Below are 57,671 nucleotides of genomic sequence, written 5' to 3' on the forward strand. Positions count from 1 at the left end.
CGCTTTCCCCACCCGGGGGGGGGGGGGGGGGGGGGGGCGCGGCCCCCCCCCCCCCCCACCTCCGGCTGCCACGCCTTTCTGCCGGCGTGTCAGCCGAAGCCGTTTCCGGTCGGACGGCTCAGGGCCGACGGGCGACGATCAGGCCGTAGCCGATTTGCGGGAGTTCACCGAAGCGCTCGATGATGTCGGCCGCTCTGGACAGTTCCTCGTTGAAGGCACTGCCGTCCGCTCCCTGTGCCTGCCGGATGAGGTCCGCGGCCAACGTGTGACTGCGTCGGACGTTCTCGCCGATGTCCAGCATCTCGACGATCTCCAGGCCGGCCTTGGCCATGTGTCCGGCGTATTCGTCGGCGTCACCGATCGGAGGAATCTCGAACAGTCTCCGGTTGTCCGCTACTATGCCCGCCTCACGGGGGGTCAGCTCACCTTGCTGATAGGGATTTGCGGCCACCAGAGTGCCACCAGGACGCAATACTCGCGCTGCTTCGGCTATGGCGGTGGCACGATCGGACATGTGCAGGAACGATTCGATCGCGTATACGTGATCGAAGTGAGCGTCGGCGAACGGGAGATCCATACCGTCGGCCTGCTGGAAGGACACCTGCCCGGCGCCTTCCCCGACTTCCGGCCGCGCTCCGGCCGTGGCCGCCTGTTGAGCGCTGATGGTGACACCCGTGACGTGCACGCCCCATGTGCCTGCGATACGGACGGCGGGCTTGCCGCTTCCACAGCCGATATCCAGGACCCGGGCACCGGGTGAGAGTGTGAGCCGTTCGGCCACCATGTCGGTCAAAGTGTCGGTGGCCTCTTCGACCGAGGCTTCGTCGTCGCCGTCACGCCAGTACCCCAGGTGAATGTTTCCCCCCATCACCTCAGAGAGCAGGCCGGTCGACTGGTCGTACATTCTTCCCACGTCCGCCGCAGTGGGCGTATACTGCTCGGTCATTTCTGGGACACCTCTTCCCGTTGAACTCCCGGCGTTTCCTCCCCTGACCGAACGGGACGCTACAAAGTTGCGAGCGCCTTTGTCAATGGGGCAATTTACTTGCGCCGGGCCGGCCGAAGAGAAAGCCAGCGGATTCCTCATAACTCAACTTATCGGCCTCATGAATCCAGCTATTGGACAGTCCGGGATCATGTCAGGTCTAATAACTTCCACGTGCTCCCGTCGAATCTGCCGCATGCGACAGCAGTTCGCTGAACAGCGCGGACAGGTACGCCGGACAGTGCGGTCAGGCGGTCGGCAGGCAGGCAGGCAGATGGCACCTCGCTCGCCCTGAGCCACTTCACGCCGAAAGTCCCGGCTCCGAGCCGGAGGTCAGAATCCAGACCCGAGGCATAGCGCTTGACATTCCTCCGATGTCGGCCGTTGGGAGTTCTATGCGTACCGGCCAGGCGTTCCCCTATGAGGGCGACCGCCTCAACGACGATCCGATCGCAATCGTGGGAATGGCCTGCAGGTTTCCCGGTGCCGCGAATCCCGCAGCTTATTGGGCGCTGCTCCATGACGGCGTGAGCGCGGTTTCAGAAAAACCGAGGGAGGGTCGAAGCGGTTTCGGCGCAGGCGGCTTCCTCGACCACGTCGATCAGTTCGATTCGGACTTCTTCGACATCTCTCCTCGCGAAGCGGCTGCCATGGATCCGCAGCAGCGGCTCGCCCTCGAGCTGAGCTGGGAGGCGTTCGAGGACGCAGGGATCGTGCCGGCCGGCCTGAAAGGCCGTGATGCGGGCGTCTTCGTGGGCGCCATGTGGGACGACTACGCCACCGTACTGCACCGGCTTGGTGCGGGATCAGCCACCCAGCACAGCATGACCGGCGTCCATCGCGGCATCATCGCCAACCGGGTGTCGTACGCCCTCGATCTGCGCGGGCCCAGCATGGTGATCGATACGGGGCAGTCCTCCTCCCTGGTGGCCGTGCACATGGCCGCCGAGAGCCTGCGGCGAGGTGAGGCGTCCCTCGCGCTGGCAGGCGGGGTGAACCTCGGTCTCGCTCCGGAGAGCACCGTGTACTCCGAGAAGTTCGGCGGGCTGTCTCCCGACGGCCGGTGCTTCACCTTCGATGCCCGCGCCAACGGCTACGTCCGCGGCGAGGGCGCCGGGATGGTCGTCCTCAAGCCTCTCTCCCGCGCGCTCGCCGACGGCGACCGCGTGTACTGCGTCATCGAGGGCACCGCGATGAACAACGACGGCGCGGGCGAAGGGCTCACCGTGCCCACGGCCCGTGCGCAGGAAGAGGTGCTGCGCTCGGCGTACCGGAAGGCGGGTGTCGACCCGGCCGGCGTGCACTACGTGGAACTTCACGGCACCGGTACGAAGAAGGGTGATCCGATCGAGGCCGCCGCACTCGGTTCGGTGTTCGGCTCGGGCCGGACGGCCGACACACCGCTGTTGGTGGGGTCCGTGAAGACGAACATCGGGCATCTGGAAGCTGCGGCCGGTATCGCCGGGCTCATCAAGACGGTCCTGTGCATCAGGCATCAGGAGATTCCGGCGAGTCTGAACTTCCGTACGCCCAATCCACGGATCCCCTTCGAGGCGTGGAACCTGCGCGTGCAGACCGCGCTGAGCCGACGGCCTCGTGGCGACGGGCCGTTCCTGGCGGGTGTCAGCTCGTTCGGCATGGGCGGCACGAACTGTCATGTGGTGCTCTCGGACCGTCATCTGGCAGCGGTGTCCCCCGCAGCCGTCGGCGGCCGGCGTGCCGAGGGTCTCTCGCTGCTGCCCTGGGTGGTCTCGGGGAGGTCCCGTGCCGCGCTCCGTTCGCAGGCGGAGCGGCTCCGCGAGCACGTCACCACGTATCCCGGGCTGGATCCGGAGAGCGTCGGGGGCTCGCTCGCCGCGCACCGCATGGCGTTCGAGGAGCGCGCGGTGGTTCTGGGCAGCGACCGGGACGACTTCCTGAGCGGTCTGGACGCGCTGGTGCGCGGTGTGCCCGCCGCGAACGTGGTGCGGGGCTCCGCGCGGGGTGCGGGCGGGACGGCGTTCCTCTTCACGGGCCAGGGCAGCCAGCGTACCGGGATGGGGCGTCGGCTCCACGCGACGGTTCCGGCGTTCTCCGAGGCGTTGGACGAGGTGTGCGACCGGCTGGACACCCGGTTGCCCCACCGGCTCCAGAATGTCCTTTTCGCGGAACCCGGTACACCCGAGGCCGCGCTGCTCGACCGGACGGACTTCGCCCAGGTCTCGCTGTTCGCACTGGAGGTAGCGCTCGCTCGCCTGCTCCAGCGGTGCGGGCTGCGTCCGGACTTCCTGCTCGGGCACTCCGTGGGAGAGATCGCCGCGGCCCATGTCGCCGGAGTGTTCTCCCTGGAGGACGCCTGCACCCTCGTCACGGCCCGCGGACGGCTGATGCAGCAGGCCGTCGAGGGCGGCGCCATGGTGGCGCTGGAGGCCGACGAGACGGAGGTCCGCGCGGCCCTGTCCGGGCTGGACCAGGAGGTCTCGGTCGCCGCGGTCAACGGGCCACGGGCCACGGTGATCTCCGGTGACCCGAGAGCCGTCGCCGATGTCGCCGCGCAGTTCGAGGCGAGGGGTCGCAGGACCAAGCGGCTCAAGGTCAGCCACGCGTTCCACTCACCGCACATGGACGGTGTGCTGGACGAGTTCCGTGCCGTCGCCGCGCAGTTGGACTACGGCACCCCGGAGCTTCCGGTCGTCTCCAACGTCACAGGACGTCTCGCCACAGCGGACGAACTCCGGTCGCCGGACTACTGGACCCGTCACATCCGGGCGTCCGTGCGCTTCTTCGACGGTGTCCGTCTCCTGCGGTCGGAAGGCGTCACGAACTACCTGGAGGTGGGCCCCGGGGGCCTGACCTCGATGGTCCGCGAGAGCCTCGCCGTCGAGGGGACACCGTCCGGCGCCGCGATCGTCCCGTTGCTGCGCCGGGGCCAGCCGGAGGACCGTACGGTGGCCACCGCACTGGCCGAGGCGTTCGCATGCGGCGCGCGGGTGGACTGGGAGCCGTTCACCGGCTGGGCCGACGCGCGGCCGGACCTGCCGACGTACGCCTTCCAGCGCCGTTCCTTCTGGCTCGGCGCGCCGGGCGAGCCTGCCGCAGGACAGCACGGCGACGCGGTGCTCGATCCGGCGAGCGGTGTCGCGCCGGCCGCGGAGCCGGTCGTCGCCGCTGCCGAAGCGGACATGCCGCAGCTCGTGCGGATGAGCGTGGCGGCGGTACTCGGGCACATGTCGTCCGATCTCGTCGACGGCGGCAGGACGTTCAAGGAGCTGGGGTTCGACTCGCTCACCGCAGTCGAGTTCCGCGACCGCATCGCCGAGGCGACCGGACTGGCACAGCTGGCGCCCACCTTGATCTACAACCACCCCACGCCGGACTCGCTGGCCCGCTTCCTGCAGTCCCTGCTGGCGGGCGAGGAGCCGGCCACCGGCAGTCTGCCGGTGGCGGCCCCGCAATTCGAGCCGATCGCCATCGTGGGCATGGGATGCCGGTTCCCCGGGGAGGTCTGCTCGCCGGAGGACCTGTGGCGCCTGGTGTCCGAGGGCAGGGACGCCGTGTCCGCCTTTCCCGACGACCGCGGCTGGGACACCGGTGAGCTGCGCGACCCGGAGAACCCGGAGGTCCGGTACGCGCGGGAGGGGGGCTTCCTCTACGACGCGGCCGCATTCGACGCGGGGTTCTTCGGGATCAGCCCGCGTGAGGCGCTGGCGATGGATCCGCAGCAGCGGCTGGTGCTGGAGACCTCCTGGGAGGCGCTGGAGCGGGCGGGGATCGACCCGCTGTCGCTACGAGGCAGCCAGGTCGGCGTGTTCGCGGGGGCGATGACGCAGGACTACGGGCCCCGGCTGGGTGAACCGGCCGAGGGCACCCAGGGCTTCGCTCTGACCGGCAACACGGCGAGCGTCGTCTCGGGGCGGGTGGCGTACACCCTCGGTCTGGAGGGCCCCGCGGTCACCGTGGACACCGCCTGCTCCTCCTCGCTCGCCGCCCTGCACATGGCGCGCCGGTCCCTGCAGCACGGTGAGTGCACGCTGGCACTGGCCGGCGGGGTGACTGTGATGGCGACGCCGGGCATGTTCGTGGAGTTCGCCCAGCAACGCGGCCTGGCGCCCGACGGCCGCTGCAAGCCGTTCGCCCGGTCGGCCGACGGTACGGGCTGGAGCGAAGGCGTGGGCATGCTGGTGCTGGAGCGTCTGTCGGACGCCCGGCGCCTCGGTCATCCGGTCCTCGCGCTCGTCCGTGGTTCGGCGGTCAACCAGGATGGCGCGAGCAACGGGCTGACGGCTCCGAACGGGCCGTCGCAGGAGCGGGTGATCCGGCAGGCGCTGGCCGACGCCCGGCTCACGCCGCAGGACGTCGATGCGGTGGAGGCGCACGGCACCGGCACGAAGCTGGGTGATCCGATCGAGGCGCAGGCCCTGGTGGCCGCCTACGGCCGAGGCCGTTCGGGCGACCGGCCGCTGTGGCTCGGCTCGGTGAAGTCGAACATCGGCCACACTCAGGCGGCCGCCGGAGTCGCCTCGGTGATCAAGATCGTAATGGCTCTGCGCAACGGGCGGCTGCCCGCCAGCCTGCACATCGACGAGCCGACGCCGCACGTGGACTGGTCCTCGGGCTCGGTGGCCCTGTTGACCGAGGCGGCACCGTGGCCGGAGGGCGAGCGGGTGCGCAGGGCGGCTGTCTCCTCGTTCGGCATCAGCGGAACGAACGTCCACGCCATCCTCGAACAGGCCCCCGCCGAAGCGCCGAGCGCGTCCGGCGGCCACGACCGGGTCCTGGAAACGGCCCCGGCACCGGCGGACGTGCTGCCGTGGACGCTGTCGGCGAAGACGCCCGAGGCCCTGCGCGACCAGGCTGCCGCCCTGCGGACCTGTCTCGACGGCCGTGAGGACCTCGCTCCTGCCGACATCGGGCTGTCGCTGGCCACCACTCGGTCCGCGTTCGAGCACCGTGCCGTGCTGATCGGCGGTGAGGGGTGCGAGCTGCTGTCCGCGGTGGACGCGCTGGTGCGGGACACCCCCTCGGACAACGTGGTGCGCGGCACCGCGGTGAGCGGCGCCGAGACCGTGTTCGTCTTTCCCGGCCAGGGGGCGCAGTGGGCTGGGATGGCGGTGGAACTCATGGACTCCTCACCGGTGTTCCGCGAGCGGATCCACGCGTGCGACGCGGCGCTCGGATCCGTCGTGGACTGGTCGCTCCTGGACGTCCTGCGGTGCACCCCCGGCGCGCCGACACTGGAGCGGGTCGATGTGGTGCAGCCGGCGCTGTTCGCGGTGATGGTTTCGCTCGCCCGGCTCTGGGAGTCCCACGGCGTGCGCCCCAGCGCGGTGATCGGGCACAGCCAGGGCGAGATCGCCGCGGCCTGTGTGGCGGGTGGGCTCTCGCTGGAGGACGCCGCGAGGATCGTCGCCCTGCGCAGCCGGGCACTGACCGAGATCTCCGGTCTGGGCGGCATGGTGTCGGTGGCGCTGTCGGCCGAGCGGGTACGGCAGTTGCCGTGCTGGGACGAGCGCCTGGACATCGCGGTGGTCAACGGGCCGTCGTCGGTGGTCGTCTCCGGGGAACAGCGGGCGCTGGAGGAGGTGCTGGCCGCCTGCGCCACCGAGGGTGTGCGGGCCAAACAGATCCCGGTGAGCTACGCGGCGCACTCCGCGCAGGTCGAGACGATCCGTGAGCGGCTGCTGGAGGAGTTGCGCGGGATCGAGCCCCGGCGCGGCGACGTCCCCTTCTACTCGACGGTGAGCGGGGAGCTCCTGGACACCCGTGAGCTGGACGCCGAGTACTGGTACCGCAACCTGCGGGAACCCGTCCAGTTCGAGCGGGCGATGGGGACGGCCCTGAAGAAGGGGCACACGCTCCTGGTCGAGGTCAGCCCGCACCCCGTGCTGAGTGTCGGTGCCCAGGAAGCCGTCGAAACGTTCGGCGGGTCCGGTGCGGTGGTGGGGTCGTTGCGGCGCGAGGACGGCGGTCCCCGGCGCTTCTTGACCTCGCTCGCGCAGGCGTACGTCCTCGGGGCCTCGGTGGACTGGCGGACCGTCTTCGCCGGGTCCGGTGCGGCGCGGGTCGATCTGCCGACCTACGCCTTCCAGCACCAGCGGTACTGGCTGACGGCGTCCGCCCCGCAGGCAGTGACCGTGCCGGGCGACGACCCGGAACGACGGTTCTGGAACATGGTGGAACGCGGCGACGAGCAGGAGTTGGCCACCGAGATCGGGGCCGGGGAACCGGACGCTCTGCGGGCGCTGCTGCCGGCGCTGACCGCGTGGCGCCGCCGGCAGCGCGAACATGCCGCCGCCGACTCCTGGTCCTACCGGATCGCCTGGCAGCCGTTGCCGAAGGTTCCGGCGGGCGTCCTGTCCGGCCGGTGGTTGGTGGTCGTCCCCGAAGGCGTCGAGCACGAGCGGCTGACGGCGGCCGTCGTGGAGACCCTGGACAGGAGCGGCGCGCAGGCGGTCTCGCTGGTGGTGCCGGCGGGGATCGGCCGCCAGGAGCTGGCGCAACGGCTGCGGTCCGTGGCCTCGGAAGGGCCGGAACCTGCCGGGGTGCTGGCGCTGCCGGGGCCGGACGCGGGGCCGGTGCTCCCTTCGGCGTCCGCGCACCTGGACACCGTCCTGACGCTGGTCCAGGCCCTCGGGGACGCCGGGATGTCCGCCCGGTTGTGGTGCGTGACCCGGGGTGCGGTGACGGCCGGCGCCGGTGATTCGGTGACCAGGCCCGAGCAGACCCAGATCTGGGGGCTCGGCCGGGTCGCGGCGGTGGAGTTCCCCCAGCGGTGGGGCGGCCTGGTAGATCTGCCCGAGCAGGAGGACAGCAGGGTCGTCGGGCGGCTGCCCGCCGTGCTGGCCGGTCCGGACGGCGAGAACCAACTCGCACTGCGGTCCTCGGGGGTGTACGTCTGCAGGCTGCTGCGCGCGCCCCGGCGGGACACCTCCGGCGCGGGGCGATGGACGCCCCGCGGCACCGTCCTCGTCACCGGCGGCACCGGTGCGCTCGGCGCACATGCCGCGCGCTGGCTGGCGGACAACGGGGCGGAGCGCCTCGTGCTGGTGAGCCGCAGCGGCCGGGAGGCGGCGGGCGCCGTCGAGCTGGAGGCGGAGCTGAGCGGCCTCGGGGTCCAGGTCGACATCGTGGCCGGCGACGTCGCCGACCGCGGGACGCTCGCCGGGCTGCTGGCGGCGCTGGACGCGGACGGCGCCGGCGTCCGGGCGGTCGTCCACGCGGCCGGGGCGATCGAGAGCGTCCCGCTCGGCTCGCTGACCCCGCGGCGCTTCGCGGACGTGGTGCGGGCCAAGGCCGACGCCGCGCAGCACCTGCACGACCTCACGCGCGACCGGGACCTGGACGCGTTCGTCCTGTTCTCGTCCGTCTCGGCGCTGTGGGGCAGCGCGGGCCACGGCGCGTACGCGGCGGCGAACGCCTTCCTGGACGGCCTGGCGGCCCACCGCCGGGCACAGGGGCTGGTGGCCGCCTCGGTGGTCTGGGGCCCGTGGGACGGCGGCGGCATGACGTCGCGCGACGGCCTGGACAAGGCGCTGGCCCGGCAGGGGATCAGGCTCATGGCACCGCGGCAGGCGGTCGAGAACCTGCGGCACTGCGCACTCGACACGTCGTCACCGGTGATCACGGACGTGGTCTGGGAGACGTTCTTCGCGGCGTTCTCCGCGACGACGCCGAGCCGGCTGCTCACCGAACTGCCCGAGGTGCGCGACGCGCTGCGGGAGACGCGGCCGCAGGACGGCGCCCCGGCGGCGGGGACGCTGACGGAGCGGCTCGCCGGGCTGAGTCCGGGCCGGCGCAGGGAGGCCGCCGCCGCGCTCGCCCGCACCCAGGTGGCGACCGTCCTCGGACACGCCGACGAGAGCCAGGTCGGCGACCGCTCGCCGTTCAAGGACCTGGGCGTCGACTCCGTGATCGCGGTGGAACTGCGCAACCGGCTCCAGGACCACACCGGCCTGGGCCTGCCGGTCACCGTGGTGTTCGACCACCCGTCGCTGGAGAAACTGGCCGATTTCCTGGTGGCCACCGCTTTTCCGCAGGACGCGGGCGAATCCGCGGACACCGCCGCGGCGGCCGGCGAAAGGGACCGGGAACGTGCGAGGGAGATCCAGGAGGCGGAAGAGCACATAGACGAACTGGACGTCGACGATCTGGTGCGGCTGATGCTCGGCGAGCAGTAGGCGAGCGGGAGACCGCACGCGAAACGACCGATTTTCCGAGGAAACCGATCTGTGAGGGGTCATGGCTACTTCGCCGGACAAGATCGTCGATGCCCTGCGCGCGTCCATGAAGGAGACGGAACGGCTCCGGCGGGAGAACGAGGACCTGGCCGCCGCGCGGCACGAGCCGATCGCCATCGTCGCCATGGGCTGTCACCTCCCGGGCGATGTGCGCAGCCCGGAGCAGTTCTGGCAGCTCATCGCGGCGGGCGGCGATGCCGTGTCCGAGTTCCCGGCGGACCGGGGCTGGGACCTCGACGCGCTGTTCGACCCGGCCCCGGACCGGCCCGGCACCATCTACACGCGCCACGGCGGTTTCCTCACCGACCTGGCCGGATTCGACGCGGAGTTCTTCGGGATCAGCCCCCGCGAGGCGGTGGCCATGGACCCGCAGCAGCGGCTGCTGCTGCAGACGTCGTGGGAAACGCTGGAGCGGGCCGGAATCGACCCGACGGCGCTGCACGGCAGCCGCACGGGCGTGTTCCTGGGAACGGCGTTCCAGGATTACGCGACGCGTGTCCGGCCGGCCGACCTCGGGGAGTACGAGGGGTACTTCCTGACCGCGGGGGCGGCGAGTGTGCTCTCCGGCCGCATTTCGTACACGCTCGGCCTGGAAGGCCCCGCGGTGACCGTCGACACCGCCTGTTCGGCGTCGCTGGTGGCGATCCACGCGGCGTGCCAGGCGCTGCGCCGGGACGAGTGCTCCCTCGCGCTGGCTGGCGGTGTCACCGTGATGACCACGCCCGCCCAGCTGCAGGGCTTCAGCCGGCAGCGCGGGCTGTCCGCGGACGGGCGGTGCCGGTCCTTCGCGGCGGCGGCGGACGGCACGGGGCTGTCCGAGGGCGTCGGTGTCCTGCTGCTGGAGCGGCTGTCCGACGCCCGGCGGGCCGGCCACCGGGTCCTGGCCGTGGTGCGCGGCAGCGCGACGAACCAGGACGGTGCGAGCAACGGCCTCGCCGCGCCGAACGGCCCCTCCCAGCAGCGGGTGATCCGGCAGGCGCTGGCGGACGCGCGGCTGGCCCCGCAGGACGTCGACGCGGTCGAGGCGCACGGCACGGCCACCACCCTGGGCGACCCGATCGAGGCGCAGGCGCTCCTGGCCACGTACGGGCAGGACCGCGCCGAACCTCTGTGGCTGGGCTCGGTGAAGTCCAACGTCGGACACACCCAGGCGGCTGCCGGGGTCGTCGGCGTCATCAAGATGGTGCTGGCGATGCAGCACGGCGTGCTGCCGCAGACCCTGCACGTCGACGAGCCGACGCCGCACGTGGACTGGTCGGCAGGGCACCTGGAACTGCTGACGCGGGCCGTCGACTGGCCGGACACCGGGCGGCCCCGGCGCGCCGGGGTGTCGTCCTTCGGGATCAGCGGCACCAACGCCCACGTGATCCTGGAGCAGGCGCCCGCCGCCGACTCCGCCCTTCCCCCGGCCGCCTCCGCTCCGCTCCGCGTGGTGCCGTGGGTGCTCTCCGCGCGGAGCCAGGACGCCTTGCGGGGCCAGGCGCGCGCGCTGCTGGCCTGGCTGGAGGAGCGCGGCCCGCTCGACCCTGCGGACGTCGGGCACGCGCTCGCCACCACGCGGGCGGCCCTGCCCCACCGGGCCGCCGTCGTCGCGGGCAGCGGCGACGAGCTGGTCCAGGGGCTGGCGGCGCTCGCCGAGGACCATCCCGATCCGAGGGTCGCCCCGGGCACGGTGACACCCGGGAAGCTCGGGTTCCTCTTCACCGGCCAGGGCAGTCAGCGGGCCGGGATGGGGCGTGAACTCCACGCGGTCTCACCGGTGTTCGCAGAGGCGTTCGACGCGGTGTGCGCGGCGCTGGACCCGCATCTGGAGCGGCCGCTGCGCGAGGTGGTGTTCGGGGCGCCGGACGCGGGCGCGCTGCTCGACCGGACCGAGTACACCCAGCCGGCGCTGTTCGCGCTGGAGGTCGCGCTCTTCCGGCTGCTCGCCCACTGGGGTGTCCACCCGGACCGGGTGGCGGGCCACTCCATCGGTGAGGTGGCCGCCGCCCACGTGGCCGGGGTGTTCTCGCTGGAGGACGCGGCGGCGCTGGTGGCGGCGCGGGGCCGGCTGATGCAGGCCCTGCCGGAGGGCGGCGCCATGGTCGCCGTCCAGGCGACCGAGGAGGAGGTGCTGCCGCTGGTGGCCCGGCACGCGGACCTGATCGGCCTGGCCGCGGTGAACGGCCCGTCCTCCGTGGTGGTCTCCGGGGAGGCCGGGGCCGTGCGTCGGGTCGCCGCGCACTTCGCCGCCGAGGGGCGCAAGACGAAGGAGCTGACGGTCAGCCACGCCTTCCACTCGCCGCTCATGGACGCCATGCTGCCGGAGTTCCGCAGGGTCGTCGGCGGGCTGTCCTTCCACTCCCCCGTTCTGCCGGTCGTGTCGGCGCTGACCGGCGAGGAGATCACGGACGAGGAGATCCGCGATCCGGAGTACTGGGTCCGGCACGCCCGGGGGACCGTGCGGTTCGCGGACGCGCTGCGGGTCATGGAGGCCGGGGGTGTCCGCACCTTCCTGGAACTGGGCCCCGAGGGCGTGCTGTCGGCCATGGGCCGGGACACGCTCACCGCGCCGGACGCCGACCTGGCGCCGGCGCTGCGCTCGGACCGAGGCGAGGAACTCGCCCTCACCACCGCGCTGGCCCGGCTGCACACCCGCGGTGTCCCGGTCGACTGGACGGCGTTCTACGTCACGAGCGGCGCACGGCCGTGCGACCTGCCCACCTACGCCTTCCAGCTGCGCCGCTACTGGATGGACGCGCTGGCGCCGTCGGCCGCCATCGGTTCCGCGGGGCTCGCCGCGGCCGGTCATCCGCTGCTCGGCGCGGTGGTGTCCCTCGCCGACGACGAACTGGTCCTCACCGGACGGCTTTCGACGGCCGGCCACGGCTGGATCGCCGATCACCAGGTGTTCGGCCGGGCGCTGCTTCCCGGCACCGCCTTCCTCGAACTGGCCCTGCACGCCGGGGAACGGGCCGGCTGCGAGCAGGTGGAGGAACTGACGTTCCACACGCCTCTCGTGCTGCCCGGACAGGGCGCGGTCGACCTGCGGGTGCGGGTGGGCGCCGTGGACGAGTCCGGACGGCGGTCGCTGGACGTGCGTTCCCGGCCGGACGGCGCGGCGGACGACGAGCCGTGGACCCCGCACGCCACCGGCGTCCTCGCACGGACGGGCGCCCCCACACCCGAGGACCTGGCCGTGTGGCCCCCGCACGGCGGGGAGGCGGTGGACGTCACCGGGCTCTACCCCTCGATGGCGGAGACCGGCCTGGAGTACGGGCCGGTGTTCCAGGGGCTGCGGGCGGCCTGGCGGCGCGGAGACGAGCTGTTCGTGGAGGCCGGTCTGCCGGACGGTGCCGGGGCCGAAGAGTTCGGCGCGCATCCCGCGCTGCTCGACTCGGCCCTGCACGGGGTCGCGCTGGGTGTCGTGCTCCCCGGCTGGGACCGGGCCCTGCTGCCGTTCGTCTGGCGCGGTGTCACCCGGCACGCCGTCGGCGCCGCGAGCCTGCGCGTGCGGCTGGCGCCGGCGGGTGAGGACGCGGTCTCCGTGGTGGCCTGGGACGAGACGGGTGCGCTCGTGCTGTCGGCCGACGCGCTGGTGCTGCGCCCGGCGTCCCGCGACCGGATCGACGGGGCCGGGAGCGCCGTGCACGACCGGCTGTTCCGGACGGACTGGGAGACACGCGCGGCGCCGACGGCCCGTGGCGCGGCGCCGGACTGGGCGGTCGCGGGCGCGGGCGCGGGGGATCTGGCCGCGCGGCTGGGCGGTGCGCCCGCCGGGGTGCACCGGGATCTGGCCGCGCTGTTGCGGGCGGGCGAGGCAGGCGGGCGGGTCCCCGACGCGGTGCTGGTGCCCTGCCGCGCCGACGGCCTGCCCGCGTCCGACGACGCGGACGCGGTGCGGTCGGCCGCTCACCGGGCACTCGGGCTCGTGCAGGCGTGGCTGGCCGACGAGCGGCACGCCGGCAGCCGGCTGGTCCTCATGACGGAGCGTGCTGTCGCCGTGGAGGCGCAGGACGTGCCGGATCCGGCGCAGAGCGCCGTCTGGGGTCTGGTGCGCACGGCCCAGTCGGAGTACCCCGGCCGGTTCGTCCTGGCCGACGTGGACGGGCGGGACGCCTCGTACGGCGCGCTGGCCGAGGCCGTCGCCTCCGGAGAGCCGCAGCTCGCCCTGCGTGACGGCGAGTTCAAGGTCCCCCGCCTGGTCCGGCTGCGCCCGCAGGACACGCTGTCCGTGCCGGCGGCGCCCGCCTGGCGGCTGGACTCCGGCGGCGGGACCCTGGACGGTCTCGCTCTGGTCCCTCACCCGGAGGCCGAACAGCCGCTGGGCCCCGGTCAGGTGCGGGTGGCGGTGCGCGCGGCCGGGCTGAACTTCCGTGACGTGCTGAATGCCCTGGGCATGTACCCGGGAGAGGCCGTGCCGCTCGGCGTGGAGGGCGCCGGGGTGGTCACGGAGGTGGGGTCCGCCGTCACGTCGGTGGCACCCGGCGACCGGGTCCTCGGTATGGTCTTCGGCGGGATCGGCCCGGTCGCCGTGACCGACGAGCGCATGGTCGCCAGGATCCCGGACGGCTGGTCGTTCCCGCAGGCGGCGTCCGTGCCGGCCGTCTTCCTGACCGCGTACTACGCGCTGTCCGCCCTCGCGAAACTGCGCCCCGGGCAGTCGGTGCTGGTGCACGCCGCGGCCGGCGGCGTCGGCACGGCCGCCGTCCAGCTGGCCCGGCGCCTGGGCGCCGAGGTGTACGCGACCGCCAGTCCGGCGAAGTGGGACGCGCTGCGGGCGATGGGCCTGGACGAGGGGCACATCGCTTCGTCCAGGACGCTGGAGTTCGAGGAGAAGTTCCGGCGCACCAGCGGGGGCCGTGGCGTGGACGTCGTCCTGGACTCCCTGGCGGGGGAGTTCGTCGACGCGTCCTTGCGGCTGCTGGCCGCGGGGGGCCGGTTCCTGGAGATGGGCAAGACCGACATACGGGACCCCGAGATGGTCGCGGCCGCGTACGACGGGGTGCGCTATCAGGCGTTCGACCTGGTCGACGCGGGGCCGGACGGCATCCGGGCGATGCTGACGGACCTGATGGGGCTGTTCGGGCGCGGTGTGCTGCGCCTGCCGCCCGTGACCGTGTGGGACGTCCGCCGTGCGGCCGAGGCGTTCCGGTACCTCAGCCAGGCACGGCACGTCGGCAAGGTGGTCGTGACGGTGCCGTCGGGATTCGATCCGCAGGGGACGGTGCTGATCACCGGGGGGACCGGCGCGCTCGGCTCGGCGGTGGCCCGCCGACTGGTGGAGCGCCACGGCGTGCGGCACCTGCTGCTGGCCGGCCGCCGGGGTGCCGGGGCACCGGGCGCGGACAACCTGGTGGCGGACCTCACCGCACGGGGAGCCGAGGTGAGGGTGGCGGCGTGCGACCTCACCGACCGCGCCGCACTGGAGCACCTGCTCGGCTCGGTCCCGGCGGCCCACCCGCTGACCGGTGTCGTGCACACGGCCGGGGTGCTGGATGACGGCGTCCTCGGGTCCTTGACGCCCGAGCGGCTGGACACCGTCCTGCGCCCCAAGGCGGACGCGGCGCTGCATCTCGACGAGCTCACCCGGGACGCGGATCTGGCCACGTTCGTCCTGTTCTCCTCGACGGCCGGGGTGCTCGGCGGGGCGGGGCAGGCGAACTACGCGGCGGCGAACGTCGTCCTGGACTCGCTGGCGAGCCGGCGCCGGGCCGCGGGTCTGCCCGCCGTCTCCCTGGCCTGGGGGCCGTGGGAGGACTCCGGCAGCATGCTCGGCGGGCTCGGCGAGGTGGACCGGGCCCGGCTCGGCCGCACCGGTCTGGTGCCCCTGTCGGACGACGAGGGCCTGGACCTCTTCGACGCGGCCGTCGCGGCGGGCGAGGCCGCCGTCGTCCCGGCCCGGGTGGACGTCTCGGTGCTGCGCCGGGCGGCGGGCGACGAGGTCCCGTACATGCTGCGGGACCTCGCCAGGACACCGAAGCGGCGGGTGGGCCGTGCCGCGGCACGGCCCACCGCGGCCGGCGGGCTGCAGAACCGGCTGGCCACCGTGTCCGAGGCCGAGGGCGACCAGCTGCTCCTCGACCTCGTGCGCACCCACGCGGCGACGGTGCTCGGGCACACCGACCCCACCCGGGTCACCCCCGACGCGACGTTCAAGGAGGCGGGCTTCGACTCGCTGACCGCCGTCGAACTGCGCAACCGCCTCAGCGGTGCCACCGGGAAGCAGCTGTCGTCGACCCTGATCTTCGACCATCCGACGCCGGTCCTGCTGGCCCGGCACCTGCTGGCCGGACTACGGGGCACCGAGGCGGCCGTCGCCGCCGTACCGGGCGCCGCGCCCGGGGACGACGAGCCGATCGCGATCGTGTCGATGAGCTGCCGCTACCCCGGTGGCATCGCGAGCCCGGAGGACCTGTGGCGGCTCGTCGCCGACGAGGCCGACGTGGTCACCCCGTTCCCCGCCGACCGTGGCTGGGACGTGGACGCGCTGTACGACCCGGACGGCGTGCGGCCGGGGACGACGTACGTGCGCGTGGGCGGGTTCCTCGACGACGCCGCACGGTTCGACGCCGAGCTGTTCGGGATCAGCCCGCGTGAGGCCCTCGCCATGGACCCTCAGCAGCGACTGCTGCTGGAGACCTCCTGGGAGGCGCTGGAGCGGGCCGGCATCGCCCCGACGTCCCTCAAGGGAAGCCCGGTGGGGGTGTTCGTCGGAGCCGCGTCCCAGGGGTACCCCTCCGATCCGCGCCAGGCCCCCGAGGAACTGGGCGGCTATCTCCTGACCGGGAGCACGGCGAGTGTCATGTCCGGCCGGATCGCCTACGCCCTCGGCGTCGAGGGTCCCGCGCTGACCATCGACACCGCCTGCTCCTCGTCCCTCGTGGCGCTGCACATGGCGGTGCAGTCCCTGCGGCGCGGCGAGTGCTCGCTCGCCATGGCCGGCGGGGCCGCCGTCATGGCGACCCCCGACATCTTCCTGGAGTTCAGCCGCCAGCGGGGGCTCTCCCCGGACGGCCGCTGCAAGGCGTTCGCGGCGTCCGCCGACGGCACCGGCTGGGGCGAGGGCGTCGGCATGCTCCTGCTGGAGCGGCTGTCGGACGCGCGGCGAAGCGGCCACCCCGTCCTGGCGGTCGTCCGCGGCTCCGCGGTCAACTCCGACGGCGCCAGCAACGGCCTGACCGCGCCGAACGGCCCCTCCCAGCAGCGGGTGATCCGGCGCGCCCTCGCCGACGCCCGCCTGTCGGCCGGTGACGTCGACGTGGTGGAGGCGCACGGCACCGGCACGAAGCTGGGCGACCCGATCGAGGCACAGGCGCTGGCGGCGACGTACGGGCGCGAGCGGGAGCCGGACCGCCCGCTGCGCCTGGGCTCGGTGAAGTCCAACATCGGGCACACGCAGGCCGCCGCGGGGATCGCCGGTGTCATCAAGATGGTGGCGGCGATGAAGCACGGGGTGCTGCCCCGGACGCTGCACGTCGACCGGCCCACCCCCGAGATCGACTGGTCGCAGAGCGGGCTGTCGCTGATGGCCGAGGCCGAGCCGTGGCCCGAGACCGGCCGGCCGCGCCGGGCCGCGGTCTCCTCCTTCGGCATCAGCGGGACCAACGCCCACGTGATCATCGAACAGCCCCCGTCCGCGGCCGGCGAGCCCCGCGCCGACGGCCCCGCGCCGGATGCGCCGGCGGCTGTGCCCTGGCCCCTGTCCGGGAGGACCGCCGAGGCGCTGCGCGCGCAGGCCCGTCGGCTGCTCTCGCACCTCGCCGGCGATCCCGGGTTCGACGTGGCGGGCGTCGGCCGTTCCCTGGCCACGACCCGTGCCCTGCTCGGTCACCGCGCCGTCGTGGTCGGGGACGGGCGGCAGTCCCTGCTGGAGGGGCTGGCCGCGCTGGCCGCGGGCCGTGACCGGGACTCGGTCGTCGTGGGCGAGGCACAGACACGCGGGAAGACGGTGTTCGTCTTCTCCGGCCAGGGGTCGCAGTGGCCGGGCATGGCTTCGGAACTCCTCGACGGCAGCGAGGTGTTCGCCGCCCGGATCCAGGAGTGCGAGGCCGCCCTCGCCCCCTTCGTGGACTGGTCGCTGACGGGTCTGCTGCGCGGCGCGGGCGACGCGCCGTCCCTGGACCGGGTGGACGTCGTGCAGCCCGCGCTGTTCTCGGTCATGGTGTCCCTGGCCGCCCTGTGGCAGTCCCTGGGGGTCCGGCCGCACGCGGTGATGGGGCACAGCCAGGGGGAGATCGCCGCCGCCTGCGTGGCCGGGGCGCTGACGCTCCAGGACGCGGCCCGCGCGGTGGCCCTGCGCAGCAAGGCCCTGGCCGCGATGTCCGGCCGGGGCGGCATGGTGTCCGTCGCTCTGGGCGAGGACGACGTGTCCGCCCTGCTGGCCCGGTGGGAGGACCGGCTGTCCGTCGCCTCGGTCAACGGCGCGTCGTCCACGGTCGTCGCCGGTGATCCGCGGGCCCTGGAGGAGCTGGTGGCGCGCTGCAAGGCCGACGGGATCCGGGCCAGGACGCTGCCGGTGGACTACGCCTCGCACTCGCCGCAGGTCGAGCAGGTCCGGGAGCAGCTGCTGCGGGACCTGGCGCCCCTCTCCCCGATGCCTTCGGACGTCCCCTTCTACTCCACGGTCACCGGCACGGAGCTGGACACCACGCAGCTCGACGCCGCGTACTGGTACCGCAACCTCCGGGAGACGGTCCGGCTGGAACAGGTGACGCGCCTCCTCCTCGACGACGGGTTCGACGTCTTCGTCGAGGCCAGTCCGCACCCCGTCCTGTCGGTGGCGATCCAGGAGACCATGGACGCCGCGAACGCCCCGCACGCGGTGGCGGTGGGTTCGCTGCGCCGCGACGACGGCGGACTGCGGCGCTTCCTCACCTCGGCCGCGCAGCTGCACGTCGGCGGCACACCGGTGGATTGGCCGGGTACCTTCCCGGGGCGCGTCGGGCTGACCGAGCTGCCGACCTACCCGTTCGGGGGCGAGCGGTACTGGCTGCGGCGCTCCGGCGGGCCGGCCGACGTCACCTCGGCGGGTCTGGGGCGCAGCTCGCACCCGGTGCTCAGCGCCGTGGTCACCCTGCCCAGCCCGGCCGGCACGGTCCTGACCGGTCGGCTCTCGGCGCAGGCACAGCCCTGGCTCGCGGACCACACGGTGCTGGACACGGTCCTCTTCCCGGGCACCGGGCTCGCCGAGCTGGTCCTGCGCGCAGCGCAGGTCACCGGCTGCGGCACGGTCGAGGAGCTCACGCTCCTGGAGCCGCTGATCGTCGAGCGGGACGGCGGCGTCCAGCTGCGGGTGATGGTCGAGGAACCGGACGAGACCGGGCGCCGGTCGGTGGAGGTGCACTCGCGGCCGGAGAAGGCCGATGAGTCCGGTGAAACTGGTGAGTCCGGTGAGAACACTCCGTGGCTGCGGCACGCCGTCGGTGTGCTCGGCGTCCACGGCGGCACGCCTGCGGCGCCGGTGGCCGAGTGGCCGCCGGCGGGCGCCGAGCCGGTGGAGCTGGACGGCGGGTACGCGGTGCTCGCGGCGGCCGGACTCGGCTACGGACCGGCGTTCCAGGGGCTGCGCGCGGTCCGGCGGCACGGGCGGGACCTCTTCGCCGAGGTGAGCCTTCCCGACCAGGACCAGGCCCGGAACTACGGGGTGCACCCGGCGCTGTTCGACGCCGCGCTGCACGCGGTCGTCCTGGGCGGCCTGGTGGCCCACTCCGGTGACCCGCTGCTGCCGTACGCCTGGAAGGGCGTCACCCTGCACTCCGCGGGGGCGGCGGCGCTGCGGGTGCGGCTGTCGGCGACGGGCCCGGACACCGTGTCGCTGACGGCGACCGACCTGTCCGGCGCGCCGGTGCTCTCGGTCGATTCGCTGATGGTGCGGCCCGTGTCGCCGGGACGCCTGGAGAACGCGCGCGGCGGGCGCCGCCGTTCGCTGTTCCGGATCACCGGCGAACAGCTCGCCCTCCCGGCGGCCCCGGCCTTTGCGTCGGGCGCCTGGGCCGTGCTGGAACCGGGTGGTGTGGAGCTGGCGGCCGTCGTGGAGCCGTCCGGCACGCGGTGGGACGGGTACGACGACCTGGACGCGCTGGCCGGCGCCGTCGCCTCCGGGGCCGTGCTGCCCGAGGTGGTCCTGGTGCCGTGCTGGGACGGCACCAGGCGAGACACCGGCCGGGCCGAGGACGTGCGGGAGGCCGTGCACCGCGCGCTCGCGCTGGCGCAGGGCTGGCTTGCCGACGAGCGGTTCGCCGCGTCGCGGCTGGTCTTCGTCACCCGGCACGCCGTGTCGGTGGGCGAGGACGCGCCGCACGATCTTGCGCACGCCCCGCTGTGGGGCCTGCTGCGGTCGGCGCAGTCGGAGCACCCCGGCCGGTTCGGCTTGCTGGACGTCGACGGCGACGACGCGTCGCTGCGGGTGCTGCCGGCGGCGCTGTCGTCGGGCGAGGCGCAGGTTGTGGTGCGGCGGGGCGTGGTGCACGCGCCGCGTCTCACCCGCGTCCCGGCGGACGCCGCGGGGACGGGCGACGGGCCGCGCTTCACACCCGGCGGCACGGTGCTGATCACCGGCGGGACGAGCGGGCTCGGCGCGCTGGTCGCCCGCCATCTGGTGGCCCGGCACGGTGTGAGCGACCTGCTGTTCACCAGCCGCAGCGGTCGCGGGGCGGCGGGTGCGGCCGAGCTGGAGGAGGAACTCACCGCTCAGGGTGCCCGGGTGACGGTGGCGGCCTGTGACGTGGCCGACCGGGACGCGCTGGCGGCGACGCTGGCACGGATCCCCGCAGACCGTCCGCTGACGGCGGTGGTCCATGCCGCCGGTGTCCTGGACGACGGCGTCCTCACCTCGCTGACGCCCGAGCGGGTCGAGGGGGTGCTGCGGCCGAAGGTGGACGGCGCGCTGAACCTGCACGAACTGACCCGGGACGCGGACCTGTCGGCCTTCGTGCTCTTCTCCTCGGCCGCCGGCGTGCTGGGCACCGCGGGACAGAGCGGATACGCGGCGGCGAACACGTTCCTGGACGCGCTCGCGCACAGTCGGCGGGCCGAAGGGCTGGCGGGGACGTCCCTGGCGTGGGGCATGTGGGAGCAGCGCAGCGGGCTCACCGGCGGCCTGTCGGACCAGGATCTGCGGCGGATGGCGCGTTCCGGGGTCGGGCAGCTCCCCACTGATGAAGGTCTGGCGCTGTTCGACGCGGCGCTCGACGCCCCGGACCCGCTGCTGGTGCCGATGAGGCTCGACCCGGCGGCGATGCTCGCCGAGGGCGAACCGGAGCTGGTGCCCGCGGTGCTGCGCGCGCTGGTCCCGGTCCGGCGGCGCCCCGGCGGTGCGGGCGCGGACGACGGCCTGCCGTTCGCCGACCGGGTGGCCGCGCTCCCCGCCGAGGAGCTGGACCGGGCGTTCTTGCAGCTGGTGCGGCAGCAGGCGGCCACGGTCCTGGGGCTCGCCTCCCCGGACGCCGTGCAGGGCGGCCGGGGCTTCCTCCAGATGGGGTTCGACTCCCTGACGGCGGTCGAACTGCGCGGCCGGCTCGGTGCGGCCACCGGGCTGCGGCTGCCGACGACGCTGATCTTCGACCACCCCACGCCCGAACAGACCGCCCGCCACCTGCGGGAGCGGCTCTTCCCGGACGAGCGGGAACTCACCGGCCCCGAGGCCGAGGAGCAGGAGGTGCGCGAGGCCTTGGCCGCGATCCCGGTGGCCCGGTTGCGCCGGGCCGGTCTGCTCAGGGCTCTGCTCGGGCTCGCCGCGCAGGACAACGGGACAAAGCCGCCGGCGGGCGGCGCGGCGCGAGGGTTCGACGACATGGACGTCGACGACCTCGTGCGGGCGGCCTTCGACGGGGACAAGTCCTGATCGTGGCCGCGTTGAGCGAATGGGACGGACGGGACGGACAGGACGGATGGAGGGATCATGACCGCATCACCTGAAGCGGTGGTCGAGGCCCTGCGGGCTTCGCTGAAGGAGAACGAGCGGCTCAGGAACGCCGTGCGGGCGGCGGTCGAGCCGGTGGCGATCGTCGGGATGAGCTGCCGGTACCCGTCCGGTGTCGATTCTCCCGAGAAACTGTGGGACCTGGTCCTGGAGGGCCGGGACGCGGTGTCGGGGTTTCCCGGCGACCGCGGCTGGGATCTGGCGTCACTGTTCGCCGCCGACCCCGACCAGCCGGGAACCTCGTACACGCGGGAAGGCGGGTTCCTGTACGACGCCGCGGAGTTCGACGCGGGGTTCTTCGGTATCTCGCCGCGTGAGGCCCTCGCCATGGACCCGCAGCAGCGGCTGCTGCTGGAGACGTCCTGGGAGGCCGCCGAGCGGGCCGGCATCGACCCGCTGTCGTTGCGCGGCAGCAGGACCGGGGTCTTCGCCGGTGTGATGTACCACGACTACGGCTCCCGGCCGGGCCTGGCGTCCGAGGAGGCGGAGGGCTACCTCGGCACGGGCAGCGCGGGCAGCGTCGCCTCCGGCCGGATCTCCTTCACGCTGGGCCTTGAGGGGCCCGCCGTGACGGTGGACACGGCGTGCTCGTCGTCGCTGGTGGCCCTGCACCTGGCGGTCCAGGCGCTGCGCCGGGGCGAGTGCTCGCTGGCCCTGGCCGGCGGTGTGACAGTGATGTCGACCCCGTCGACGTTCGTGGAGTTCAGCCGTCAGCGCGGGCTCGCCCCGGACGGGCGCTGCAAGTCCTTCGCCGACTCCGCGGACGGGGCCGGGTGGAGCGAGGGCGCCGGGGTGCTGCTCCTGGAGCGGCTGTCGGACGCCCACCGCAACGGACGCCGTGTCCTTGCCGTGGTGCGCGGCAGCGCGGTGAACCAGGACGGCGCGAGCAGCGGGTTGACGGCGCCGAACGGGCCGTCGCAGCAGCGGGTGATCCTGCAGGCCCTCGACGACGCGGCGCTGTCGGCCGCGGACATCGACATGATCGAGGGGCACGGCACGGGCACGCCGCTCGGCGACCCGATCGAGGCGCAGGCGATCCTCGCGGTCGCCGGCCATGACCGTGAACGCCCGCTGTGGCTCGGCTCCGTGAAGTCGAACATCGGCCACACCCAGGCCGCGGCGGGCATCGCCGGGGTCATCAAGACGGTGCTGGCGTTACAGCACGGTGTGCTACCCGGGACCCTGCACGTCGACGAGCCCTCGACCCGGGTGGACTGGTCGGCCGGGGCGGTGGAGCTGCTGACCGAGACCCGGGACTGGCCCGACCCCGGGCGCCCGCGCCGCGCGGGGGTGTCGTCCTTCGGCATCAGCGGCACCAACGCGCATGTGATCGTGGAGGAGGCCCCGGACAGCGGCGGGGGCGGCGACGAGCGCCCGCCCGAGGCCGGGGGCGTCCCGCTGCCGTGGCTCGTGTCGGCCCGCGGCGAGGAAGCGCTGCGGGCCCAGGCCGGGCGGCTGGGCCGGTACCTGGAGGACGGCCCTGCCCTGCGCCTCGCCGACGTGGCGTACTCGCTGGCCACGACGCGGTCGGCCTTCGACCACCGCGCGGTCGTCGTCGCGGCGGACCGTGCCGAGCTGGTGCACGGCCTCGGCCGCCTCGCCGAGGGCGAGGTGCCCGCCTCGGGCGCACGCGGCACGGTGTCCGACGGCAAGCTGGCGTTCCTGTTCACCGGTCAGGGCGCGCAGCGGGTGGGCATGGGACGGGACCTGTACGCGCGGTATCCGGTGTTCGCCGACGCCTTCGACGCGGTCTGCGCCGAACTGGACCGGCATCTCGGCCGGCCGCTGCGCGACGTGGTCTTCGGTGGCCCCGGCACCGAGGGACTGCTCGACGAGACGGTCTGGACCCAGCCTGCGCTGTTCGCGGTCGAGATCGCCTGGTACCGGCTGGTGGAGTCGTGGGGTGTGCGCCCTGATCTCGTGTCCGGCCACTCCGTCGGCGAGCTGGCCGCGGCGCACGTCGCGGGGGTGCTGTCGCTCGCGGACGCGGCCACCCTGGCCGCGGCCAGGGGCCGGCTGATGCAGGCGCTGCCGCGAGGAGGCGCGATGACGGCGGTGCAGGCGTCCGAGGAGGAGGTGGCGCCGCTGCTGGCACAGCGGCCCGGGCGTGCCGGGCTCGCGGCGGTGAACGGCCCCGCCTCGGTGGTGGTTTCCGGTGACGAGGACGCCGTCGCGGAGGTGGCGGCGCACTTCGCCGGCCGGGGACGGAAGACGCGGCCGCTGCGGGTGAGCCACGCGTTCCACTCGCACCGGATGGACGCGATGACCGAGGACTTCGCCGCCGTGGTGCGGACCGTGTCCCTGCACGCTCCGCGGATCCCGGTGGTGTCCGCGCTGACCGGCACCGTGGTGGCGGCCGGGGACCTGCGCACCCCCGAGTACTGGGCGCGGCACGCGCGGGACACCGTCCGGTTCCTCGACGCGGTCCGCGCCCTTCAGGCCGAGGGCGTCACCACGTTCCTGGAACTCGGTCCGGACGCCGTGCTCGCCGCACTGGGCCAGGAGTGCGCCGACGGCGGCGACCTCGTCTTCACGGCGGTCTCGCACCGGGACGAGCCCGAGCTGCGGACCCTGCAGGCCGCGCTGGGACAGCTGCACGTACGGGGCGTCGGGGTGGACTGGGCGGGCGTGCTCGCCGGCACCGACGCCCGGACGGTGCCGCTGCCCACCTACGCCTTCCAGCGCCGGCGCCACTGGCTGGAGGCCGCGGGCGGTGACGGGGCCTCGGCCCGGGTCGACGATCACCGCTACCGCGTCGACTGGGCGCCGCTGCCCGCGCCCACCGCGCCCCGGGTGTCCGGCCGTTGGCTGGTCGTGTTGCCGGAGGGCGTCGCCTGCCCGGCGGACGAGCTGTCGGCGGCGCTCGGGCGCGCCGGGGCGGACGACGTCGTCCGGCTGAGCCTCGATGCCGTGACGGGGACCGACCGGACGGCGCTCGGCCTCCGGCTGCGCGAGGCCACCGGGGAGCAGCCGTTCACGGGTGTGATGTCTCTCCTGGCCGTGGACGAGCGGCCCCTGCCGGACAGCTCTGCACTGACCTGCGGCCTCGCGGCGACGGTGGTGCTGGGGCAGGCGCTGGGCGACACCGGGACCGGCGCCCCGCTGTGGTGTCTCACCCAGGGTGCGGTGGCGGTCGGCCCCGACCCGGTGCGGCGCCCGGCGCAGGCGACCGTGTGGGGGCTGGGGCGGGTGGCGGCGCTCGAATGGCCGGACCGGTGGGGCGGCTTGGCCGATCTGCCGGAGTCGGTGGACGAGACCGCGCTGTCGCGCCTCGTGGCGGTCCTCGCCGAGCCGGGCGGCGAGAGCCAGCTGGCCGTGCGGGCCGATGGCGTCCTCGGCTGCCGGCTGGTGCGCTCCCCCTCGGCCGAGACGCCGGTGCGGCGCGTCTGGCAGGCCACGGGCAGCGTCCTGGTGACGGGGGGGACGGGCGGACTCGGCGCGCAGGTGGCGAGGTGGCTGGCCGGCCAGGGCGTCCCGCACCTGGTGCTGCTCAGCCGCCGGGGGCCCGCCGCGCCCGGCGCGGCTGGGCTGGAGGCCGACCTGCTCCGGCTGGGCAGCAAGGTGACCGTCGTGGCCTGCGACATCACCGACCGGGACGACCTGCGCCGGGTCGTCGAGTCGCTCCCCGAGGACCGTCCGGTCACCGCCGTCGTGCACGCGGCGGGCGCGGTCCAGGAGGAGACACCGCTGGCACGGTGCGACCTCGCCGAGATGGCCGAGGTGATGTCCGGCAAGCTCGCGGGGGCGAGGAACCTCGACGCCGTCTTCGACGGCTGCGGCCGGCCCCTCGACACGTTCGTCCTCTTCTCCTCCGGCGCCGGGCTGTGGGGCAACACCGGGCAGGCGGCGTACGCGGCGGCCAACGCGTTCCTCGACGCCCTGGCAAGCTTCCGCCGGGCACAAGGGCGCGCCGCGACCTCGGTCGCCTGGGGCGCCTGGGGCGGCGGCGGGATGGCCGCCGGGTCGGGCGAGTTGCTGCTGCGGCGCGGTGTCCCGCTGATGGCTCCGGAGACGGCCCTCGCGGGTCTGCGGGCCGCGCTCGACCGCGACGAGACCGCCACCGCCTTCGCCGCCGTCGACTGGGAGCGGTTCGCGCCCGCGTACGGCGCGTCCCGCTCGCGTGCGCTGCTGAACGACCTGCCCGACGCACAGCGCGTGCTGCGCGGCGACGCCGGGCCGGGGCGCGCCGGGGCGCTGCGGGAGCGGCTGGCGTCCATGTCCGGGGAGGAGCAGGAGCGGCTGCTGCTCGACCTGGTGCGCACCCACGCGGCTGCCGCCCTCGGCCACCGCGCGGCGCAGGACGTCCGCGCTGCGGCGACGTTCCAGGATCTCGGGTTCGACTCGATGGCCTCGCTGACGCTGCGCAGCCGCCTCAACGAGGCCACGGGTCTGACCCTGCCGACGACCGTGGTCTTCGACCACGCCACCCCGGCCGCGCTGGCCCGGCACCTGCGCACGCAGGTCCTCCCCGAGGGCGTGCGGGCCGACGCGGTCCTCGCCGACGTGGACCGGCTGGAGACGGCGGTCGAGGCGATGGACGCCGACGACGAGACGCGCGCCCGTGTCGTCACGCGGCTGCGGACGCTGCTGTGGAGATGGGCCGAGCCCGGCCTCGTCAGCGCCGGGGCGCCGGAGGGCGACGCCCTGATGCTGGCGACCGACGACGAGATGTTCGACATCGTCAACAAGGAGCTTGGGATCTCGTGACCAGCACTGAGGACAAACTTCGCCAGTACCTGAAACTCGTCACCACCGAGCTCCGCCAGACGCGGGCACTTCTGGAGCACGCCGAGCAGAAGGAGCACGAACCGGTCGCGATCGTGGGCATGGGATGCCGGTTCCCCGGGCACGTCGAGTCCCCGGAGGACCTGTGGCGCCTGGTCCGCGACGGGGCCGACGTGGTGTCCGGGTTCCCGCAGGGGCGCAACTGGGACGTGGAGGACCTGTACGACCCGGAGCCGGGCCGCCCCGGCAAGAGCTATGTGCGCACCGGCGCGTTCCTCGACGACGCGTCCGGTTTCGACGCGGAGTTCTTCGGGATCAGCCCGCGCGAGGCGCTCGCGACGGATCCCCAGCAACGGTTGTGGCTGGAGGTCACCTGGGAGGCGTTGGAGCGGGCGGGCATCGATCCGGTGTCCCTGCGGGGCAGCAGGACCGCGGGCTTCGTCGGGATGACGCACCAGGGGTACGCCTTCCCCTCGCGCCCGGACCCGGACGACGAGGTCGCCGGCTACCGGCTGACCGGGAGCACTGCGGCCGTGGCCGCCGGACGGGCCTCCTACGTGCTCGGGCTGACCGGTCCCGCGGCGACCGTCGACACCGCCTGCTCGTCCTCCCTGGTGGCGCTGCACCTGTCGGTCAACGCGCTGCGCTCCGGGGAGTGTTCCCTGGCGCTGGCGGGCGGGGTGACCGTCATGTCCACCCCGAACGCCTTCGTGGAGTTCAGCCGGCAGCGCGGTATGGCCGCGGACGGCCGGTGCAAGCCGTTCGCCGCAGCCGCGGACGGCACCGGCTGGGGCGAGGGTGCCGGCGTCCTGGTGCTGGAGCGCCTGTCGGACGCGCAACGCCACGGCCACCCCGTGCTCGCGGTCATCAGGGGCTCCGCGGTCAACCACGCGGGTGCCGGGAACGGGCTGACGGCGCCCAACAGCCCGTCCCAGCAGCGGCTGATCCGTGAGGCGCTGGCGCAGTGCCGGCTGTCGCCGTCGGACGTGGACGCCGTGGAGGCGCACGGGACCGGGACCACGCTGGGCGATCCGATCGAGGCGCAGGCGCTTCTGGCGACGTACGGCCAGGACCGTTCCGGTGACCGGCCGCTGTGGCTGGGCTCGGTGAAGTCGAACATCGGCCACACCCAGGCCGCCTCCGGCGTCGCCGGTGTCATCAAGATGGTGATGGCCATGCGGCACGGCGTCCTGCCGCGCACCCTGCACGTCGACGAACCCACCCCGCACGTCGACTGGACGGCCGGCGCCGTCCGTCTGCTGACCGAGAACCGGGCCTGGCCCGACAGCGACCGCCCACGCCGCGCCGCCGTCTCCTCCTTCGGCGTCAGCGGCACCAACGCCCACGTCATCCTCGAACAGGCACCCCCGGAAACCACCGTCACCGACGGGGACGAGCAAGCGACCCCGTCCGTCACGCGGACCCTGCCATGGATGGTGTCCGGCGCGAGCCGCGAGGCGCTGCGGGCGCAGGCGCAGCGCCTGGCCTCTTTTGCCGACGCCCACCGCGAGGTGACCGACGCGGACATCGGCCGCTCCCTCGTGACGACCCGGGCGGTCTTCCCGCACCGGGCGGTGGTCGTCGGCTCCGGCAGGGACGAGTTCGTGCGGGCGCTGACGGCGCTGTCCCGGGGCGAGGAGTCCCCGGCGGTCGTCTCCGGAACTCCGCCGCGCGACGGGGAGGACGCCGGGGCCGGGCGGTGCCGGACCGTGTTCGTCTTCCCCGGCCAGGGCGCGCAGTTCGCCGGCATGGCCGTCGGCCTGCTGGACTCCTCCCCCGTCTTCCGGGACGCCCTGCGGGAGTGCGCCGACGCACTCGCGCCGCATGTGGACTGGTCGCTGCTCGACGTGCTGCGCGGGGCGGACGCCGGCTGGCTGGAGCGGGTGGACGTCGTCCAGCCCGCCCTGTTCGCGGTGATGGTGTCGCTGGCGGCCCTGTGGCGCTCGGTGGGCGTGGAGCCGGACGCCGTGGTGGGCCACTCGCAGGGCGAGATCGCCGCCGCCTGCGTGGCGGGAGCCCTCTCGCTCCAGGACGCGGCCCGCGTGGTGGCGGTGCGCAGCAAGGCGCTGCGGGCGCTGGCCGGGCGGGGCGCGATGGCCACCGTCGCGCTGGGCGAGGCCGAGGCCGGGGCTCTCGTCGGGCGGTGGGGGGAGCGGCTGTCCGTGGCCGCGGTCAACAGTCCCTCCTCGGTGGTGGTGTCCGGCGACGCGGACGCGCTGGAGGGCCTGATGGCCCGGTGCGCCGAGGACGGCGTACGGGCGCGCCGCGTCCCGGTGGACTACGCCTCGCACTCCCCGCAGGTCGAGGAGGTGCGCGACGAGCTGCTGGAAGCGCTCGCCGGTGTCTCGCCCGCCTCCCCGCGCACGCCGTTCTTCTCGACGGTCACGGGCACCGCCCTGGGCGCCGGTGAGCTCGGGCCGGACTACTGGTACCGCAACCTCCGCCAGGTCGTGCGGCTGGCGGAGGTGACCGGGGAGCTGGCGAAGAGCGGTCACGACGTCTTCCTGGAGATGAGCCCTCACCCGGTGCTCACCGTCCCGCTCCAGGAGACCGTGGAGCACTCCGGGACGGACGGTGTGCTCGTCACCGGGTCGCTGCACCGGGACGACGCGGGGGCGGACGGTTTCCTCCGGTCGGCGGGCAGGCTGTACGCCCACGGGGCCGCGCTCGACTGGGCCCGGGTGTTCGCGGGCGGCGGGCGCCGGGTGGATCTGCCGACGTACGCCTTCCAGCGGCGCGGCTACTGGCTGGACGACCGTGGCGCGAGCGCGGACCTCTCGGCGACGGGCCTGTCCCCGGCCGGGCATCCGCTGGTCAAGGCGGTCGTCGCCGCCGCGACCGGGAACGGTCTGGTGCTCAGCGGACGGATATCGGTCCGTACGCAGCCGTGGCTCGCCGACCACGCCGTGCACGGCGCCGTCCTCCTGCCGGGCACCGCGTTCCTCGAACTGGCGCACCACGCCGGCCGGTTGCTGAACGCCGGGCAGGTGCGTGAACTGACCGTCCAGGCTCCGCTCCTCCTGTCCGGCGACGAGGCGTTGACCCTTCAGGTGGTGGCGGAGAGCGGGGACGAGGGCTGGTCCGTCACCGTGCACTCCCGGGTCCGGGACGACGAGCCCTGGACGCGGCACGCGACCGGTCTCCTCGTCGCCGAAGAGCCCGCCGCCCCGGTGGAGAGCGGGGCGTGGCCGCCTGCGGGCGCGGTCGCGGTCGACGTGGCCGGCCACTACGCCCGGCTGGCCGACCAGGGGTACGCGTACGGTCCCGCCTTCCAGGGGCTGCGGGCCGCCTGGCGGCTCGGGGACGCCGTCTTCGCCGAGGTGCGGCTGGACGAGGAGCACCTCTCCGACGCCGAGTCGTTCGGCCTGCACCCCGCGCTGCTGGACGCGGCCCTGCAGACCGTCGCGCTGACCGGCTCGGACGACGGCGAGGGGGCGGCGGCCCGGCTGCCCTTCTCGTGGAGCGACGTGTCCGTGCACACGGCCGGGGCCGGCGCCCTGCGCGTACGGCTGGCGCCCGTGGGGCCGGACGCGGTGACGCTCACGCTCACCGACTCGTCCGGCAGCCCGGTGGCCTCGGTGGGTTCGCTGGCCCTGCGGCCGGTCGATCCCGCTCAGCTGGGCCCGGCCCGGCTCTCCCGGCACGACGGCCTGTCCGGGCACGACGGGCTGTTCCGCCTCGACTGGACCGCAGCGCCCGCCCGGCGGGCCGAACCGCCCGCGCGGTGGGCGCTGGTGGGTGCCGTTCCCGGATACGAGGAGCCCTGGGACACGCCGTCGGCGGACCACCGCACCGAGGTGCGCCGGCACCGCGATCTGGCCGCCCTGGGCGAACACGTCCGTTCCGGTGCGGCGGAGCCCGAGGTCGTGGTGGCGTCCTGCGTCCCGGACTCCGCCGCCGGGTCCGCCGGCGGGGAGGGGTCCGTGCGGGAGACGGCGGGGCGGGCGCTGAGCCTGGTCCAGTCCTACCTCGCCGACGAACACCTCGCCTCGTCGCGGCTGGTCCTGGTGACCCGCGGCGCGGTCGCGGCACGGGAGCGGGACGTCCCGGACAGCGCGCAGGCGGCGGTCTGGGGCCTGGTGCGGACGGCTCGGACGGAACACCCGGACCGCTTCGTCCTGGTGGACGTGGACACCGGCCGCATCTCCCCCGAGCAACTGGCGGCGGCGCTGGCCACCGGGGAGGAACAGGTCGCCGTGCGCGCCGACGAGGTCATGCTGCCCCGGCTGGCCGCGTCGGACCGGCCCGCGGAACAGCGCGGTGCGCGGCGGCCGTTCACCGGCGGAACCGTCCTGATCACCGGCGGCACCGGCATGCTCGGCGGCCTCGTCGCCCGCCACCTGGTCACCGCCCACGGGGCAGCGCGGCTGCTGCTGGTGAGCCGTCAGGGCCCGGCGGCCCCGGGTGCGGCGGAGCTGGTGTCGGAGCTGTCCGCGCTGGGGGCCGAGGCGGAGGTGGCGGCGTGTGACGTGGCCGACCGGGACGCCCTGGCGGCGACGCTGACCCGGATACCCGCCGATGCGCCGCTGACCGCGGTGATCCACACCGCCGGGGTCCTGGAGGACGCGGTGGTGACCTCCGTGACACCCGACCGGCTGAGCCGCGTCCTGCGCCCGAAGACCGACGCGGCCGAGCACCTCGACGCGCTGACCCGGGGGACGGACCTCTCCGCGTTCGTGCTGTTCTCGTCGGCGTCGGGGGTCCTCGGGACGGCCGGACAGGGGGCGTACGCCGCGGCGAACGCGGCCTTGGACGCGCTGGCACAGCGCCGCCGGGCGAGTGGCCTGCCCGCGCTGTCGCTGGCCTGGGGGTTCTGGGAGCGGCAGAGCGCGATGACCGGGCACCTGGCGGAGGCGGACCTGGCCCGGATCGCGCGTTCCGGGATGCGCCCCCTGTCGTCGCAGCAGGGCCTGGAACTCTTCGACAGGGCGCTGACGGCCGATGACGCGGTCCTGGTGCCCATGCGGCTCGACCCGGTGGCGCTGCGGGCGCGGGCCGCGTCCGGCGCGGTCCCACCGGTGCTGCGCGCGCTGGCCGGACCCAAGGCGGTGCCGTCCGGGCGCTCCGGTGCGGGCGCCGTGGAGCCGGCCGTGCTGGAAGGCGTGGATGCCCTGTCCGAGAGCGAACGCGAGCGGGTCCTGCTGAAGCTGGTGTGCTCCACGGTCGCGGCGGTGCTGGGACACCGGTCCGCGGATGACATCTCCGACACCCGGGGATTCCTGGAGATGGGGTTCGACTCGCTGACCGCGGTCGAGCTGCGCAACCGGCTCGCCGCCGCCTGCGGGCTGCGGCTGCCGACCACGCTCGTGTTCGACCATCCCACGCCGCGTGCCGTCGCCTGTCACCTGGGCACACTGCTGGCCGGGAACGAGGACCGTGCGGCGGAGGCGGTCATCGCCGGCCTCGACCGGCTGGCGGACGGCCTGCGGGGCACGGCCCTGCGGGACGAGGTGCGGGAACGGGCGGCGGCACGCCTGGCGGAGCTGCTGGCCGAACTGACCGGGCAGCCCGGCCCGGCCTCGGGCACGGAACTCGACGCCGCTACCGACGAGGAACTCTTCGATCTGGTCGACAACGGTTTCCTGCAGGCGAAGTGACGGGCCGTCTGGCCGGCCGGACGGGAAGGAGCGGAACACGTGACGAACGAGACCAAACTGCGTGAGTACCTGAAGCGGGCGATCGCGGACGGCCGGCATACGCAGGCACGTCTGGACGAGGTCGAGGCACGGGCCCGGGAGCCGATTGCCGTGGTCGGCATGGCCTGCCGGTTCCCGGGCGGCGCGCGGAGTCCCGAGGAGCTGTGGCAGATGGTCGCCGACGGCCGCGACACGCTGTCCCCGCTGCCGGCCGACCGGGGCTGGGACCTCGACCGGCTGCTGGGCACCGGTGACGGCCGGCCGGGCAAGTCGCACGCCGGGATGGGCGGATTCCTCCACGACTGCGCCGAGTTCGATCCCGAGTTCTTCGGGATCAGTCCGCGCGAGGCGCTCGCGATGGACCCCCAGCAGCGCCTGCTGCTGGAGCTCGCCTGGGAGGGGTTCGAGCGAGGGCATCTCGACGTCGACGCCTTACGGGGCAGCCGCACCGGCGTGTTCCTCGGGGTGATGTACAGCGACTACGGCGGACGGCTGCGGGAGGCGCCCGAGGAGCTGGAGGGCTATCTCGGCAACGGCAGCGCCGGCAGTGTCGCGTCCGGCCGGCTGTCCTACACGTTCGGGCTGACCGGTCCCGCGGTGACCGTGGACACCGCCTGCTCGTCCTCCCTGGTGGCGCTGCACCTGTCGGTCAACGCGCTGCGCTCCGGGGAGTGTTCCCTGGCGCTGGCGGGCGGGGTGACCGTCATGTCCACCCCCGGCGTGTTCGTGGAGTTCAGCCGGCAGGGCGGGCTGGCCGCGGACGGCCGGTGCAAGCCGTTCGCCGCAGCCGCGGACGGCACCGGCTGGGGCGAGGGTGCCGGCGTCCTGGTGCTGGAGCGCCTGTCGGACGCGCAACGCCACGGCCACCCCGTGCTCGCGGTCATCAGGGGCTCCGCGGTCAACCAGGACGGGGCGAGCAGCGGGCTGACGGCGCCGAACGGTCCTTCGCAGGAGCGGCTGATCCGTGAGGCGCTGGCGCAGTGCCGGCTGTCGCCGTCGGACGTGGACGCCGTGGAGGCGCACGGGACCGGGACCACGCTGGGCGATCCGATCGAGGCGCAGGCGCTTCTGGCGACGTACGGTCAGGACCGTTCCGGTGACCGGCCGCTGTGGCTGGGCTCGGTGAAGTCGAACATCGGCCACACCCAGGCCGCCTCCGGCGTCGCCGGTGTCATCAAGATGGTGATGGCCATGCGGCACGGCGTCCTGCCGCGCACCCTGCACGTCGACGAACCCACCCCGCACGTCGACTGGACGGCCGGCGCCGTCCGTCTGCTGACCGAGAACCGGGCCTGGCCCGACAGCGACCGCCCACGCCGCGCCGCCGTCTCCTCCTTCGGCGTCAGCGGCACCAACGCCCACGTCATCCTCGAACAGGCACCCCCCACGGAGACCCGCCGCCCCGTGGACGGCACGCAGGCCCTGGACTCCGGCGTCGCCCTGCCGTGGGTGCTGTCCGCCAAGACCGACGACGCGCTGCGGGCGCAGGCGCGCGGCCTGCTCACGCACCTGGACGAGCGGACCGACGTACCGCTCGCCGACCTGTCGTGGTCACTGAGCCGCCGTGCCGCGCTCGGCCACCGCGCGGTGGTCGTGGCCAGGAACCGAGAGCAGGTGCGCCGGGCGCTGGGCGCGCTGTCGGACGGCGGTACCGCGCCCGGTCTGGTGCGCGGCACGGCCGGCCGGCCCAAGGTCGCGTTCCTGTTCACCGGTCAGGGAAGTCAGCGCCCGGGGATGGGGCAGGCGCTCTACGAGGCGTTCCCGGCGTTCGCCGAGGCGCTGGACGAGGTGCTCGAACAGCTGGACGTCCGTCTGGGCCGTCCGCTGAAGGAAGTGATCCTGGGCGACTCCGGGCACGAGGATCTGCTGGACCGGACCGCGTACGCGCAGCCGGCGCTGTTCGCCTTCGAGGTGGCGCTGTTCCGGCTGCTGGAGCACTCGGGTGTGCGGCCGGACTGCGTCGCCGGCCATTCGGTGGGAGAGCTGGCCGCGGCGCACGTCGCCGGTTGCCTGTCCCTGCCGGACGCCGCGCTGCTGGTGGTCGAGCGCGGCCGGCTGATGCAGGGGATGCCCTCGGGCGGCGCGATGGCGGCCGTCGAGGCGAGCGAGGCCGAGGTGCTGGCGGCTGTGGACGGCGTGCGCGACAAGGTCGCCGTCGCGGCGGTCAACGGCCCGTCCTCGGTCGTCGTCAGCGGGGACGCGGCGGAGGTCGAGCGGATCGCGGGCGGGTTCGCCGCGCGCGGGCGCAAGACCCGGCGGCTGCGGGTGAGCCACGCGTTCCACTCCCCGCACATGGAAGGCATGCTGGACGCCTTCCGTGAGGTCGCGCGCCGCGTCGACCACCGGCCGCCGCGTATCCCGCTGGTCTCCACGCTGACCGGGGACGTGGTCACGGCGCAGGAGCTGGCTTCCCCCGACTACTGGGCCCGGCACGCGCGCCACGCGGTGCGTTTCCTCGACGCCGTCCGCACCCTCGAAGCCCAGGGGGTGGACTCGTTCCTGGAGCTGGGGCCGGACGCCGCGCTGACGCCGATGGCGGACAGCTGTCTCACCGGCAGGAACGCGGTGGCACTGGCGGCGGTCCGGGCCGGCCGGCCGGAGGAGGAGACGCTCGTCACGGCGCTGTCCCGGCTGCACGTGCACGGCGTACCGGTGGACTGGCGGACGTACCTGTCCGCGGCCGGGCCCCGGCTCGTCGACCTGCCGGCCTATCCCTTCCAGCGCCGGCGCTTCTGGCTCGCCCCGTCCGCGGACGGGGAGGCGGGGCAGCCCCACCGGGCCGGGCAGCGCGACCTGCCGCACCCCCTGCTGCGTGCGGAGGTGGACGTGCCGACGGCGGAGACGGTCCTGTTCACCGGCAGGCTGTCGGCGGCGGAGCAGCCCTGGCTCGCCGACCACACGGTGCTCGGCGCCCCGGTGCTGCCAGGGGCCGCGCTGGTGGACATGGCGCTGACGGCCGGCCGGGAGACCGGCCTCGCGGACGTCGAGGAACTCACCCTCCAGGAGCCGCTGGTCCTCCCCGAGGATCACGCCGTCCACGTCAGAGTCGTGGTCGACGCTCCGGACGCCTCCGGACGCCGGCCGGTGAGCGTCCACTCCCGGCCGGAGGACGCGCCCTCGGCGCAGACGTGGACCCGGCACGCCACCGGTCTCCTCTCCGCCGCCGGTCTCCTCTCCGCCAGCGGCGGGGAGCCGGAGCACCCCGTGGTGTGGCCGCCGGACGGCGCGCTCGCACTGGACACGTCCGGCCTCTACGCGGAGCTGGCCGCCGCGGGCCTGAGTTACGGGCCGTTGTTCCGGGGGGTGCGGCGGGCGTGGCGGCGCGGTGCGGAGATCTTCACGGAGGTGTCGCTGCCGGAGGAACGCACGCACGAGACCGGCGGGTTCTGTCTGCATCCGGCGCTGCTGGACGCCGCACTGCACGGTGCCGGCCTGGGCGGCCTGGTCGGGAGCGAGGGCGGGGCCATGGTGCCGTTCTCCTGGAGCGGTGTGTCGCTGCACGCGGCCGGGGCGTGCGCGCTGCGTGTCAGGCTGGCGCCGGACGGGCCCGGCAGCATCGAGGTGGCCGCCTCGGACCTGGACGGCCGGCCGGTGATGTCGGTACGGGGCCTCGCGCTGCGGCCGATTTCCCGCGAGCAGATCCGCGCCACGCAGAGTGTCCGGGACGGCGCTGTCTTCCGGGTCGACTGGGCCGGGACGGCGGCACGCGACGCGGTGCCGGTACGGCGCTGTGCGGTCGTGGGTCCGGGCGGTGACGGGTACGCCGGGGCTCTGGAGGCCGGTGGTGTCCGGGTGGGCCGCTTCGCCGGCGTGGCGGACCTGGGGAACGCGGTCGCCGCCGGTGAGGCGGTGCCGGATGCCGTGGTCGTGGTCCTGGGGCCGGGCGCGGGGTCGGTCGTCGCGGCGAGCCACGCCGCCGTCCACGAGGCGTTGGCGGTGGTCCGGTCCTGGCTCGCCGACGGGCGGTTCGCGCAGGCACGTCTCGCCTTCGTGACGAGCGGCGCGGTGGCCGCGCGCCGTGGGGAGGACCCGTCGGCGCTGGCCCACGCGCCGGTGTGGGGCCTGGTCCGGTCCGCGCAGACGGAGCATCCGGGCCGCTTCGTGCTGATCGACGTGGACGGTGAGGACGGGTCGTCGGGCGCGCTGAGCGCCGCGCTCGCCTGCGGCGCGTCCCAGGTGGCGATCCGCTCGGGCGCGCTCCTCACCCCTCGGCTCGCCAGGGCGGCGGGGGGCGGCGTGCCCGGGGATCTCGCGCTCGCCCCCGAGGGCACCGTGCTGGTGACCGGGGGCACGGGGGGCCTGGGCCGACAGGTGGCCCGTCATCTGGTGGAGCGCCACGGCGTACGGCACCTGCTCCTCGCGAGCCGTCGCGGCCGGGCCGCCGACGGGGCCGCCGAGCTGGTCGCGGAGCTGGCGGAGCTGGGCGCCGAGACCACCGTGGCCACCTGCGACGTGTCCGACCGGCAGGCCCTGGCGCAGCTCCTCGCGGGCGTGCCCGCCACGCATCCGCTGAGCCTGGTGGTGCACGCGGCCGGTGTGCTCGACGACGGGGTGCTCACCTCGCTGGCCCCGGAGCAGCTGGACAGAGTGCTGCGGGCCAAGCTGGATTCCGCGTGGCACCTGCACGAGCTGACCCGGGACAGCGACCTCGCCGGGTTCGTCCTGTTCTCCTCGGCGTCCGGTGTCCTGGGCGCCGGGGGGCAGGGCAACTACGCGGCGGCGAACGTCTTCCTCGACACGCTGGCGCAGCACCGGTCCGCCCAGGGGCTGCCCGCCGTCTCGCTGGCCTGGGGGCCGTGGGAGGAGAGCAGCGGCGGCATGACCGGTACGGCGGCCCGGAACCCGCTCGCCCGGCTCGCACGCTCGGGGGTGGCCGCCCTCTCCTCCGAGGAGGGCCTGGACCTGTTCGACGTGGCCCGGTCGGGTGCCGAGGCATCGGTCGTCCTGATGCACGTGGACACCGTCGCGCTGCGTGCGGCGGGCTGCGAGGAGGTGCCGACGCTGCTCAGGGGGCTCCTGCCCGCGCCGCCGCCTGCGCCGACTACGGCTACGGCTACGGCCCGCAGGAACCTCGCGGATCTCGGCGCGGAGGAGCGGCGGGAGGAGTTCCTGGATCTGGTGCGGACGCGCGCCGCGAGCGTGCTCGGCCACACCGACCCCGGGGCCCTGGACGTCTCCCGGCCGTTCCTGGAGGCGGGGTTCGACTCGCTGACCGCCGTGGAGCTGCGCAACGCCCTGAGCGAGGCGACCGGCCTCCGTCTTCCCGCCACGATCGTGATCGACAGCGCCACACCGGCCGGGCTCGCCGAGCGGCTCGACGCGCTGTTCGGCGCGAGCCGGTCCGGGCAGGACGCCGTCGCACACCGGACGCAGGACACCGTCGACGTGCTGTACCGGCAGGCATGCGCGCAGGGCAGGATCGGTGAGGGGAACGCGTTCCTGGTGGCCGCCGCCCGGCTGCGGCCGACGTTCACGGCGTCGCAGGACGGGGCCGTGCGGGAACCGGTCCGGTTGTCGAGCGGCCCCGAGCGCCCCGCCCTGGTCTGTTTCCCCACCGTGGGGGCCTCGTCGAGCCCGCTCCAGTACGCCCATTTCGCCGCGGCGCTCGCGGGCGTCCGCGAGGTGTCCGCGATGCAGGTGCCGGGCTTCGTCGAGGGTGAGGCGCTGCCCGCCGACTTCGCCACCATGGTGGAGACGCAGGCACAGGCGGTCCTGCGCCACACGGCCGGCGACCCGTACGTCCTCGTCGGCTACTCCTCCGGCGGCTGGCTGGCCAACGCGGTGGCGGGCCGTCTGGAGGAGACGGACCGCGGCCCGTTGGGCGTGGTGCTGCTGGACACGTACTTCGCCGACAGCCGGCTCCCGCTGATCCAGCCCGCGCTGACCCGGGGCATGTTCGACCGGGAGGAGTCGATCGGCAGGATCGACCACGTGCGGTGGACCGCGATGGGCGCGTATCTGGGCATGTTCGCCGGCTTCTCCCCGGCACCGACCCGTGCGCCCCATCTCCTGGTCCGCGCCACGGCCCCGCTGCCTCCGGTGGACGGCTCCCCCGAGGTCCCGGCGGACGTCTGGAAGCAGGACCCGGCGTTCCCGATGGACGTCCGGGAGGTGCACGGCGACCACTTCACGATCGTGGAGGACGACGCCGGAGCCGCCGCCCTGGCGGTGCACCGATGGCTCTCCGCCCCCCTTCCCGGCCTGTGACAGGCCTTCCGCATCCGCACCACGTCCCCACCACGACGAGAGAGGTTCTGACCATGACTGAGCAGTCGACGACGACCGGCACGGAGCTGCACGAGTACCCGATGAGGCGGGGCTGCCCCTACCACCCGCCGGCCGAGTACACGGAGCTGAGCGAGCAGGGCCCGCTCTCCCAGGTGGAACTCTACGACGGCCGGGTCGCGTGGCTGGTGACCCAGCACAAGGAGACGCGGGAGATGTTCGCCGACGCGAAGCTGTTCTCCTCCGACCACGACAACCCCGCCTTCCCGATCCTCGCCGAACGGGAGAAGAACTTCCCCGAGTTCACCCAGGAGCTGTTCGGTCTGGACGGGGAGCGGCACAAGGCCCGCCGGCGCATGCTGCTGCCGCGTTTCACCGCCAAGCAGGTCGAGAGGCTGCGTCCGATGATCCAGGAGGTGGCCGACGAGCTCATCGGCGACCTGCTGCGGCACGAGACTCCGGTCGACCTGGTCGCGGTGCTGGGCAGGCCGCTGCCGTCGCGGGTGATCTGCAAGATGCTCGGCATCTCCTACGAGGAGCACGAGCTGTTCGAGGTGCACGCCCAGGGGATCATGCAGGCGCCGGACCTGGAGCAGGCCGTCACGGCCGGCCGGGAACTGCTCGACTACCTGGTGAAGGTGGTGGACGCGAAGCGGACGAACCTGAGCGACGACCTGTTGAGCACGCTCATCAGGGACCGGCTGAACACGGGTGAGCTGACGTCGATCGAGGTGTCGAAGCTGATGGTCGCCCTGCTGATCGGCGGTCAGGAGACGACCACGAGCATGATCGGCCTGGGCACCCTGACGCTGCTGCAGCACCCTGACCAGCTGGCGATGCTGCGCGAGGACCCGGAGCTGGTCCCCGGCGCGGTGGAGGAGCTGATGCGCTTCCTGTCCATCGCCGACCTGACGACGCTGCGGGTCGCGACCGCCGATGTGGAGGTGGCCGGGCGGACGATCAAGGAAGGGGACGGTGTCATCCTGTCCACCGCCGCAGCCAACCGCGACACCCGGGCCTTCGAGAATCCCGACGTGTTCGACATACGCCGGGACACCCAGGGCCATCTGGCCTTCGGTCACGGACCGCACCGCTGCCTGGGAGAGAACCTCGCGCGGGCCGAACTGGAGATCCTGTTCACCACCCTCTTCGAGCGGATCCCCACGTTGCGCCTCGCGGTGCCGATGGACGAGGTCTCCATGAAGGTCGGCATGACGCTGGAGGGCCTGCACGACCTCCCCGTCACCTGGTGACCGCTCCTCCACGCCCATCCCCGACCGATCCCGGTAAGGAACAACGCATGGACGACCGCACCGCCGTCATCGAGATCTGCGATCGCATGGGGTGGCACAGCGACCGGCGCGAATGGAACGAGGCCCGCGCCCTGTTCGCTCCCGAAGTGCTCCTCGACTACACCAGCCTGCTCGGCGGGTCACCGACCACGGTGACGTCGAAGGAACTCGTCGACTCCTGGGTCGCGGTGCTCGGTGGCTACGACTCCTCCCAGCACTTGATGACCAGTCACCTGGTGTCGTTCGAGGGCGCCACGGCCGAGTGCACGGCCTCCTTCCAGGCGACTCACCGGCTGGACAACCCCATGGGCTCCCCGCTGTGGCGCATCGGCGGAACCTACCGCTTCCACCTCGTGCACTCCGGCGGCAACTGGAGGATCGACGAGCTGGCGATGACCATCCTCTGGACGGAGGGGAACCGGAACATCCTGGACCTTGCGGCGGAACGGCAGTCGCAGAAGCCGACGAGCTGATCATCGCCCGGTCACCGGGCCCCGTGCCACCCCGCGGGGCCATCACTGAAGCACCGTCGAAGACAGGAAAGCGTCATGTCCTACGAAACAAACGCGTCAACGAGTAAGCGGGGTAAACGCGCGCTGGTGACAGGCGGTACCCGCGGTATCGGCTTGGCGATCGTGCGGAGGCTCGTCGCCGAGGGGGCGACCGTGGTGACTTCGGCACGGAAGGAGGCACCCGGGCTCCCGGACTCGGCACACTTGGTGATCGCCGATTCGAGCAGCCCGGAGGGCGTTCGGCAGCTGGCCGACACGGCTCTCGAACTACTCGGCGGTGTGGACATTCTGGTCAACAACGCGGGTGGGGCGAGCAGCGGCGGCATGCCGCACCTGGGCGGGTACTCCACGATCCCCGACGAGGACTGGATCGAGGCACTCAAGACGAACTACCTCGCTGCGGTCCGGCTCGACCGGGCCGTCCTGCCGTCGATGATCGAACAGGGCAGCGGGGTGATCATCGAGATGGCATCGACGACCGCCCAGCGGCCGGTCGGCGCCCTGCTCCATTACGGGGCGGCGAAGGCGGCGCTCCTCCACTACGCGAAGGGACTGGCGGCCGAGGTCGCCGGGTACGGGATCCGCGTCAACAGCGTCCTTCCGGGACTGGTCAGGACCCCGGCCATGGACATGGTCGCGGACAGTATCAGGGGTGCCACCGGGCAGGACGGCGACGATGTCGTCCAGATGATGGTCGAGATGGAGGGCGCACCGATGAAGGGCGTCAGCGAGCCGGAGGATGTCGCCGACCTCGTGTCCTTCCTGACCTCGGACCACGCCGCCCGCATCACCGGCTCCGGCTACGTGATCGACGGCGGGGCGCTCGCGCGGGCGTAATGCCGTATACGCGGGGCGGATGCTCTGGACGAGGTGCTGTGGTACCGCAGGGCGGGGGCAGGAGAGACGGCCGCTTCCCGCCCTCGCCCTGCGGTGTCAGGCGCACAGGCCGCGGCGTCGGAACGCGGTCGGCGTCGCTGCTTCCAGTCGTACCCCGGAGCCGCAGCCAGGGGCGACGCCGGTTTGACGACTGACGATCATCGGACAGTAAGATCGCTCCGCAACACGACGCGAAGGGGAGCCTCAGTGGCGCGGGTTGCAGTGATCGGTGGCGGTATCAGCGGGCTGGGGACAGCGCTCATGCTGGGCCGGCGGGGCCATGTGGTGACGCTGTTCGAACAGGACGAACGGGCCGCCGGTGAGGACCTCGACCGGGACTTCTACGACTGGGCCAGGCCCCGGGTGCCCCAGGCCGACCAGCCCCACTCGTTCCTCGCGCCGGTGCGCACCGTGCTGCGGGCCGAGGCGCCGGACGTCTACGCGGACCTCCTGGCGCGCGGCGCCCACGAGTACCACGACTTCGACTGGTTCGACGCGCACCCGCCGCAGCGGGACGGCGACGAGGACCTGATCACCCTGCGCACCCGTCGCATCGTGCTGGAGGCCGCCCTGACCGCCGCCGTGGAGCGGGAAGCCGCCGTCGACGTGCGGCGCGGCTGCCGGGTGCGCGGCCTCGCCTTCGCGGCGGACCGTCCCACCCGGGTCACCGGTGTGGAGACGGACGCCGGGACCCACCCGGCCGACCTCGTCGTCGACGCCGCCGGCCGCCGCTCGCCGGTGCCCGGCTGGCTGACCGCGGCCGGCTGCCGTCCGCCCGTGGTCGAGAGCCACCGCGCCGGGATCGCCTACCTGTGCCGCTGGTACCGCCTGCGCCCCGACGGCCCGCGCGACCCCGGGCGCGTCAAGACGGGTTCGGTCGCGCCGTTCGCGATGGCCGGCGTCTTCCCGTCCGACAACGACACCTTCGCGCTGAGCATGGTGCTCTCCACGGCCGACCCGACCCGGGGCGCGCTCACCGACCCCGCCGTGTTCGAGGCCGTCCTCCGCCGCTTCCCGGCCTGCGCCGCCTGGCTCGACCTGGACCCCGAACCGCAGTCCGCCGTCCTGGCGATGGCCGGCCTGGACAACCGCTGGTCCTCACTCGTCGACGCGGACGGGCCCGTCGTCACCGGCCTGGTCAACGCCGGGGACAGCCTCGTCCACACCAACCCCACCCTGGGCCACGGCGTCGCCCTCGGGCTCCTGGCCGGCCAGTACCTCGCCGCGCACGCCGACGAGGTCGCCGCCGACCCCGCCGGCTACCACGCCTGGAGCACCCGGACCCTCCGGCCGTGGTTCGACGCCCAGGTGAAGGCCGACCAGACCAACGCCCAGCGCCTCGCCGACGCCGCACCGGCCACGGACGTACGGGCCGCCGCCGTGGCCGCGTGCGCCTTCGAGGACCCCGTCGTCATGCGCGCCCGGGCCCACGTGCGCCACCTCGTCCACACCCCCGACACCGCCTACGGCAGCGACGAGGTGGACCGCCACGTCACGGCCTGGCTGGCCGACCGCCCCGACTTCGCCCCGATCCACGACGGGCCGACCCGCGCCGAGTGGGACGCGCTGATCCCCGCCTGAGGGCCCGCCGGGGTCACTTCGGTTTGTCGTCCCAGGCGGTGACGGTGAGCTGGAAGGGCCCGACACCGGAGGGAACGGCCTTGACCCTGAGGAAGACGGTCCGTCCCTTGCGGGTCTGGTAGCAGAACCGTCGGCCCACGACCAGGGGGCCGCTGTCGGCGACGCCGTTCGCTTTGATCTGAACCTTGCACTCACCGGAGGTCGGGTCGTAGTCGACGAAGGCGTGGGCGGCCTCCGCCAGGGCCGGCCGCGCCTGCTCGACCCCCAGGCTCGGCGCCCCGGCCGCGTTCCACCGCACCGCCAGATCGGCGGGATCCGCACCGACCACCGGCCGGTCCGCGTCGAGGTCGATGGAGGCGGCCTGAGCGGAGTCGACGGTGACATCGACCGGTCCGTACTTGACGGGAGCGGTGGACTTCTCGTCGGGGACGTCCAGCGCCGCGAACGAGAGGTAGGCGATATAGAGGCCGACGACCAGGAACGACACGGCCACCAGACGTCGTCGTCGCCTGGGCCTCGCGGGCGTGTGCGAAGCGGGGGGAACGGGGACCTGGGGGGCGTAGGCGGGCGGCGCGGGCGGAGCGGGGGCCTGGGGAGCGACGGCCGCCAGGAAATCGGGATCCAGGACGCGGGTCGGCGCGGGCGGCTGCGGCCGGGGCAGTACGGCGGGGGCGGTGGCGGGGGCCGTGGGCAGGTACCCGGCCGGGGCAGGCGCGGGCGCGGCGGGCTCAGGCACCGCAGGCTCGACCGGGCTCTCCTCCGCCGGCGGCCCCTCGACCGGCGCGTCCCCGTCCAGGAGCCGGCGGACGGCCGTCTCGCGGCGACGGATCTCCCCGGCCAGGGGTGCCGGCAGCCAGTGTTCGAAGGCCCGGAGGGGCCGGGGTAGGACACGGTTGCAGAGGTCCGCCAGCTCTTCGGGCGTGGCCCTGGCCGCCGGGTCGGCGTGCAGGCAACGGGCAAGCAGCGCGCGCAACTCGGGCTGGTAGCCAGAGAGGTCCGGGGGCCGGTACTCGGTGTTGGCGATGCGCGTGGCGAGGGTGATCGCGCTGCCCTCCCCGTACGGGTGCCGCTCGGTGGCGGCGACGGCGGCGATCAGGCCGAGGGCGAAGACGTCGCCGGCCTGGGTCACCGGTTCTCCGAGCGCCTGCTCCGGGGACATGAAATGGGGCGTGCCGATCATCGAGCCGCTGGCGGTCAGCCGGGTGCCGTCCTCGGCCCGGGCGATGCCGAAGTCGATGACCCACGGGCCGTCGGAGGCGAGCAGGACGTTGCTGGGCTTCAAATCCCGGTGGACGATCCCGGCCGCGTGCACCGCGCGCAGCGCCTCCGCGACGCAGCCGACCACCTGGAACACGGTCGTCAGAGGCAGCGGCCCGAACTCGCCGAGAGCCTGGTCCAGTGCGAGGCCGGGAACGTAGCGGCAGGCCAGCCAAGGCGTGGTGCCGCCGGTGTCGTGGTCGATGACGGGCACCACGTGGTAGCCCTGCACCGTCCGGGCCGCGCGGACCTCCTGCTCGAACCGGCGGCGGAACTCCCCGTCGCGGGCGAACTCCTCGCGGATCACCTTGATCGCGACCGGCTGGCCGCCGCGCGTCCGGGACAGGTACACGGCCCCCATGCCGCCCTCGCCGATCCGGCGCAGCAGCGGGTAGCCCGCGACGTCGCGCGGGTCGCCCGGCCGCAACGGCGGCATGCCCGTGTGGTCCTGACTGGTCACCGCTGCTCCCGCTCCCCCGGCATCGTCGGATCACCGTCGGAGCACCGTCGATGATCAAGGACGATGCTACCGACGCGGCAGTGAGCTACGGTCGCCGTGTGGAGAATGAGGTGTTCCCGCCGTACCCGGTGCGGGACGTGCGGGCCCGGTACGTGTGGCAGGCGGGGTGTCCGTCCGACTTCGCTGACGTGACGGTGGACTTCGAGCCCTGGGAGGACGGGATCGTCCTGGAGGTCGCGCACGGGGCGGAGCTCGTCGGCACGATCCCGGAGGGTGAACTCCGCTCGTGGCACGAGGCGTTCGTCGAGGGCATCCGCGAAGAGCTGGCCGCACGCGGCGCGGGTGGGGTGGCGCTGGCCGTCGTCATCCACCGTACGGTCATTCACGACGTGGATTCGAGCGCACGCTCCTTCCGCGCCGCCGGCCGGGTCGCCGTCCGGGAGGCGTTCGTCCGGATCGACGGCCCCGGCCCTGCTCTTGCGGCTCCCTCACGTCCGCATCGTCGTCAGTCCTCGATCCCGGTGAAGACTTGAGCCGACCGTACGGCGGTACCGCCGGGCCCGAGGGGTCGCCGTGCAGCCGGCACCTCCGTCCGGCTCGGCCCGGTCTCGGATGCCGCCGGATCCGGGGCCGGCGTGGAGAACGGGGAGCCCACGGGTCCCTGCGGCTCGACGAGCGGAACGTCGACCGCGGCGTCGGCGTGGGAGAACGGCTGGGCGAGCTGGCGGCGTAGTGGACGCCCGGAATGATCGATCATCCTGACAGGATGTCATCGATATTCGTCGTTCGTGCCCGCTCCATGCCCCGCCGCCCCTCGCCAGGTACGGGACACCCGCCCGGATTCACGACCGTTCGGCACCTCGGGGCGTCCCCACTAGGATCGGTGCCTTTCGGATCTCGCGAGGAGAGCCCACGTGGAGTTGTTCCGGTTCGACCGCGCGGACAAGGCCATCGACCGCTTCGACAGCGTGGGCGCGACCGCCGCGCAGGTCGCCGCAGGACCGGGATCCGCCCATCTCACCTATCTGACCATCGGGCCGGGAGGAACGATCGGCTCGCATCCCGCTCCGGTTCGCCAGGTCTTCCTGGTGATCACGGGCGAGGGCTGGGTCTCCGGTCCGGACGGGCACCGGATTCCCGTGTCGGCCGGCGACGGTGTCCGCTGGGAGCCCGGCGAGGACCATGCGTCCGGCACGGCCACCGGTCTCACCGCCCTCGCGCTGGAAGGCCCGTCCCTGGACGTGCACCTGCCCGACCCGTCGTGACCTCGTCACCGGACCGGCGACGCACCGAGCACCACCCGGAGCGCCGACTCGGCGCGCCCCCGACTGGCCGGAACCACGCCCGTCGGGAGGAGGAGTGGGGGCCCGCCGATCGGCGCGTGGTCGGGGCACGAACCGGGTGTTAGGTTCCGCGTCATGGGGTTACGGAACGCGCGGGCCGCCGCCGAGGCGGGTGCCATCGAGGGGCTGCGGGGCCTCGCCGCGGCCGCCCTGCCGACCGACCGGATCTTCCGGGCGGCGGACGAACTCCTGCGCCCGGTCCTGGAGTTCGACGCCGTCTGCTGGCACACCGCGGACCCGGCCACCGGGCTCGTCACCTCGGTGCAGAGCGAGGACCTCAGCCTCGCCGCGTACGACCACGCCGTCCAACTTGAGGTGTGGACGGACGACTTGGCGACGTTTCCGAAGATCCGCCGGGCCGGCCGCCGGGCCGAAACGATCAGGCACGTCAGCCAGGGCCGGCCCGGGCGCAGCGTCCGCTACCGCGAGCAGATCCGGCCGGCCGGGTTCGGCGACGAGCTGCGCGCCTGCTTCGACGCGGCGGGCGGCATGTGGGGCTGCGCGGCGTTCATGCGCGCGCCCGACCGCGGCCCGTACCCGGCGCGGCAGCGCAGGTTCGCGGACCTCGCGGCGCGGCACCTCGGCAACGCCCTGCGCGCCTCGCACGTCCCGCCGTCCGGTCGGGTGGATGAGGATGGTGACCGCGCGCCGGCCGTGATCGTGCTCGACCGGGCCAACCGGCTCCTCGCCCTCTCCGGCCCCGCCGAGGACCTGCTCGCCCGGCTCGCCGACCCGACGCCCACCGCGCTCGACGTGCCCACCGCCGTGGCGATGGCCGCCGAGCACGCCCGCCGCGCGGCCCACGGACTGCCCGCGTCCCAGCTGCCGGTGCGGGTGCAGACCCGCGACGGCCGCTGGTACGTGCTGCACGGCTCCGCCCTGCGCGGCGCGGGTGTGGCGGGCCAGGCGACGGTGGTCGCCTCCCCCGCCACGCCCGCCGAGACGGTGCCGCTCTACCTGGCCGCGTACGGGCTGACCGCGCGCGAGCAGGAGGTGGCCCTGCTGCTCGTGCGCGGCTGCGACACCCGTGAGGTGGCGCGGACGCTCGCGATGGCGCCGTACACCGTGCAGGACCACCTCAAGTCGGTGTTCGCCAAGGCCGGGGTGGCCAGCCGGCGGGAGCTGGTCGCCCGGATCATGCTGGGCGGCGCCTAACGCACGGGCACGGAGACGTCCGCCGGGCCGAAGGTCACCGTGCTCCCCTTGGGCGTCTCGCCCCCGTACAGGTCGTCCCGGGTGCCGAGCACGAGCGCGAGGCGGTGACCGGCCGGGACGTCGTAGGCGGTGGGGAACAGCGTGACGTCGAGCGGGAAGGCCTGCCCGGCCGGGCGTCCGGCCCAGCTCTGCGGGGCGTGCGCGACGAGGCGGCCGACGCCGAGCGCGTCCACGTCGTACAGGTACGCGACGGCCGTGCCCTGCGGCGCCGAGCTGGTGACGGTGGTGTGCACGCGGACCGCGCCGCGCACCCGCAGGCCCTGCCCGTACGGCTCCGACTGGCGGACGGCGGCGGCCGAGCGGTCGAGGAACGGCACGACGACGGTCGGCGGCTGGTGCAGCCACTGGTCGATCATGCCGGAGAGCAGGACGACGCCGCCGCTCGCGCCCGAGGACTCGTCGCCGCGCACCGTGGCGCTGCCGTCGAGGCTCAGCCGCTCGGTGCGGGAGCTGACGGAGCTCCAGTCCGGGTACGCCTCGTGGGCGCCGCCCGGGCGGACCTCCAGGTCGACGCCCTGGGGCCCCTGCGAGCCCGCTGCGCCCATCAGGTAGTGGTCGAGCCAGCCGCGGGCGTTGTCCCAGGTGGCGTTGGAGAAGCCGAGCAGGCCGGTGAACTCCTGGCTCGCGTGGTCGCCCGGGCGCAGTTCGAGGCGCTTGGGGACGGTCAGCCGCTGGTAGAAGTCGGCCATCTGGCCGGGGTTGAAGAAGCTGTCGTTCCAGCCGTTGGCGAGGTAGATCGCGGCGCCGTTGGCGTTGATGCGGTCCAGGTAGGTGGCCGGGGAGCGGACGCCCGCCCACTTGATCACGTCGGGCAGGTCGTGGTCGCCGAACAGGTCGTCCAGGGCGGTCGCGAACTCCGGGCTCTTGCGGCCGGTCAGGTGCTCGATGTTCTCCAGGCGGGTGGCGGCGGCGGTGTGCCGGGTCTGCCCGCTGTAGAGCGCGTCGGTCAGGTCTGCCCAGCCGCTCAGCGAGGCGACGGCCTTGATCCGCGGGTCGAACGCGGCGCCGAGGAGGGTGAGTCCGCCGCCGAGGGAGAGCCCGATCATGCCGACCCGGCCGGGGTCGGCGGAGGTGTTGGCGAGGGCCCAGTCGATCACCGTCGAGATGTCGGCGACGTCCTTGGGCCCGGCGACGTCCACCTGCCCGCCCGATCCCCAGAACCCGCGCACGGTGTACGTCACGACGACGTACCCGGCGGCGGCGAACTTGTGCCCCTGGGCGACGTACTCCAGGTCGTTCTGCCCCCAGCTCGCCGGCTGCACCAGGATCGGGTACCGCCCCTGCGCGTCCGCCCCCGGCGTCCCGGCCGGCGGGGTGAACACGTCGGCCTTGAGCACGACCCCGTCCGAGGCGGTGATGCTCGCCAGCCGGAACCCGCCGAGCGCCGACGCCGACGCGGCGGCCGCAGGCGCCGCAACGGCGGCCGGCGCCGCAACGGCCCCCACCCCCAGCCCGAGCGCCACGACGAGCGCGACGCTCACCGCCCGGTGTCCGCCACTGCGGTGGGGTCGTGCCATCACGCTGTTCTCCCTACTGCTCACAACATCCGATCGCAGGGAGCCTAACGATCTGACGCAGCCTCAGACGAGACGATGATCAGCCAAACTACTGGCCGGTAACCCATCTCACCGCGGCACACCACCACCACGCCGGACCCACTTCAGAAGCGTCTCCGGTTCACCGTGGTCGAGGTCGACCTCGGTACCCGCGAAGAGGAACCCGGCACGTCGGGCCACCGCTTCACTGGCCGCGTTCCCCTCGCCCGTCCAGATGACGACCTGATCCGCCCCGGCGTCCAGGGCCCAGTCACTCAGCGCACGGACGGCCGCCGTCGCAGCCCCCCGGCCCCGGCCGTCCGGTAGGAGGGCGTAGAAGACCTCCGGATGCTCGCGCGTGACGATGATGCCCGCCGTGCCCACGGACTGGCCGTCGAGGCGGACGGCATAGCGGCGGCTGACACCGTCGCGGCTGCGGGCGTGCCCGAGCTCGATGCGTTCGCGGGCCTGCTGTTCGGTCATGTCGGCCCGGTAGAAGGTCCAGCGGACCACGTCGGGCACGCGGGACAGCTGCTGCTCCAACGGCCAGTCGGCGAGCTGCAGTTCCAGGAGCTCGATGCCGTCGGCCCGAAGGGCGGCGGGCGGGAGGGGGTTCAGCGGCATGGCGTGGTCAGCCGTTCGGTCGGGGGTCGGTGTCGACGGCGATTCTCGCAAGGGCGCGCGGGACGTCGAGGAAGAGCGGCGCGTTCAGCCAGGCGAGGTGCCAGAAGGAGATGTCCATCGTCTTCTTGACCGTGCCGTGGAAGGCGAGCGCGGCCAGGCCCAGCAGCGGGCGGGCGCGGGGGACGAGCACGAGGACGGGGAGGAAGCCGGCCTCGAATGCCACGGCGGCGGCGGACAGGACCGGCATGAGGTCCTCCCGGCGGCCGAGGGCACGGCCGGCCGGGGTGCCGTACAGGGCCAGCGCGTGGCGCAGCGTGGTCGCGTCCTTGATCCAGTGGCTGCCCGCGTGCAGGAGCTTGGACAGGCCCGACTGGGTGTAGACGGTGGCGACGAACAGCTGGGCGAGCGCTGTCTGCGCCGCCCGCAGACGGGCCTGGCCCGGTGTGTCGGGACGCGGCCGGGCCAGGCTCAGCCGCCGGTGGGTGTCGCCGGCCGCGAGCGTGGCGAGCATGATGTTGAGGTGGCTGGTGTAGCCGGCGAAGCCGGGCAGGCCGTAGGCGACTTCGCGGTTGAGCAGGGCGAAGGCGCCGGTGGCGACGACGCCGCTGGTCCTGGGCGCGATGCCGGCCGTCCAGGTGCCGACGGCGGCGAGGGTGAGCGCCTTGAGGGCCCTCACCCGCCGCGCCGTCCTCCGCGGGGCGGGAGCGGGGTCGCCCGTTCGTCGACGGCGGAGCGGCGGGGGCCCGGGTGCGAAGGGTCGCTGTTCGGCGAAGAAGGCGCTGTCGGGCAGGTGTGCGGTGTAACGGATCACTGCCGCGCCGACGGTCCATCGGCTGAGGGCCAGGCGCAGGGCCGGGTCCAGGCTGGTCGGGGGCATGGTCAGCTCCGGAAGCGGTACAGGAGTTCGGTGTCGTGGTGCGGGCGGTCGCGGTCGGCGTCGTAGTCGTCGAGGTCGATCAGCACCCGGTAGAGGTCGAAGCCGGTCCAGCGGGCTCCGTTCGGATTCCTCGGCGCCGCCTTGACCTGGTCGAAGGCTTTCCACGGGCTGTCGTTGAGCCGGTCGACGAGCAGCCCGGAGAACCGTTGCCTGACCGGGCCGGGCGTCTCGGGGTCGAGGTAGATCTGCATGAAGGTGGACGCGACCCGGAAGTGCTCCATCGGCAGCATGCCCCAGACCCGTTGGGGCTCGGTCCGGTGCCCGTGCTCGTCGAGGAGGACGATGCGCATGTGGCGCATGCGGCGCGGGGTGGGCCGGTTGAACATGTTGTAGCTGCAGAACGGCCAGGCCGAGCGGTCGGTGAGGGTGTGGTGCAGCTGGACTCCGACCAGGGCGAGGCCGGCGGCGATGTGCAGGTAGCCGCGGGCCGGCAGGCGGCGGAGCGCGGTCACAGCGCGATCGTGACCGGGCCGCGCGCGCTGTCGCGGGTGGCCCAGCTCTCGTAGGCGCCGGCCACCATGGCCGTGGCCAGGCGGTGGGAGGCGAGGGGAGAGGTGAGCCGGTCGGCGGGGATCCGGCCGGCCACGGCGTCCAGGAACTCGCCGGTGATGGTGAGCTTGCCCGGGCCGACGGCGAGCTGCTGATCGGTGACGGTCTCCAGGTCCGCCAGCGAGATCGCTTCGTGCGACTTCCAGTCCTTGCGGAGGTTCTGGTTGCGGAAGACGTGGATCTCGCAGTGCCGGTCACCGCCGATCTCGTGCAGCGGCAGGTAGTCGCGGTCCCAGTCCGGGGCGGACTGCCACAGCGCGACCTTGATCGACTGGAACGGGCCCTGCTTGATCGTGTACGTCTCCTGCTTGACCCGGCCGTTGCTGGTGTAGAGGTTCCGGCCACCGGGCGAGGCCCAGGCACGGGCGGACAGGCTGCAGTGGACGGTGTGCAGGTTGATGCTGGTCAGCGTGCGGCCGTCGCGGCGCAGGGCGGCCATGGCGTGCGCGTCGACCTCGCCCATGTGGTGGTCGGGGGTCTTGGCCGCGATCCGTTCCAGTTCCCGTTCACCGACCGGCAGGGCGCCCAGGGCGCGTTCGAGCAGCGGGTACGGCAGCTGGGCGAGGTAGTCGGCGGGCGTCACGAACTGCGAGGTGATCGTCAGCTCGTCCGGCCCCGGGCTTCCGAGGCGCGTGGTGTCGGCGAGCCAGGCCGCGGTGTCGTAGGCGTGGTAGCCGGAGTGGGCGAGCATGCCGTACCCCAGCGAGAAGGGGTGGTACTCCTGCTCGTACACCTCCCACGGCATGCGCCATTCGCCGTCGCCGTATTCGGCGTTCACGGTGGTGACCGGACAGCCGGTGGCCTCGAAGACCTCGGCTATGAGCTCCCTGACGCGCCGGAACCCCGGGTGGTACCGGCGGTGGGCGACGACGCCGGCGATCTGGTCCGGCCGTCCCGAGGCGCGGTGGAGGGCGTTCAGGCCGTCGAAGTCGGTCAGCGTGCCCCTGGCCGCCTCGGCCGAGGAGACCATGCCCGCACGGGCGGTGACCGGCTTGTCGATCAGCACGGACAGGCCGCGCCGCAGGGCCCACTCCACGTATCCGCGGTGCGCGAGGGGCTCGGTCGACACGACGACCGCGTCGATCGAGAGCCTGCCGGCCACGTCGTCCAGCAGGGCGAGTTCCCGCCGGTCGAGGGATGGCGCGGCGCTGCCCGGCGCCTTGTCGAACGCGATGACCTCGACGTCGGTGAGGCCGAGGTCGTCCAGGTGCGCGGTGATGCCCGCGGAGCGTTCGGCCAGGTCGACCACCGCCCGGACGGCGACCGGGCGGTGGGCGCGCAGGCCGACCAGGGCGGGCAGGTGGGCCCGCCGGGCGTGCAGGCCCACACCGATGAGCAGGACGTTGATCACAGTGTCACCTCGGAGTTGCTTCGGACGAGGGGGCGCGGCGCGCCGCACGGAAGAGCGGGGCCACCAGGCACAGGGCGACGATCCCACCGGCCGCGACAGCGGCCTTGTACCCGTCGAGCGGCAGCCAGCCGGGCAACGGGCCCCCGCTCCAGGCGAGCGGCATGAGGCAGCCGGCCAGGGCCCCGTACAACTGGAGGGTCGACGAGCTCAGCACGTCCAGCAGCGTGAAGGCCGGCACGGACTGCTCCTCCGGGATCCGCGTGTACAGGTGGGAGTTGAACGCGATGGAGAAGCCGCTCTTGGCGACCTGCACGAGGCTGGAGAAGACGACCAACAGGACACTCGTCACGAGCCCGTTGTAGGAGGGAACGAGAACCCACCCGCAGAGCAGGACCGCGAGCGCGAGTCCGGCCCGGCGCATCACCGTCCGCGGACCCAGCCGGTCCACGAGCCGGCCCCAGCGGCCGAGGCACCACAGGTTCGCCAGCGTTCGGACGCCGACGGCCGTGGTGAGGACGGCGGCCGGGTAGTGCAGCACGTCGACGGCGTAGGCGGTGAGGAGCGGCAGGCCGATCAGCATCTGGCACGTTCCGACCAGATAGACCTTGCGCAGTCCGGGCACCCGCAGGGTGGCCCACACGCCACCGCCCTTCGGCGCGGATCCGCGCGGGACCGGCGACCGCCGTTCGGGAAGGTGCTGGAACTGCCGGGCGGCGAAGACCAGGTAGCCGGCCAGCCCCGCCAGCAGCACGTCGAACTCGGTCTCGGTGAGTCTGCCGCCCAGCAGGAGCGTCACCGCGACGACGCCCGATGCCGAGACCAGCTGGCTCCCCAGCTTCATCCGGCTCACGAAGAACGCGCGGTCCGCGGAGGTGGTGAAGTCACGGACCCACGGGTTCCACGCCACGCCCCAGGAGGACGCGATGCAGATCTCCGCGCCGAGCACGGCCAGGGCGAACGCCGCGTAGCCCCACGCGGGGGACGCCCGGGTGAGGGGCGCGAGCGCAGCGAACAGCGCCAGGACGGCGACCGTCCCCAGGGCGCCGGCCTGCATGGTGCGCCGCTTGCCGATCCGCTCGGCCAGCCGGGTGGCCCAGAGCTGCACGGGATTGCTCAGGACGAGCAGCCCGAGCGCGAGCCCTATCTGCCCCGGCGAGAGACCCAGCACCTGCAGGGCGAACAGCTGCAGCAGGTCGGCGGACATGCCGCCGGTGGCGCTGCTGAGGAGGATGATCCCGGCGTTCGCCGCCACCGCTCGGCGCTGCACGCCGGTCAGGGCCGGGCGACCGCGGTCCGGGCGGGTCCTGCCCTCGTCCACGGTCGGCGAGGCGATCGCACTCACTGCCGCTCCTGTCGGTCGGGCCCGTCGTCCCGGGCTAGTCGTACTGGTAGAGCGGCTCTCCGAATTCGGCCTGATACCACTCCATGGTGTTGTCCCAGGCCTGGTAGAGCGCCTGCTCGTCGGCCTTGCCGCGCGTTCCGAAGTACGGATAGTGGTGGAAGTAGTAGCCGAATATCCGGTCGCAGTGCTCGGTGTAGGCGAACGTGTCGAGGATGTGCGCGTGCCAGAATTCGTCGATATCGGCCGAGGGAGGCATGCTCTCGCCCTCGTGCTTCCTCCGCAGGAAGAGCCAGCGCTTGTACAAGGTCTCCGAGAAGTCGGCCTTGTCCTGGGAGATCGGCAGCTGTGAGCCCACGGCGGGGTTCATCAGATTCCACTTGATGAGCCCGAAGTCGAGGCCGAATATGTAGTCCCGCACCTCGTCGAGGCACTCAATGCGCTCCGGCCCTGGAACGACCGTTCGGACCCGACCGCTGCTCGACGTGAGGACGATCTCCCGAACTGCTGTCACCATGACTCAACTCCGTTTCAAGAGAGGGACGGTGGGGCCGCACCACAGCGGCGCGGCCCCACCCGTTCAGCCATCAGCACTCGCAGCGCATCGGGCGCTCGGCGATCTTCCGCTCCTGCTCCATTGAAATCACCTCCTTCCGGTTTTTCCGTCCTGCGCCGCCCCTGCGGCACATCCATATTCTTGCGCCGGAGCGCCGGCCGATTCCAGCCTGTCGACCCCTCGTCTTCCTGCCGACACGAAGACGAGGACAGAACAAAACGGACACGGCGGATCCGGAGCAAGAAACGGCGAAAGCCGCCACCCCGGTACGGGATGGCGGCTTTCGCTGCCGTTCGACCTGCCGATGAATTTCTAGCTTCCCCACCCGAGGTCCGCGAGCTGCTCCACCTTCTGCACCCGGGGCGATGTCGCGGCGTGCGAGGAATCGACCGAGGCTGCGATGCCGGCGACGACCAACCCCGCCCCCACCAGGACCGTACCGAGAACTCGAACCAGACGCGCCATTGCCATGCTCCCCGTTTCTGCCTTCCTTGGATGCCGGGCAGCAGGATCCGTACACGACGGACTGTGCCCGCCGAGATCGTCACCCATTGACACCCGGCACGTCCAGAGAGCGACCTTGTCGGTATTCTGCCAACAGCAACACGACGGGGGAAGGAAACGGGATCGATATGGACATTAGGCACACTGGTCAACCGCAAGTACTGACCGTCACTGCAAAGGCCCTGTACGAACTCTGTGTCACCAAAGGTTCGGTCGCCACGGCCGATGCCGTACTCGAACTGGGACTGACGGACAAGCAGGCCAGCGAGGCGATCGACGCCCTCAAATCCCTCGGCCTGATCCGCGCGGACTCGCGTTCGCCGAGTCGCTGGAGCGCCGTGGCGCCCGACTCCGCCCGCATCCAGGTCCTCGGCCCGCTCCTGCGCCGGATGCAGGAGACGCAGGGCTGCATCGACCGCATCAGGGAGGACCTGGACGAGCTCGCCCCCCTCTACGAACGGTCGATGGACCAGGTGGCGGCAGAGCGCGACACGGAGACCGTCACCGAGCTGGACGTCGCTCTCAGGCTCATCACCGAGTTCTCCGCCTCGGCCGCCGAAGAGGTGCTCACGTCACAACCCGGCGGGGCCCGCCCGGAACAGGTCCTCGAGGAATCGCTCGGCCGCACCGAGGCACTGCTCGCCCGACAGGTACGCCTGCGGACCCTGTACCAGCACACGGCCCAGTTCCACCAGACCACCATCGCCTACGTGGAGCGCGTCACCGCGATGGGGGCCGAGGTCCGGACGACCGCACCGGGATTCGCACGGATGCTGATCTTCGACCGTTCGATTGCCGTACTGCCCCTGCTCGGCTCCCAGGAGGGAGCCGTCGTCGTGCGCAACGCCAGTGTGGTCGCGGCGCTCGCCGAAGCCTTCGAACGCACCTGGAACGGAGCCACGCCGTTCCCCCTCGAATACAGCAGGCACCAGGCCGTACAGGCCGCCACCGAGGTGCGCCGCACCATCATCGGCCTCCTCGTCCAGGGTGAGACCGACAAGAAGATCGCCCAGAGCGTCGGCCTCTCGCTTCGCTCCACCCAGCGCCACATCGCCGAGGTCATGCAGGATCTGGGCGCCCGCAACCGGCTCCACGCCGGCTACCTGCTCCACAGCCTCACGGCCTGACACCTGCGCCCCCGACCGGACGGCCGACCCCGGGCAGAGGCGGCACGGTCGCGCGCCCGAGGACGGCCGGGCCGCGGGCAGTCGACGATGGTGCACGAGTCGGGTCGGTGTGCACATCGAAAGGACATCGGCCGGGGACCATCGGCGACTGTCGCGGCTCACGCGCGACGGCCTAGAAATGAGGGGCCTGTGGGATGTCCGGCCCGGCCGGGACGAGACGCCCAGGCAGCCGGACTCCGCGCCGGCCCCCGATACGTCGCAGGGGTGTGACGCCCCACGCGCGACCAGTGAGCAGCAATCAGTAAGGAACCACCATGGCACCAAGCCTGACCAACGACACGGTCGGCACCGCCAGCGGGACGTCCCCGTCCCGTCACCCCCGTGGCCTGGCCACCCTGTTCATGACCGAGATGTGGGAGCGGTTCTCCTACTACGGCATGCGCGCCCTCCTCGTCGTCTACCTGATCTCGGGCGGGCCGGATTCCGCGGCGGGCAGCCAGGGCGGCGGTCTGGCCATGAAGGTGGCGACCGCGACGGCCGTCTACTCGGTCTACGTGGCGATGGTCTACCTCATGGCCATGCCCGGTGGCTGGCTCGGCGACCGGGTCTGGGGCGCCCGGAAGACCGTCACCATCGCCGGCGTCGTGATCATGGCGGGCCACTTCCTGCTCGCCGTCCCCGGGCAAGCGATGTTCTTCGCCGGGCTCGCGCTCGTCGCGGTCGGCTCGGGCATGCTGAAGGCCAACATCTCCACGATGGTGGGGCACCTGTACGACGGACCGGCGGACCCGCGCCGGGACAGCGGCTTCACGCTGTTCTACGTCGGCATCAACCTCGGCGCCTTCGTCGCGCCCTTCGTCATCGGCACCGTGGGCCAGGAGTTCAACTGGCACCTGGGCTTCGCCCTGGCCGGCGTGGGCATGGCCCTGGGGCTGCTCCAGTTCCTACTCGGCACCCGTCACCTGAGCGCGAAGAGCGATGTCGTGCCGAACCCGCTGAGCCCCCAGGAGCGTTCGAAGGTCGTCGCCACGGCTGCGGCCGTCGCGGGTGTCGTCACCCTCTTCTACACGGGCGTGGTCACGGCCGGTGCGTTCACCCTGGAATGGGCGCTCGTCCCGCTCTCCCTGGCCGGTCTGCTGATTCCCATCGGTGTGCTGGTCCGGATCAAGCGCGACAAGGACCTCTCGGACACCGAGCAGGCCCGAATGAACGGCTACATCTGGTTCTTCGTCGCCGCCGCCGTGTTCTGGATGATCTACGACCAGGGCGGCTCGACGCTGGCCACCTTCGCCGAGGGCAAGTCCGCAAACACGCTGCTGGGCTTCGACTTCCCCTCGACCTGGTTCCAGTCCCTGAACCCGCTGTTCGTCCTGGCCCTGGCCCCGGTCTTCGCCGCACTGTGGATCGGGCTGGCGCGCCGGGACCGCGAACCGAGCACCGTCGTGAAGTTCGGCCTGGCCCTCGTGCTGGTCGGCGTCTCGTTCTTCGTCTTCGCCGTGCCGCTGGCCGTGGCCGGCCCGGACGAGAAGGTGAGCCCGATGTGGCTCGTCGCGATCTACCTGGTCCAGACGGTCGCCGAGCTGTGCCTGTCCCCCGTGGGCCTGTCCCTGACCACGAAGATGGCGCCGGCGAAGTACGGCTCGCAGATGATGGGCGTGTGGTTCCTCGCGGTCACCGCCGGTGACTGCGTGGCCGGTCTGCTCTCGATGACCGGCGTGAACCTGAACGGCACCCCGGCCATCGTCGGTCAGGCGGCGCTGGCCGTCTTCGCGGGCGTCGCGATCCACCTGGGCCGCCGGACCGTCCGGTCCCTGATGGGCGACGTGCGCTGATCTGCCCAGCACGCAAACGGCTGCGGTCCCAAGCCCTGGTTCGGGCTTGGGACCGCGGCCGTTCTGTGTCCGGCGGGTCAGCCTTCGTGCTCCGGCGCGGACTCCGGCCGGGCCACGAGGACGGGACCGCGGGTGAGGGCGTCGAGACGGGCGCGGATCCGCTCGGTGTCCGGGGTACCGAGCCGGTCCGCAACGCCGAGGGCGCTGCGCAGCCAGATCTCGCCCTCGGCCTCCGAGCCCTCCTCGCACAGGCTGATCCCGGCGCCCTCCAGCGCGAGCATCTCCTGGTACGGGAGCGGCAGTTCACACGCGAGGTCGCGGGCCTGCGCGTAGTGGGTGTGCGGGTTCGACCAGCCCGTCTCCGCGAGCAGCCGGCCCAGCAGGTTGAGCGTCTGCGCCTCCGCGCCCGGGTCCTGGAGGTCCCGGCACAGGCTCAGGGCACGCCACAGGCTCTGGAGCGCCGGCTCGTAGGCGCCGGTGGACCGCTGGGCGTCGCCGAGCACGGCGAGCGCGCGGGCCTCGCGGGGCCGGACGCCCAGCTCGTGGTAACCGGCCACCACCCCGGAGAGCCATTCGACCGCGGCCCGGGAGCGACCGGCCGCGTGGTCCAGCCGGGCCAGCCCGAGGAGCGCGTCCAGCTCGGCCCGCCGGCGGCCCCCGTCGCGGTGCAGCTCCAGCGCGGTCGTGAACTCCCGTGTGGCCGGGTCGGTTTCGCCGAGCGCCAGGTGGGCGTCCCCGAGCAGCAGCAGGGTGTCCGCCCGTCCCTCGTCGTGGCCCAGGGCACGGTGGATCTCCAGCGCCTCCCCGTGGCTCCCCAGGGCCGCCGCGTACTGCCCCATCAGCTGCTGCATCCGTCCGAGTGCCGACAGGGCGTCGGCCTGCCCCAGCCGGTCGCCGATCGCGGCATAGAGGTTCACGGCCTCCCAGTGCCGGGCGGCGGCGGCCTGGTACTGCCCGGTGAGCTCGCCGACGACGCCCAGGCCGAGGCTGGCGTCGGCCCGGCCGGGGCGGCTGTTCAGGAACTCGGACAGCTCCAGTGCCGGCTGGAGGTTCTGGGTGGCCTGCGTGTGGTTCCCCAACGTCCGCTGGGCG

Annotated in this window: 23 protein-coding genes and 1 pseudogene (1 of these 24 running past the window's edge); 14 read left to right on the top strand and 10 right to left on the bottom strand. The window is 73.4% G+C overall.

Annotated elements, in window-relative coordinates; all coding sequences use genetic code 11:
- Positions 1-118: 118 nt before the first annotated feature.
- Positions 119-946 (bottom strand): SAM-dependent methyltransferase, encoded by an 828-nt coding sequence (locus tag ACFXDE_RS12705; RefSeq protein WP_380493554.1) that lies wholly within the window; start codon positions 944-946, stop codon positions 119-121.
- Positions 947-1,380: 434 nt separating this feature from the next.
- Here ACFXDE_RS12705 and ACFXDE_RS12710 point away from each other — a divergent pair, with 434 nt between their 5' ends.
- The 9 genes and pseudogenes from ACFXDE_RS12710 to ACFXDE_RS12750 all read left to right on the top strand — a co-directional run bounded on the left by ACFXDE_RS12710 (position 1,381) and on the right by ACFXDE_RS12750 (position 41,950).
- Positions 1,381-9,141, top strand: coding sequence for a type I polyketide synthase (locus ACFXDE_RS12710; protein WP_380493556.1), 7,761 nt, complete (start codon positions 1,381-1,383; stop codon positions 9,139-9,141).
- A gap of 61 nt (positions 9,142-9,202) precedes the next feature.
- A complete protein-coding gene (locus tag ACFXDE_RS12715) occupies positions 9,203-21,025 on the top strand; it encodes an SDR family NAD(P)-dependent oxidoreductase (RefSeq protein WP_380493558.1) in 11,823 nt (3,940 codons plus the stop codon).
- Between the two features lie 57 nt (positions 21,026-21,082).
- Positions 21,083-25,810, top strand: coding sequence for an SDR family NAD(P)-dependent oxidoreductase (locus tag ACFXDE_RS12720; protein ID WP_380493560.1), 4,728 nt, complete (start codon positions 21,083-21,085; stop codon positions 25,808-25,810).
- On the top strand, positions 25,807-31,425 hold the full coding sequence (locus ACFXDE_RS12725) for a type I polyketide synthase (RefSeq protein WP_380493562.1): 5,619 nt from the start codon (positions 25,807-25,809) through the stop codon (positions 31,423-31,425). The genes ACFXDE_RS12720 and ACFXDE_RS12725 overlap by 4 nt, the downstream gene beginning before the upstream one ends.
- Positions 31,426-31,503: 78 nt before the next feature.
- A pseudogene (locus tag ACFXDE_RS12730) lies at positions 31,504-37,671 on the top strand (type I polyketide synthase); the annotation flags it as partial.
- A 53-nt stretch (positions 37,672-37,724) separates the two neighbouring features.
- Positions 37,725-38,942: a cytochrome P450 gene (locus tag ACFXDE_RS12735; protein ID WP_380493564.1), complete on the top strand. Its 1,218-nt coding sequence runs from the start codon at positions 37,725-37,727 to the stop codon at positions 38,940-38,942.
- A gap of 47 nt (positions 38,943-38,989) precedes the next feature.
- Positions 38,990-39,454 (top strand): nuclear transport factor 2 family protein, encoded by a 465-nt coding sequence (locus tag ACFXDE_RS12740; protein ID WP_380493566.1) that lies wholly within the window; start codon positions 38,990-38,992, stop codon positions 39,452-39,454.
- A gap of 75 nt (positions 39,455-39,529) precedes the next feature.
- Positions 39,530-40,330 (top strand): oxidoreductase, encoded by an 801-nt coding sequence (locus ACFXDE_RS12745; protein ID WP_380493568.1) that lies wholly within the window; start codon positions 39,530-39,532, stop codon positions 40,328-40,330.
- Between the two features lie 246 nt (positions 40,331-40,576).
- Positions 40,577-41,950 (top strand): FAD-dependent oxidoreductase, encoded by a 1,374-nt coding sequence (locus tag ACFXDE_RS12750; RefSeq protein ID WP_380493570.1) that lies wholly within the window; start codon positions 40,577-40,579, stop codon positions 41,948-41,950.
- Positions 41,951-41,963: 13 nt separating this feature from the next.
- On the opposite strand, the gene ACFXDE_RS12755 is transcribed toward ACFXDE_RS12750, so the two are convergent.
- Positions 41,964-43,667 carry a serine/threonine-protein kinase gene (locus tag ACFXDE_RS12755; RefSeq protein ID WP_380493572.1) on the bottom strand — a complete coding sequence of 568 codons (1,704 nt, stop codon included), beginning with the start codon at positions 43,665-43,667 and terminating at the stop codon, positions 41,964-41,966.
- Positions 43,668-43,765: 98 nt separating this feature from the next.
- Between ACFXDE_RS12755 and ACFXDE_RS12760 the strand changes: the two genes are divergently transcribed.
- The 3 genes from ACFXDE_RS12760 (at position 43,766) to ACFXDE_RS12770 (ending at position 46,165) form a co-directional block, all read left to right on the top strand.
- Positions 43,766-44,200: a hypothetical protein gene (locus tag ACFXDE_RS12760; RefSeq protein WP_380493573.1), complete on the top strand. Its 435-nt coding sequence runs from the start codon at positions 43,766-43,768 to the stop codon at positions 44,198-44,200.
- Positions 44,201-44,581: 381 nt separating this feature from the next.
- Entirely contained in the window at positions 44,582-44,932 is a 351-nt protein-coding gene (locus tag ACFXDE_RS12765) for a cupin domain-containing protein (RefSeq protein WP_380493575.1), read from the top strand.
- 153 nt (positions 44,933-45,085) lie between these two features.
- Entirely contained in the window at positions 45,086-46,165 is a 1,080-nt protein-coding gene (locus ACFXDE_RS12770) for a response regulator transcription factor (protein WP_380493577.1), read from the top strand.
- Here ACFXDE_RS12770 and ACFXDE_RS12775 read toward each other — a convergent pair.
- The 7 genes from ACFXDE_RS12775 to ACFXDE_RS12805 all read right to left on the bottom strand — a co-directional run bounded on the left by ACFXDE_RS12775 (position 46,162) and on the right by ACFXDE_RS12805 (position 52,981).
- A complete protein-coding gene (locus tag ACFXDE_RS12775; RefSeq protein ID WP_380493579.1) occupies positions 46,162-47,742 on the bottom strand; it encodes a CocE/NonD family hydrolase in 1,581 nt (526 codons plus the stop codon). The genes ACFXDE_RS12770 and ACFXDE_RS12775 overlap by 4 nt on opposite strands.
- A 108-nt stretch (positions 47,743-47,850) precedes the next feature.
- Positions 47,851-48,384 (bottom strand): GNAT family N-acetyltransferase, encoded by a 534-nt coding sequence (locus ACFXDE_RS12780; RefSeq protein ID WP_380493581.1) that lies wholly within the window; start codon positions 48,382-48,384, stop codon positions 47,851-47,853.
- A gap of 7 nt (positions 48,385-48,391) precedes the next feature.
- Positions 48,392-49,261, bottom strand: coding sequence for a hypothetical protein (locus ACFXDE_RS12785; RefSeq protein ID WP_380493583.1), 870 nt, complete (start codon positions 49,259-49,261; stop codon positions 48,392-48,394).
- A gap of 2 nt (positions 49,262-49,263) precedes the next feature.
- Entirely contained in the window at positions 49,264-49,773 is a 510-nt protein-coding gene (locus ACFXDE_RS12790) for a hypothetical protein (protein ID WP_380493585.1), read from the bottom strand.
- Positions 49,770-51,221, bottom strand: a complete 1,452-nt coding sequence (locus ACFXDE_RS12795; protein ID WP_380493587.1) for a Gfo/Idh/MocA family protein — start codon at positions 51,219-51,221, stop codon at positions 49,770-49,772. The genes ACFXDE_RS12790 and ACFXDE_RS12795 overlap by 4 nt, the downstream gene beginning before the upstream one ends.
- Positions 51,222-51,225: 4 nt before the next feature.
- Positions 51,226-52,563, bottom strand: coding sequence for an MFS transporter (locus ACFXDE_RS12800; RefSeq protein WP_380493589.1), 1,338 nt, complete (start codon positions 52,561-52,563; stop codon positions 51,226-51,228).
- 34 nt (positions 52,564-52,597) lie between these two features.
- A complete protein-coding gene (locus ACFXDE_RS12805) occupies positions 52,598-52,981 on the bottom strand; it encodes a glycine-rich domain-containing protein (protein ID WP_380493591.1) in 384 nt (127 codons plus the stop codon).
- 767 nt (positions 52,982-53,748) lie between these two features.
- On the opposite strand from ACFXDE_RS12805, the gene ACFXDE_RS12810 reads away from it, so the two are divergent.
- Complete coding sequence (locus tag ACFXDE_RS12810; RefSeq protein WP_380493593.1) at positions 53,749-54,747, top strand: LuxR C-terminal-related transcriptional regulator; 999 nt, start codon at positions 53,749-53,751, stop codon at positions 54,745-54,747.
- 314 nt (positions 54,748-55,061) lie between these two features.
- Positions 55,062-56,579 carry a peptide MFS transporter gene (locus ACFXDE_RS12815; RefSeq protein WP_380493595.1) on the top strand — a complete coding sequence of 506 codons (1,518 nt, stop codon included), beginning with the start codon at positions 55,062-55,064 and terminating at the stop codon, positions 56,577-56,579.
- A gap of 77 nt (positions 56,580-56,656) precedes the next feature.
- Here ACFXDE_RS12815 and ACFXDE_RS12820 read toward each other — a convergent pair whose 3' ends face one another.
- Positions 56,657-57,671: the end of a tetratricopeptide repeat protein gene (locus ACFXDE_RS12820; protein ID WP_380493597.1), read on the bottom strand. It continues 1,142 nt past the right edge of the window; 1,015 of the gene's 2,157 nt are visible here — the last part of the coding sequence; the start codon falls outside the window, past its right edge; its stop codon occupies positions 56,657-56,659.

The sequence above is a fragment of the Kitasatospora sp. NPDC059408 genome (assembly GCF_042751525.1).
Lineage (GTDB): Bacteria > Actinomycetota > Actinomycetes > Streptomycetales > Streptomycetaceae > Kitasatospora.

What these genes read in the sequence shown, in the direction of transcription:
- ACFXDE_RS12705 (WP_380493554.1), bottom strand. Translation starts at nt 946, where the DNA reads ATGACCGAGCAGTATACGCCCACTGCGGCGGACGTGGGAAGAATGTAC.
- ACFXDE_RS12710 (WP_380493556.1), top strand. Translation starts at nt 1,381, where the DNA reads ATGCGTACCGGCCAGGCGTTCCCCTATGAGGGCGACCGCCTCAACGAC.
- ACFXDE_RS12715 (WP_380493558.1), top strand. Translation starts at nt 9,203, where the DNA reads ATGGCTACTTCGCCGGACAAGATCGTCGATGCCCTGCGCGCGTCCATG.
- ACFXDE_RS12720 (WP_380493560.1), top strand. Translation starts at nt 21,083, where the DNA reads ATGACCGCATCACCTGAAGCGGTGGTCGAGGCCCTGCGGGCTTCGCTG.
- ACFXDE_RS12735 (WP_380493564.1), top strand. Translation starts at nt 37,725, where the DNA reads ATGACTGAGCAGTCGACGACGACCGGCACGGAGCTGCACGAGTACCCG.
- ACFXDE_RS12740 (WP_380493566.1), top strand. Translation starts at nt 38,990, where the DNA reads ATGGACGACCGCACCGCCGTCATCGAGATCTGCGATCGCATGGGGTGG.
- ACFXDE_RS12745 (WP_380493568.1), top strand. Translation starts at nt 39,530, where the DNA reads ATGTCCTACGAAACAAACGCGTCAACGAGTAAGCGGGGTAAACGCGCG.
- ACFXDE_RS12770 (WP_380493577.1), top strand. Translation starts at nt 45,086, where the DNA reads ATGGGGTTACGGAACGCGCGGGCCGCCGCCGAGGCGGGTGCCATCGAG.
- ACFXDE_RS12775 (WP_380493579.1), bottom strand. Translation starts at nt 47,742, where the DNA reads ATGGCACGACCCCACCGCAGTGGCGGACACCGGGCGGTGAGCGTCGCG.
- ACFXDE_RS12780 (WP_380493581.1), bottom strand. Translation starts at nt 48,384, where the DNA reads ATGCCGCTGAACCCCCTCCCGCCCGCCGCCCTTCGGGCCGACGGCATC.
- ACFXDE_RS12785 (WP_380493583.1), bottom strand. Translation starts at nt 49,261, where the DNA reads ATGCCCCCGACCAGCCTGGACCCGGCCCTGCGCCTGGCCCTCAGCCGA.
- ACFXDE_RS12810 (WP_380493593.1), top strand. Translation starts at nt 53,749, where the DNA reads ATGGACATTAGGCACACTGGTCAACCGCAAGTACTGACCGTCACTGCA.
- ACFXDE_RS12815 (WP_380493595.1), top strand. Translation starts at nt 55,062, where the DNA reads ATGGCACCAAGCCTGACCAACGACACGGTCGGCACCGCCAGCGGGACG.